Origin of the sequence: Brachybacterium massiliense (genome assembly GCF_900184245.1) — a bacterium.
Lineage (GTDB): Bacteria > Actinomycetota > Actinomycetes > Actinomycetales > Dermabacteraceae > Brachybacterium > Brachybacterium massiliense.
In genome coordinates this window covers 388,152-444,150 of sequence record NZ_FXXB01000006.1, presented here as the reverse complement: position 1 = coordinate 444,150, position 55,999 = coordinate 388,152, and the positions used below count along the sequence as shown (strand labels likewise).

General features: G+C 71.5%; 56 protein-coding genes (2 of these 56 only partly in view). 25 read left to right on the top strand and 31 right to left on the bottom strand.

The window, feature by feature from the left end; genetic code table 11:
• Positions 1-596 carry the start of a phenylalanine--tRNA ligase subunit beta gene (pheT, locus tag BN4251_RS06600; RefSeq protein WP_087484312.1) on the bottom strand. Its footprint begins 2,008 nt before the window's first position, so only the first 596 of its 2,604 coding nucleotides appear in the window; its start codon is at positions 594-596; the stop codon falls past the left edge of the window.
• A 1-nt stretch (position 597) separates the two neighbouring features.
• Complete coding sequence (gene pheS, locus BN4251_RS06595; RefSeq protein ID WP_087484311.1) at positions 598-1,701, bottom strand: phenylalanine--tRNA ligase subunit alpha; 1,104 nt, start codon at positions 1,699-1,701, stop codon at positions 598-600.
• 283 nt (positions 1,702-1,984) lie between these two features.
• Between pheS and BN4251_RS06590 the strand changes: the two genes are divergently transcribed.
• Together BN4251_RS06590 and BN4251_RS06585 are read left to right on the top strand one after the other, a co-directional pair.
• Positions 1,985-3,085: an S-(hydroxymethyl)mycothiol dehydrogenase gene (locus BN4251_RS06590; protein ID WP_087484310.1), complete on the top strand. Its 1,101-nt coding sequence runs from the start codon at positions 1,985-1,987 to the stop codon at positions 3,083-3,085.
• The gene (locus tag BN4251_RS06585) at positions 3,082-3,702 is read left to right on the top strand and encodes an MBL fold metallo-hydrolase (protein WP_087484309.1); all 621 of its coding nucleotides are present in this window, start codon (positions 3,082-3,084) and stop codon (positions 3,700-3,702) included. Before BN4251_RS06590 ends, BN4251_RS06585 begins: the two co-directional genes overlap by 4 nt.
• Positions 3,703-3,939: 237 nt before the next feature.
• On the opposite strand, the gene BN4251_RS06580 is transcribed toward BN4251_RS06585, so the two are convergent.
• The 5 genes from BN4251_RS06580 to infC are packed head-to-tail and all read right to left on the bottom strand — an operon-like array spanning position 3,940 to position 8,123.
• Positions 3,940-5,985: a bifunctional copper resistance protein CopD/cytochrome c oxidase assembly protein gene (locus BN4251_RS06580; protein ID WP_087484308.1), complete on the bottom strand. Its 2,046-nt coding sequence runs from the start codon at positions 5,983-5,985 to the stop codon at positions 3,940-3,942.
• The gene (locus tag BN4251_RS06575) at positions 5,982-6,866 is read right to left on the bottom strand and encodes a TrmH family RNA methyltransferase (RefSeq protein ID WP_087484307.1); all 885 of its coding nucleotides are present in this window, start codon (positions 6,864-6,866) and stop codon (positions 5,982-5,984) included. Before BN4251_RS06575 ends, BN4251_RS06580 begins: the two co-directional genes overlap by 4 nt.
• A 19-nt stretch (positions 6,867-6,885) precedes the next feature.
• Entirely contained in the window at positions 6,886-7,266 is a 381-nt protein-coding gene (gene rplT / locus BN4251_RS06570; protein ID WP_087484306.1) for a 50S ribosomal protein L20, read from the bottom strand.
• A 58-nt stretch (positions 7,267-7,324) separates the two neighbouring features.
• The gene (gene rpmI / locus BN4251_RS06565) at positions 7,325-7,519 is read right to left on the bottom strand and encodes a 50S ribosomal protein L35 (protein ID WP_087484305.1); all 195 of its coding nucleotides are present in this window, start codon (positions 7,517-7,519) and stop codon (positions 7,325-7,327) included.
• 25 nt (positions 7,520-7,544) lie between these two features.
• Complete coding sequence (gene infC / locus BN4251_RS06560; RefSeq protein WP_245810236.1) at positions 7,545-8,123, bottom strand: translation initiation factor IF-3; 579 nt, start codon at positions 8,121-8,123, stop codon at positions 7,545-7,547.
• 327 nt (positions 8,124-8,450) lie between these two features.
• Between infC and BN4251_RS06555 the strand changes: the two genes are divergently transcribed.
• Both BN4251_RS06555 and BN4251_RS06550 read left to right on the top strand, forming a co-directional pair.
• The gene (locus BN4251_RS06555) at positions 8,451-9,368 is read left to right on the top strand and encodes a DUF4352 domain-containing protein (RefSeq protein WP_087484303.1); all 918 of its coding nucleotides are present in this window, start codon (positions 8,451-8,453) and stop codon (positions 9,366-9,368) included.
• A 65-nt stretch (positions 9,369-9,433) separates the two neighbouring features.
• The gene (locus tag BN4251_RS06550) at positions 9,434-9,814 is read left to right on the top strand and encodes a DUF1844 domain-containing protein (protein WP_087484302.1); all 381 of its coding nucleotides are present in this window, start codon (positions 9,434-9,436) and stop codon (positions 9,812-9,814) included.
• A 21-nt stretch (positions 9,815-9,835) separates the two neighbouring features.
• Here BN4251_RS06550 and BN4251_RS06545 read toward each other — a convergent pair whose 3' ends face one another.
• Genes BN4251_RS06545 through BN4251_RS06515 form a run of 7 tightly spaced genes read right to left on the bottom strand, consistent with a single transcriptional unit; the run spans position 9,836 to position 14,687 of the window.
• Complete coding sequence (locus BN4251_RS06545) at positions 9,836-10,675, bottom strand: SseB family protein (RefSeq protein ID WP_087484301.1); 840 nt, start codon at positions 10,673-10,675, stop codon at positions 9,836-9,838.
• Positions 10,672-11,406 carry a bifunctional 1-(5-phosphoribosyl)-5-((5-phosphoribosylamino)methylideneamino)imidazole-4-carboxamide isomerase/phosphoribosylanthranilate isomerase PriA gene (gene priA / locus BN4251_RS06540; protein ID WP_087484300.1) on the bottom strand — a complete coding sequence of 245 codons (735 nt, stop codon included), beginning with the start codon at positions 11,404-11,406 and terminating at the stop codon, positions 10,672-10,674. The genes BN4251_RS06545 and priA overlap by 4 nt, the downstream gene beginning before the upstream one ends.
• Before the next feature lie 54 nt (positions 11,407-11,460).
• Entirely contained in the window at positions 11,461-11,619 is a 159-nt protein-coding gene (locus tag BN4251_RS18250; protein WP_087484299.1) for a hypothetical protein, read from the bottom strand.
• Positions 11,616-12,278, bottom strand: a complete 663-nt coding sequence (gene hisH / locus BN4251_RS06530; protein WP_170931864.1) for an imidazole glycerol phosphate synthase subunit HisH — start codon at positions 12,276-12,278, stop codon at positions 11,616-11,618. The genes BN4251_RS18250 and hisH overlap by 4 nt, the downstream gene beginning before the upstream one ends.
• Positions 12,279-12,292: 14 nt before the next feature.
• Positions 12,293-12,922 (bottom strand): hypothetical protein, encoded by a 630-nt coding sequence (locus BN4251_RS06525; RefSeq protein ID WP_087484297.1) that lies wholly within the window; start codon positions 12,920-12,922, stop codon positions 12,293-12,295.
• Positions 12,919-13,548, bottom strand: coding sequence for an imidazoleglycerol-phosphate dehydratase HisB (gene hisB, locus BN4251_RS06520; protein WP_087484296.1), 630 nt, complete (start codon positions 13,546-13,548; stop codon positions 12,919-12,921). Before hisB ends, BN4251_RS06525 begins: the two co-directional genes overlap by 4 nt.
• Positions 13,545-14,687, bottom strand: coding sequence for a histidinol-phosphate transaminase (locus tag BN4251_RS06515; protein ID WP_087484295.1), 1,143 nt, complete (start codon positions 14,685-14,687; stop codon positions 13,545-13,547). Before BN4251_RS06515 ends, hisB begins: the two co-directional genes overlap by 4 nt.
• A gap of 141 nt (positions 14,688-14,828) precedes the next feature.
• Between BN4251_RS06515 and BN4251_RS06510 the strand changes: the two genes are divergently transcribed.
• Positions 14,829-15,236, top strand: coding sequence for a DUF3054 domain-containing protein (locus BN4251_RS06510; protein ID WP_087484353.1), 408 nt, complete (start codon positions 14,829-14,831; stop codon positions 15,234-15,236).
• Here BN4251_RS06510 and BN4251_RS06505 read toward each other — a convergent pair whose 3' ends face one another.
• The 7 genes from BN4251_RS06505 to hisD all read right to left on the bottom strand — a co-directional run bounded on the left by BN4251_RS06505 (position 15,237) and on the right by hisD (position 24,393).
• The gene (locus tag BN4251_RS06505; RefSeq protein WP_245810230.1) at positions 15,237-17,105 is read right to left on the bottom strand and encodes a glycoside hydrolase family 3 protein; all 1,869 of its coding nucleotides are present in this window, start codon (positions 17,103-17,105) and stop codon (positions 15,237-15,239) included.
• Entirely contained in the window at positions 17,092-18,642 is a 1,551-nt protein-coding gene (locus BN4251_RS06500) for a glucoamylase family protein (protein WP_087484294.1), read from the bottom strand. Before BN4251_RS06500 ends, BN4251_RS06505 begins: the two co-directional genes overlap by 14 nt.
• A gap of 25 nt (positions 18,643-18,667) precedes the next feature.
• The gene (locus BN4251_RS06495; protein WP_087484351.1) at positions 18,668-19,486 is read right to left on the bottom strand and encodes a carbohydrate ABC transporter permease; all 819 of its coding nucleotides are present in this window, start codon (positions 19,484-19,486) and stop codon (positions 18,668-18,670) included.
• Positions 19,486-20,439 (bottom strand): carbohydrate ABC transporter permease, encoded by a 954-nt coding sequence (locus BN4251_RS06490; RefSeq protein ID WP_087484293.1) that lies wholly within the window; start codon positions 20,437-20,439, stop codon positions 19,486-19,488. Before BN4251_RS06490 ends, BN4251_RS06495 begins: the two co-directional genes overlap by 1 nt.
• Position 20,440: 1 nt before the next feature.
• On the bottom strand, positions 20,441-21,733 hold the full coding sequence (locus BN4251_RS06485) for a sugar ABC transporter substrate-binding protein (RefSeq protein ID WP_087484292.1): 1,293 nt from the start codon (positions 21,731-21,733) through the stop codon (positions 20,441-20,443).
• A complete protein-coding gene (locus BN4251_RS06480; protein ID WP_087484291.1) occupies positions 21,730-22,761 on the bottom strand; it encodes a LacI family DNA-binding transcriptional regulator in 1,032 nt (343 codons plus the stop codon). Before BN4251_RS06480 ends, BN4251_RS06485 begins: the two co-directional genes overlap by 4 nt.
• 297 nt (positions 22,762-23,058) lie before the next feature.
• Complete coding sequence (hisD, locus tag BN4251_RS06475; RefSeq protein WP_087484290.1) at positions 23,059-24,393, bottom strand: histidinol dehydrogenase; 1,335 nt, start codon at positions 24,391-24,393, stop codon at positions 23,059-23,061.
• Positions 24,394-24,496: 103 nt separating this feature from the next.
• Between hisD and zupT the strand changes: the two genes are divergently transcribed.
• From zupT to BN4251_RS06455, 4 genes are all read left to right on the top strand, one after another.
• Positions 24,497-25,321, top strand: coding sequence for a zinc transporter ZupT (zupT, locus tag BN4251_RS06470; RefSeq protein WP_087484289.1), 825 nt, complete (start codon positions 24,497-24,499; stop codon positions 25,319-25,321).
• Between the two features lie 78 nt (positions 25,322-25,399).
• Positions 25,400-26,578, top strand: coding sequence for a hypothetical protein (locus BN4251_RS06465; protein WP_087484288.1), 1,179 nt, complete (start codon positions 25,400-25,402; stop codon positions 26,576-26,578).
• Between the two features lie 145 nt (positions 26,579-26,723).
• The gene (locus BN4251_RS06460; protein ID WP_087484287.1) at positions 26,724-28,964 is read left to right on the top strand and encodes an NADP-dependent isocitrate dehydrogenase; all 2,241 of its coding nucleotides are present in this window, start codon (positions 26,724-26,726) and stop codon (positions 28,962-28,964) included.
• Positions 28,965-29,160: 196 nt separating this feature from the next.
• Entirely contained in the window at positions 29,161-29,949 is a 789-nt protein-coding gene (locus BN4251_RS06455; RefSeq protein WP_087484286.1) for an alpha/beta fold hydrolase, read from the top strand.
• 37 nt (positions 29,950-29,986) lie between these two features.
• On the opposite strand, the gene BN4251_RS06450 is transcribed toward BN4251_RS06455, so the two are convergent.
• The 4 genes from BN4251_RS06450 to BN4251_RS06435 all read right to left on the bottom strand — a co-directional run bounded on the left by BN4251_RS06450 (position 29,987) and on the right by BN4251_RS06435 (position 32,837).
• Positions 29,987-30,814: a sulfite exporter TauE/SafE family protein gene (locus BN4251_RS06450; RefSeq protein WP_087484285.1), complete on the bottom strand. Its 828-nt coding sequence runs from the start codon at positions 30,812-30,814 to the stop codon at positions 29,987-29,989.
• Positions 30,815-30,875: 61 nt separating this feature from the next.
• A complete protein-coding gene (locus tag BN4251_RS06445) occupies positions 30,876-31,259 on the bottom strand; it encodes a DUF488 domain-containing protein (RefSeq protein WP_087484284.1) in 384 nt (127 codons plus the stop codon).
• A gap of 140 nt (positions 31,260-31,399) precedes the next feature.
• Positions 31,400-31,897, bottom strand: a complete 498-nt coding sequence (gene tpx, locus BN4251_RS06440) for a thiol peroxidase (protein WP_087484283.1) — start codon at positions 31,895-31,897, stop codon at positions 31,400-31,402.
• 58 nt (positions 31,898-31,955) lie between these two features.
• Positions 31,956-32,837 (bottom strand): PPK2 family polyphosphate kinase, encoded by an 882-nt coding sequence (locus BN4251_RS06435; protein WP_140398403.1) that lies wholly within the window; start codon positions 32,835-32,837, stop codon positions 31,956-31,958.
• Positions 32,838-32,922: 85 nt separating this feature from the next.
• Here BN4251_RS06435 and BN4251_RS06430 point away from each other — a divergent pair, with 85 nt between their 5' ends.
• A complete protein-coding gene (locus tag BN4251_RS06430; RefSeq protein WP_087484281.1) occupies positions 32,923-34,095 on the top strand; it encodes an amidohydrolase in 1,173 nt (390 codons plus the stop codon).
• Between the two features lie 41 nt (positions 34,096-34,136).
• Here the strand turns inward: BN4251_RS06430 and BN4251_RS06425 are convergent, their stop codons facing one another.
• Entirely contained in the window at positions 34,137-35,027 is an 891-nt protein-coding gene (locus tag BN4251_RS06425; RefSeq protein WP_245810229.1) for a GNAT family N-acetyltransferase, read from the bottom strand.
• 128 nt (positions 35,028-35,155) lie between these two features.
• Between BN4251_RS06425 and BN4251_RS06420 the strand changes: the two genes are divergently transcribed.
• Positions 35,156-35,452 carry an acylphosphatase gene (locus BN4251_RS06420; RefSeq protein ID WP_087484280.1) on the top strand — a complete coding sequence of 99 codons (297 nt, stop codon included), beginning with the start codon at positions 35,156-35,158 and terminating at the stop codon, positions 35,450-35,452.
• Here the strand turns inward: BN4251_RS06420 and BN4251_RS06415 are convergent.
• Both BN4251_RS06415 and BN4251_RS06410 read right to left on the bottom strand, forming a co-directional pair.
• Positions 35,442-36,620, bottom strand: coding sequence for an MFS transporter (locus BN4251_RS06415; protein WP_245810228.1), 1,179 nt, complete (start codon positions 36,618-36,620; stop codon positions 35,442-35,444). The genes BN4251_RS06420 and BN4251_RS06415 overlap by 11 nt on opposite strands.
• A gap of 170 nt (positions 36,621-36,790) precedes the next feature.
• Positions 36,791-37,438 (bottom strand): NAD(P)H-binding protein, encoded by a 648-nt coding sequence (locus tag BN4251_RS06410; RefSeq protein WP_087484279.1) that lies wholly within the window; start codon positions 37,436-37,438, stop codon positions 36,791-36,793.
• A gap of 190 nt (positions 37,439-37,628) precedes the next feature.
• Between BN4251_RS06410 and BN4251_RS06405 the strand changes: the two genes are divergently transcribed.
• The gene (locus BN4251_RS06405) at positions 37,629-38,678 is read left to right on the top strand and encodes a DUF808 domain-containing protein (RefSeq protein WP_087484278.1); all 1,050 of its coding nucleotides are present in this window, start codon (positions 37,629-37,631) and stop codon (positions 38,676-38,678) included.
• Between the two features lie 101 nt (positions 38,679-38,779).
• On the opposite strand, the gene BN4251_RS06400 is transcribed toward BN4251_RS06405, so the two are convergent.
• Positions 38,780-39,292, bottom strand: coding sequence for a phosphoribosyltransferase (locus tag BN4251_RS06400; protein WP_087484277.1), 513 nt, complete (start codon positions 39,290-39,292; stop codon positions 38,780-38,782).
• A gap of 220 nt (positions 39,293-39,512) precedes the next feature.
• Here BN4251_RS06400 and BN4251_RS06395 point away from each other — a divergent pair, with 220 nt between their 5' ends.
• The 4 genes from BN4251_RS06395 to BN4251_RS06380 all read left to right on the top strand — a co-directional run bounded on the left by BN4251_RS06395 (position 39,513) and on the right by BN4251_RS06380 (position 43,864).
• On the top strand, positions 39,513-40,511 hold the full coding sequence (locus BN4251_RS06395) for a substrate-binding periplasmic protein (protein WP_140398402.1): 999 nt from the start codon (positions 39,513-39,515) through the stop codon (positions 40,509-40,511).
• Between the two features lie 127 nt (positions 40,512-40,638).
• Positions 40,639-41,805 (top strand): hypothetical protein, encoded by a 1,167-nt coding sequence (locus tag BN4251_RS06390; protein WP_140398401.1) that lies wholly within the window; start codon positions 40,639-40,641, stop codon positions 41,803-41,805.
• Positions 41,806-41,824: 19 nt separating this feature from the next.
• Positions 41,825-43,024, top strand: a complete 1,200-nt coding sequence (locus tag BN4251_RS06385) for an MFS transporter (RefSeq protein ID WP_087484274.1) — start codon at positions 41,825-41,827, stop codon at positions 43,022-43,024.
• Between the two features lie 45 nt (positions 43,025-43,069).
• Positions 43,070-43,864: a YwaF family protein gene (locus BN4251_RS06380; RefSeq protein ID WP_245810227.1), complete on the top strand. Its 795-nt coding sequence runs from the start codon at positions 43,070-43,072 to the stop codon at positions 43,862-43,864.
• Here BN4251_RS06380 and BN4251_RS06375 read toward each other — a convergent pair.
• Positions 43,812-47,048, bottom strand: coding sequence for a GH92 family glycosyl hydrolase (locus tag BN4251_RS06375; protein ID WP_087484273.1), 3,237 nt, complete (start codon positions 47,046-47,048; stop codon positions 43,812-43,814). The genes BN4251_RS06380 and BN4251_RS06375 overlap by 53 nt on opposite strands.
• Positions 47,049-47,176: 128 nt before the next feature.
• Between BN4251_RS06375 and BN4251_RS06370 the strand changes: the two genes are divergently transcribed.
• Positions 47,177-47,665 (top strand): hypothetical protein, encoded by a 489-nt coding sequence (locus tag BN4251_RS06370; protein WP_087484272.1) that lies wholly within the window; start codon positions 47,177-47,179, stop codon positions 47,663-47,665.
• On the opposite strand, the gene BN4251_RS06365 is transcribed toward BN4251_RS06370, so the two are convergent.
• Positions 47,658-48,245 (bottom strand): thymidine kinase, encoded by a 588-nt coding sequence (locus tag BN4251_RS06365; RefSeq protein WP_087484271.1) that lies wholly within the window; start codon positions 48,243-48,245, stop codon positions 47,658-47,660. The genes BN4251_RS06370 and BN4251_RS06365 overlap by 8 nt on opposite strands.
• A 54-nt stretch (positions 48,246-48,299) precedes the next feature.
• Between BN4251_RS06365 and BN4251_RS06360 the strand changes: the two genes are divergently transcribed.
• The 8 genes from BN4251_RS06360 to BN4251_RS06330 form a co-directional block, all read left to right on the top strand.
• Positions 48,300-48,947, top strand: coding sequence for a mismatch-specific DNA-glycosylase (locus BN4251_RS06360; RefSeq protein ID WP_170931855.1), 648 nt, complete (start codon positions 48,300-48,302; stop codon positions 48,945-48,947).
• 183 nt (positions 48,948-49,130) lie between these two features.
• On the top strand, positions 49,131-50,489 hold the full coding sequence (locus BN4251_RS06355; RefSeq protein ID WP_087484270.1) for an NtaA/DmoA family FMN-dependent monooxygenase: 1,359 nt from the start codon (positions 49,131-49,133) through the stop codon (positions 50,487-50,489).
• Between the two features lie 231 nt (positions 50,490-50,720).
• Positions 50,721-50,861, top strand: a complete 141-nt coding sequence (locus BN4251_RS18245; protein WP_170931854.1) for a hypothetical protein — start codon at positions 50,721-50,723, stop codon at positions 50,859-50,861.
• A complete protein-coding gene (locus BN4251_RS06350) occupies positions 50,858-52,066 on the top strand; it encodes a YeiH family protein (protein WP_087484269.1) in 1,209 nt (402 codons plus the stop codon). The genes BN4251_RS18245 and BN4251_RS06350 overlap by 4 nt, the downstream gene beginning before the upstream one ends.
• A gap of 129 nt (positions 52,067-52,195) precedes the next feature.
• Entirely contained in the window at positions 52,196-53,302 is a 1,107-nt protein-coding gene (locus BN4251_RS06345; RefSeq protein WP_087484268.1) for a baeRF2 domain-containing protein, read from the top strand.
• Between the two features lie 211 nt (positions 53,303-53,513).
• Positions 53,514-53,840, top strand: a complete 327-nt coding sequence (locus BN4251_RS06340; protein ID WP_087484267.1) for a plasmid stabilization protein — start codon at positions 53,514-53,516, stop codon at positions 53,838-53,840.
• A gap of 218 nt (positions 53,841-54,058) precedes the next feature.
• Positions 54,059-55,453 (top strand): TerC family protein, encoded by a 1,395-nt coding sequence (locus BN4251_RS06335; protein WP_170931853.1) that lies wholly within the window; start codon positions 54,059-54,061, stop codon positions 55,451-55,453.
• A 47-nt stretch (positions 55,454-55,500) separates the two neighbouring features.
• Positions 55,501-55,999: the 5' portion of a VOC family protein gene (locus BN4251_RS06330; protein WP_245810226.1), read on the top strand. 77 nt of this gene lie beyond the right edge of the window; the window shows 499 of its 576 coding nt (coding positions 1-499); it begins with the start codon at positions 55,501-55,503; its stop codon lies off the right edge, out of view.

Sequence of the window (55,999 nt, the reverse complement as noted above, 5' to 3'; positions counted from 1 at the left end):
CAGTAGCCGCGGTCCGGGGTCACGTTGATCTCGACGACCTCGTCGGCGAGGCCCAGCAGGGCGATCGCATCGTCCCCGGGCTCGCCGGTCAGGCCCTCGGCGTGGCCGCGGCCAAGCACGATGATGCCGTCCTCGCCCGAGGGGTCCTCGCCCAGGCCCAGCTCGTCGCCGGAGCAGATCATGCCGTCGGAGGTGTGGCCGTAGGTCCTGCGGGCGGCGATCGCGAAGTCGCCGGGCAGCACGGTGCCGGGCAGGGAGACGACCACCAGGTCACCTTCGACGAAGTTGTGGGCGCCGCAGATGATGCCGCGGGAGGGGCGCTCCTCACCGGGCTGGGGATCCTTGGGGTCGTCGGCGTCCTGGTTGTGCTCGGGGCCGACGTCCACGCGCACCCAGTTGATGGTCTTGCCGTTCTTCTGGGGCTCCTTGACGAGATCCAGCACGCGGCCGATGACCAGGGGTCCGGTCACCTGGGCGCCGAAGATCGTCTCCTCCTCGAGCCCGATGCGGGAGAGATCCGTGGCGACCTGCAGGGCGGAGACGTCAGCGGGCAGCTCGGTGTGCTCGGCGAGCCAGGTCAGGGGAATGCGGGGCATCTCAGATCTCCGTACCGTAGTGCTGGGAGAAGCGAACGTCGCCCTCCACGATGTCGCGCATGTCCGCCACTCCGTTGCGGAGCATCAGGATGCGCTCGATTCCGAGCCCGAAGGCGAAGCCCTGGTACTCCTCCGGGTCCACCCCGGCCGCGCGCAGCACGTTCGGGTGGACCATGCCGCAGCCGCCCATCTCGATCCAGCCGGTGCCGCCGCAGACCCGGCAGTTCGGGTCCGCGTCATGGTCCAGTCCCTCGCGCGCCTCGCAGCGGAAGCAGCGGAAGTCCATCTCGGCGCTGGGCTCGGTGAAGGGGAAGTGGTTGGGGCGCAGGCGGGTGATCGGCGCGCCGCCGAAGATGTGCGCGGCGAAGGCGTCGAGGGTGCCCACGAGGTTCGCCATGGTCAGGTCCTTGCCGATGGCGAGGCCCTCGACCTGATGGAACATGGGCGAGTGGGTCGCGTCGATCTCGTCGGCCCGGTAGACGGTGCCGGGGCAGGCCACGTACAAGGGTGCGCCGCGCTCGAGCATCGCGCGGATCTGCACGGGCGAGGTCTGGGTGCGCAGCAGCATGCCCGAGTCCTCGGGGGCGAGGTACAGGGTGTCCTGCATCGAGCGGGAGGGGTGCTCGGCATCGGCGTTCAGAGCGTCGAAGTTCAGCCACTCGGACTCGATCTCGGGGCCCTCGGCGATCTCCCAGCCGATGCCCACGAAGAAGTCGTTGATGCGGTCCTGCAGCACGGTCAGCGGGTGCGAGGCACCGCGGGGGCGCAGGTCGGTGGGGAGGGTGACGTCGACGGTCTCGGCGGCGAGTGCAGCCTCCTCCTCGGCGGCGGCGAGCTGCTGCTGGCGTGCGGCGAGCTCCTTCTGCACCCGGCCCTTGCTCTGTCCCACGAGCTTGCCGGCCGCGGCCTTCTGGTCCTTGGGCAGGTCCTTGATGGCGCGGTTCGCGCTCGAGAGCACGCTGGCATCACCCACGTGCTGGATGCGCACCTGCTTGAGCTCGTCGGTGGAGGCCGCCGCGGCGATCGCGGCGAGCGCGGCATCGACGGCGGCGCCGATGGTCGCCTCGTCGATGACCGGGGCGGGAGTCGGGGATGACTCGGACACGGGTATCGCTTTCGTCCGGGGGCAGAGGGGGCGCACAGGCCGGGGCACGGGCACCACGGGCCATTCTAGGAGGCCCCGCACCGCCTCGGGCGCCCCGTCCCGCCTGTGCGCGACGCACCTCATGGCGGGCGAGGGCTCCAGCCCGCACGGCGTCGCCGTCGGGCGTCGGCGGCGGGCCGGCGGACGGCCGACGGCGGCGCTGCGCGGGACTCCCGGTGGGGCCGACGGACCTGGCTGGTCATGGATAGGCTGGCGGAGAACCTCGACCTCGAAGGAGGCCAGCATGTCCTGGACAGTCAAGGGCGTCGTCGCCCGCAGCGAGAAGCAGCCCGCGGAGCTGCTCGACATCATCATCCCCGACCCCGGGCCGCACGACGTGGTCGTCGACATCGAGGCGACGGGTGTGTGCCACACCGACCTCGCCTACCGCGACGGCGGCATCAACGACGAGTTCCCCTTCCTGCTGGGGCACGAATCCGCCGGCCGCGTCTCGGCGATCGGCGCGGACGTCACCCATGTGGAGGTGGGCGATTACGTGGTACTGAACTGGCGCGCCGTGTGCGGCGAGTGCCGCGCCTGCAAGAAGGGCGTGCACCAGTACTGCTTCGCGACCCACAACGCCTCGAAGCCCATGACCCTCACCGACGGCACCGAACTCACCGCCGCTCTGGGCATCGGCTCCTTCGCGGAGAAGACCCTCGTGCACGAGGGTCAGTGCACCAAGGTCTCCGAGGACGCCCCGGCCGAGGTGGCCGGCCTGCTGGGCTGCGGCGTGATGGCGGGCATCGGCGCCGCGATCAACACCGGTCAGGTCCAGCGCGGCGAGTCCCTCGCCGTGATCGGCCTGGGCGGCGTGGGCTGCGCCGCGATCGCGGGTGCGAAGCTCGCCGGCGCCACGACGATCATCGGCCTCGACGTCGACGAGAAGAAGCTCGCCGCCGCGAAGGAGCTCGGCGCGACCCACACCCTGCTCACCAAGGATCTCTCCCCGCAGGAGGTCGCCGAGAAGGTGCAGGAGCTCACCGGCGGCTTCGGCGCGGATGTGGTGGTCGATGCAGTCGGCATCCCGCAGACCTACGAGACCGCCTTCTACGCCCGTGACCTCGCCGGGCGTGTGGTGCTGGTGGGCGTCCCCCGCCCGGGTGTGGAGCTGACTCTCCCGCTGCTGGACGTGTTCGGCCGCGGCGGGGCGCTGAAGTCCTCCTGGTACGGCGACTGCCTGCCCGAACGGGACTTCCCGTACCTGATCGACCTGTTCCTCCAGGGTCGCCTGCCGCTGGACCGCTTCGTCACCGGCCGCACGGATCTGGCCGGGACTGACGCGGCGCTCGATGCGCTGCACGGGGGCGACACCCTGCGCACCGTGGTGGAGGTGGCCCGATGACCGCGCGTCTCTCCCATGCCGTCACCTCCGGCACCTTCAGCCTCGACGGCGAGACCCACCAGGTGGACAACAACGTGTGGGTGCTCGGCGATGACGAGCAGTGCGTGGTGTTCGACGCCCCGCACGACATCGACACCGTCGTGAACCTGGTCGGTGAGCGCGAGTGCGTGGGCATCCTGCTCACCCATGCGCATGACGACCACGTGCGCTTCGCGCCCGAGCTGTCCGAAGCGCTTGAGGCCCCGATCCTGCTGAACCCCGCCGATCGCGAGGTCTGGCAGCTCACCCACGGCGATCTGCCCTGGGACGATGACGTCGCCGACGGTGACATGTTCACCATCGCCGGTGTGAACCTCGAGGCGATGCACACCCCGGGCCACTCCCCCGGCTCGACCTGCTACTACTCCGAGGAGCTGGGCGCCGTGTTCACCGGGGACACCCTCTTCCAGGGCGGACCCGGAGCCACCGGACGCTCCTTCTCCTCACGGGAGACGATCGAGGAGTCCGTGCGCGAGCGCCTGTTCGCGCTGCCCGAGGACACGGTGGTCCACACCGGTCACGGCCCGGACACCACCATCGGCACCGAGAAGCGGGCCGCGCAGGGCGACTGGCTGTGAGTCTTCCCCACCACTGAGTCACGTCCGAGAGCGGCGGCGATCATCCTGCGATGGTCGCCGCCGCTCTGCATCCGCCGAGGGTGTCGCATGGGGCTGGTGCACAGGTAGGTGACGGCTGGGGTTCGGCGGCCCGTGTGACAGTGAGGTCCATGATGGCGTCGAGAGGACCGCTCGACACAGAAAGGCCTGTCGACGATGGCGGTGAGAGGTTCGTTCGAGCCCGTTGACGAGGTCGACTCAGCCGTCCCGGCCGTCGCCGGCGGCGCCCGGCGCGCCGTCTTCCCGACTGTCCGCACTCGCCGTGGACGTGGGCGCAGGCGCACCGCCCTCGCCCCGCAGACTCGCAAGGTAGGCGTTGTAGGCCTCGAGCTCAGCCCCGCCGTCCCGCTCTGCCTTGCGGTCGTACTGGCGGGCGCGGCGGTCCTCGGACTTCATCCACAGCACCGCGACGATGATCGCGTAGCCGACGGTGGGCACCTCAGAGATCGCCCACATGATGGTGCCGCCGCGCACCTGGATCAGCTCGAGGCGCTCGAGCGAGTACATGCCCAGATCCGTGTACCAGCCCTCGGCGATCAGCCAGGTCGCCGAGACCAGCGCCACGCCGAAGAAGGCGTGGAACGCGAGGGTCACCAGCAGGGTGATCAGCTTGAGCACGGGGTTGATCGGCTTGGTCGCGGGGTCGATGCCGATGAGCACCCAGGCGAACAGGTAGCCCGAGCCGAGGAAGTGCACGGTCATCAGGAAGTGCCCGAGGTGGTGGTACATCGCCATCTCGAACAGGGGCGTGAAATAGAAGATGACCAGCGAGCCGGCGAAGATCAGCCCCGCCAGCGGCGGGGAGGAGACCACACGGGCGTAGCCGGAGTGGACGGCGGCGAGCACCCATTCGCGGATGCCGCGGGAGCCGTCCGTGCGCGGGGAGACGGCGCGCGAGAGCAGCGTGACCGGTCCTCCGAGCACCCACAGCGGAGGCACGATCATCATCATCGCCATGTGCTGGATCATGTGCGCGTCGAAGCGGAACTTGCCCCAGGCCGCCGCGCCCCCGCTCATCACCCAGGCGAAAGCCACGCAGCCTGCGACGAATGCGAGGGTGCGGTGCCAGGGCCACTTGTCACCGCGCCGGGCCAGGCGCACCGCGCCGAGGAGGTAGGCACCGGCCATCACCGCAGCGAGGGCGAGCGCGACCCAGTCCGGCTGGAAGAGGGTGAACATCGTGGTGGGGTCGAACTCCTGCTCGGGCGGCAGGAAGCCGACCAGCGAGAGCACCTTGAGGTCGCCCACAGGCGGGATGGCCTGCGGGACCGGCGGGGCGGAGCGGCCCAGCGCGATCGAGGCACCGATCACCGCGGCCATGAGCAGGCCCTCGGTGAGGGCGAGGTGGCGGAAGCGGAGGCGCTCCCCGAGCCGGCGCCGCTGGAGAGCACCGAGCACGGCGAGGGCGATCAGGCCCACCGCCTTGGCGAGCACCACGAGCCCGTAGCCGGTGCTGAAAAGGTCTGTCCAGCTCGAGAGGCGGATCAGCGCGCTGACGACGCCGCTGAACGCGAGCGCGACCACCGCCGCCAGCGCCCAGGGCGAGAAGCGCTGGATGGTGGTGGCGAGGGCGGCGTCCGGCATCCGGGGCGCGAGCAGCGCGATGACCAGCAGCCCTCCCGCCCAGACGGCCACGGCGATCAGGTGCACGGCCATCGCGTTGACGGCGTTGATGTGGTCCAGGCTCGCCCCGGCGTGCCCGGCCATCCCCAGTGCACCGGCCGCGATACCGGTGAAGGCGAGGCCCCAGCAGGCCAGGACCGTGGACCGGGCCAGCAGGTAGCAGAGCGCGGCGGCGGCGGCGAAGACCGCGACGCCCATCTGGATCCGTCCGAGGGCGCCGCCCATCGCGACGTCCCACACGTTCAGGTCGGTGCCGGCGCCGGTCGCTTCGAGCCCGCCGAGCGGGATCTGGGCGAGGGCGGCGAGGGCCCACAGCAGCGCGCCGGCCGCGCCGAGGCGCACGGTGGTGCGGCGCAGCGGGTCCAGGACGGTGACCTCCCGGCGGGAGGGTCCGGGCAGGAGCAGCACCGCGGTGCCGCCCGCGCCGACGGCGAGCAGCAGGCCGAGGTGGTGGAACGCTTCGACCACCGGCAGTCCCCAGGTCACCAGCGGTGAAGCAGGCACCAGGGCGGCGGGGGCGAGGGCGCCTGTGGCGGCCATGCCGAGGCCCGCGGTGAGGACGGCGAGCAGGAGCAGCAGCGGGATGGCGAGTGCGGTGGAGCGCCGCAGGAGCGCGGTCATGCGCTCGCCCGTCGGCGCCGGAGCGTCTCGAAGAGGCAGACGGTGGCTGCGGTGTGCACGTTCAGCGACTCCGCACGGCCTGCGAGCGGGATCCGCACCGCGAGCGGGGCGGCGGCGAGGGTCTTCTCGTCCAGTCCGCGGGCCTCGTTGCCGAGGATCCAGGCGAGCCGGTCCGGCAGCTCGGCGGTGAACAGCTCCTCGGCGGCATATCCGCTGGTCGCAGCGGCGGCGATCCCCGCGGTGGAGAGCTCGGCGAGGAGATCCTCGATCTCGGCGCCGGCGATCACCGGGAGGTGGAAGAGGCTGCCGACGGCGGCTCGCACGGCCTTGGGCGAGTACGGGTCTGCGCAGGTGCGGGTGAGCAGCACCAGGTCGGCGCCGGAGGCGTCGGCGGTGCGGATCAGTGTGCCCACGTTGCCGGGGTCGCGCACCTCGTGGAGCACGAGCACGGTGAGGGGCCCGGAGGTGGGCAGGGCGCGGACGGCCTCGGTGGCGCGGGCGGGATCCTCGGCGGGGAGTGCCGCGACGGCGACCGCGCCCTGCGGGGTGACCGAGGCGCCGTCGGCGCTCGTGCTCTCGGCGCCGGTGCTCTGATCACGAAGCATCGCGCGGAGGATCTGCTCGTCGACTCTGCGCACCGGTGTGCCGGCGGCGCAGGCCAGCTGCGCGAGCTCGGGGTGGTCGCTCGCGGCGCGCTCGGTGAGGAACACCTCGCGTGCGAGCTCGGGTCGGTGCTCGAGCAGGGAGTGGACTGCGAGCGGTCCCTCGACCCGGAATCGTTCCTGTCTGCGACGCGCAGAGCGCCCGGTCAGCGCCGCCACCTTCTTCACCCGCTCGGAGCGGGGAGAGGTGATCGGGGGCTGATCCGGGCGCTCGGACATCGCTGCGTGCGGCGCGATGTCAGGCTGCCGGGGCGTTGACGTCCTCGGGGAGGGCGTTCTTGGCGACCTCGACCAGGGCGGCGAAGGCCGGGGCGTCGTTGACCGCGAGCTCGGCGAGCATGCGGCGGTCCACCTCGACACCGGCGAGGCCGAGGCCCTGGATGAGGCGGTTGTAGGTCAGGCCGTTGGCGCGGGAGGCAGCGTTGATGCGCTGGATCCAGAGCTGACGGAAGTTGCCCTTGCGCTTCTTGCGGTCGCGGAAGTTGTAGGTCTGCGAGTGCAGCACCTGCTCCTTCGCCTTGCGGTACAGGCGCGAGCGCTGGCCGCGGTAGCCGCTGGCCTGCTCGAGGATTTCCCGACGCTTCTTATGGGCGTTGACCGCCCGCTTCACGCGTGCCACGTGATACTCCTTCGATCGTTAGTTCAGGGGCGCGGGAGCCGTGCTCCCGCGTGGGCGATCAGCGGCCCAGCAGCTTCTTCATGCGCTTGACATCAGCCTTGGCGATGTCGGTGTCGCTGCCGAGGCGACGCTTGCGGGTGGAGGACTTGTGCTCCAGCAGGTGGCGGGCGCCCGCCTTCTCGCGCATGAGCTTGCCCGAGCCGGTGACGCGGACGCGCTTCTTGGTACCCGAGTGGGTCTTGTTCTTCGGCATCTGCCAATTCTCCTTGGTTACGTTCTCAGGACTCGGCGCCGGCGGACGCGTCGTCCCCGCTGTCGGACGGAGTGTCCTTCTGGCGGGCCGCGGCCTTCTCAGCGTCGGTCTTGCGCTTGCGGGCCTCGGCCATGGCCTGGGCCTTCTTCTTGTGGGGCCCGAAGACCATCACCATGTTGCGGCCGTCCTGCCGCGGATGCGACTCGACGAAGCCGTAGTCGGCGACGTCCTCGGCCATGCGTCCCAGAAGCTTGACGCCCCTCTCGGGACGGGACTGCTCACGACCGCGGAAGCGGATGATGACCTTCACCTTGTCGCCACCGTCAAGGAACTTCTCAACATTGCGGCGCTTGGTCTCGTAGTCGTGAGTGTCGATCTTCAGGCCCATCCGGATCTCCTTCTGGACCGTGTTCGCCTGGTTCTTGCGCGACTCACGTGCCTTCAGGTTGGCTTCGTACTTGTACTTGCCGTAATCCATGAGACGGGCAACCGGCGGGTTGGCGCCGGGCGCGACCTCGACGAGATCGAGGCCTGCTTCCTGTGCGAGACGCAGAGCGTCCTCGACACGGACCTCACCGACCTGCTCGCCGGCGGGCCCGACCAGCAGGACCTTGGGGACCCTGATCTGACCGTTGATGCGCTGTTCGCTGATGTTGGCTCCTCACCTTGTTTCGAGTCGGAAGACGACGAAGGCCCCCGCATGATCATGCGGAGGCCCCAGGGTGCGTGCGCGACAGCGCGGACCAGACACTGCTGCCTGGCTGCGATACTGACCTGGCGGCCGTGAGGCCACGAGGTGGGAAGGGACTCCACTTGACGGAACGGATGACGAGGGTTTCGACCTGTTCCAGTCGTCTATCCTAGCAGGAGCGCGGCCGTCGTCCAGGTGATGTGCATCGCGTCCGCACGCCGCGACCAGCGAGGAGCATGGGTGGGAACCGATCGCGACGCCTCCGGCGAGGGCGCACAGCCCCGTCCCGGGCCCGCCGCACCGCACAGCCCCTCCGCGCAGAGCCCCCCGCCCGCGCCCACGGAGGAGCACGCGCGCGACTACGACTACGGCGCCGAGCCCCTGCCCGCCGCGGGGGATGACGGCCCGCAGGCCGCGGACTCCGGCACCGAGGACCCCTCCAAGGATCCGCAGGTCACCCCTCAGATCGACCCGGTCACAGGGATGCGCACCGCCCCGCGGGCCGTGCTGCGTCCGGTGCCCGAGGGGTTCCCGACCCCTCCGCCCCGGCCGGCCCGCCCCAATCGTCGACCCGCGCCCGCCCCGGAGCCCGCTCAGGTGCGCTCCCGGCATCGAGGTCTGCTGATCACCGGGTTCGCGGTGGCCGCAGCGCTGCTGCTGGCGATCGTCCTCGGCGGCGGCGTGCTCGCCTACCGGGCGCTCTCCCCCGCCGAGCCCGCCGCGTCCGGCGCTCCCGTCACCGAGGAGGATCCCGCCTCGGCCGACTCCGCCGGCCCCGGGCGGGTCGAGATCGCCGGCGTCACCCTCACCGAGGTCAGCACCGAGACGGGGGTGCGCAGCGTGGGCGGGCAGAACGACGCCCTCGAACCCGAGGGCGAGTTCGTGATCGTGGTCTTCGAGGTCGCCAACGACAGCGACGCCCCGGTGATGGTCGACTCCTCGATCAGCCTCGAGACCGCCGAGGGCGAGGAGCATCTCCCCCATTCCGAGGCGGGGCTGGTCCACGTGGCCTCGAGCCTCCCCTATGGTGTGGTCAGCCCCGGGACGACCGAGGTCTTCCACAAGGTGTACGACGTCCCGATCGGCACCGACCCCACCGGTCTGACCGTCCGGTTCAGCGCACTGGACGAGAGCGGGACCCTCCCCGTGGACGCCTGAGCGCACCACGGACCCCAGCAGGCTCCCCGCCGGGGAGCGCCCACCCACGAAGGACGTGCCCACACGTGAACGAGAACCAGACCCACGACCACGACGGCCACCAGCACCAGGTCTCCGGCGGTGAGGAGCTGCGGGACATCGCCGAGGTGTCCTCGGTGGAGATCATCACCTCTGCCTGCGTGCACCTGATGAGCGCCGCCGCGGTGAAGGTGGGTCTCGCGGAGGACGAGGCGACCGGGCAGTACCAGGACCTCGCCGAGGCACGGAAGCTGATCAACGCGCTGGCCGGCCTGGTCACCGCAGCGGCGCCCGAGATCGGGAACGAGCATGCCCGCTCGCTGCGCGATGGGCTGCGCTCCCTGCAGCTGGCCTTCGCCGAAGCGCTGCCCTTCCCGGACGAGCCCGGTCAGGCGCCCGGCGAGAAGTTCACCGGCCGGGTCTCCTGACCCGGCGGCGGCCGGCGCGGCTCAGGAGCCGAGCACCAGCCGCATCGAGCTGATCCGCTCGGCGACGATCTGCTCCTGCGCGAGCTGCGCCGTCACGCCATCGACCACCTCGCGCACCGCCGATGCGGTGAGGCCCGGCAGCAGCTGCAGGTGCAGATCCACCTCGGCGCGCTGCCCGGAACGGGCCACCAGGCCGGTGACCGCCTCGGGCGAGCGCTGCGCCACCTGATCCAGCACCGCCGCGACCTCGGGGTCGCGGTGCGGGGGGATCCAGGTGCGGCCCTGCGCGAGAGCCCACAGCACCGAGCGCGGCAGCAGGATCGGGCCACCCTCCTCGCTCGACGTCGCGGGATCCAGCAGCAGGGCGGTGCAGCCCTCCTGCACCGCGGCCTGCGCGGCCTGCGGCGCGACCACCGGCACCGGCCGGGCATCGCTGCGCCAGGCACTGAGCGATGCCACGGAGGTGAACAGCGGCAGCACGGTGGTGCCGTCGGGCGCGGTGATCGAGACCATCGCCATGTCCGCGCCGTTGTCCCCGGTCAGGCCGTGCGCGGTGGTGCCGGTCTCGGTCGCGACCGCCATGATCGGCACCAGCACCCGGGCCTGCGCGAGCGCGGCGACCAGCTGCTCTCGGTCCGCATCCTCGCCGGCGCGGTGGGCGCGCAGCGCGGCGGCCAGCTCGGCAGGGACGGAGCCGTCATCGCCGGGGAAGGGGCTGACGGGGTAGTCGCGCCCCTCCCAGGACACGCCGGCGGTGTCCGTGAGCGGGGACTTCTCCCGGAAGTGGGCGGGCAGCGTGCGGCGGACCTGCTCGCTCGAGGAGGTCTCGGGCTCGGGGACGCGGTCCCGCCCCGGGGTCACGGGCGACCCGCGACGTCGAGCGCCTCGCCCATCGTGAACGCCTGCGCGTACAGGGCCTTTCCGACGATCGCGCCCTCGACACCCTCGGGCACCAGCTCGCGGAGGGCGCGCAGGTCCTCGAGGGAGGAGATGCCGCCGGAGGCGACCACCTTGGCGTCGGTGCGGGAGCAGACCTCACGCAGCAGCTCGAGGTTCGGGCCGCGCAGGGTGCCGTCCTTGGTGACGTCGGTGACGACGTAGCGCTGGCAGCCGGCATCGTTCAGACGCTCGAGGGTCTCCCAGAGGTCGCCGCCCTCGCGGGTCCAGCCGCGGGCGGCGAGGGTGGTGCCGCGCACGTCGAGGCCGACGGCGATGCGGTCGCCGTGCTCGGCGAGCACCTCGGCGGTCCACTCGGGGTTCTCGAGCGCGGCTGTGCCGAGGTTGACGCGTCGGCAGCCGGTGGCGAGGGCCGCGGCCAGGGACTCGTCATCGCGGATCCCGCCGGAGAGCTCGACGTTCATGTCCACGGCGGAGACCACCTCGGCCAGCAGCGAGGAGTTGCTGCCGCGCCCGAAGGCGGCGTCGAGGTCGACCAGGTGCAGCCAGCTCGCACCTCCCTCCTGGAAGGCGAGGGCGGCGTCCAGGGGTGCGCCGTAGGCGGTTTCGGTGCCGGCCTCGCCCTGGACGAGTCGGACGGCCTGGCCGTCCTGCACGTCGACGGCGGGGAGCAGCTCGAGCACGGGAGCGGTCATAGGGGTGCCTCCTGGCAGATGGTGCGGGATGGGGCGCGCCGGGGCGCGCGAGGATCAGAGGTTCTGGAGGGTCCAGAAGGACAGGCCGAGGCAGATCACGCCGATGACGCCGAGCGCTGCGACCGACCACCAGGGCTTCTTCGAGCGGAAGAAGGAGTAGGCGCCGCCCACGAGGGCTCCGCCGACGAACAGCATCACGAAGGCGCCGATCATGCGGTCTCCTCCGCGTTGTAGCGGGGGAGGGTGCGCAGCCAGTTCGCGAGCAGCCGGGCACCGGCCTCGCCGGACTTCTCCGGGTGGAACTGGGTGGCGGTCAGCGCCCCGTTCTCGACGGCGGCGATGAAGCGGTCGCCTCCGTGCTCGGACCAGGTCACGCGCGGTGCGAGCAGCGAGCCGATCTGCTCCATCTCCCAGCGGCGCGCGGCGTAGGAGTGGACGAAGTAGAAGCGCTCCTCGGCGAGGCCCTCGAACAGGGTGCTGCCCTCGGCGACCTCGACGGTGTTCCAGCCCATGTGGGGGACGACGTCCGCCTCGAGGCGGGTGACCTCGCCGGGCCACTGCGCCAGGCCCCGGGTGCGCTCCCCGTGCTCGTCGCCGGCGTCGAACATGACCTGCAGTCCCACGCAGATGCCGAGCACCGGGCGGCCGCCGGCGAGTCGGCGCTCGATCAGCCGGTCCCCGCCCACGGACTGGATCTGCTCGAGAGTCGCGGCGAAGGCGCCGACGCCGGGGACGACCAGACCATCGGCGGTGAGGGCGGCTTCGCGGTCCGCGGTCAGCTCGACGCGTGCCCCGGCGGCCTCGAGCGCACGGACCACCGAGCGGACGTTGCCGGAGCCGTGGTCGAGGACGACGACGCGGGCGGCGGGCAGGGCCTGTCCCGCCGTCACTTCCGCTTCTTCCCGGAGGCGATCCAGGCGAGCGCCTCGGTGCGGCTGAGGGCCGCGGGGTCCAGCCCCTCCCCCAGCTCGTCGACGCCGGTGGCGCCCAGCAGCAGCTCCTCGACCAGGTCGTCGACGGCGCCCAGCACGATCGCGGGCGAGATGTCCTCGCCGCGCTCACCATTCTTGTACCGGGTGGCGGTCATGCGGTCGCCTCGGCGCCAGAACAGCACGATGCCGTTGCGCTGCAGCGCGGTCGAGGCGATCGCGGCGAGATCGTGCGCGGCGGTCTCGGCGAGCGGGCCCACGGCGATCGCGCCGGTGGAGGTGTCATGGGTGCGGGTGCCGACGGGGATGTCGATCCCGTCGGTGCGGGCCTCGCGTCCCAGCCGGACCACGCCGGCCAGCGCCTTCGCGGTGGCGACGGAGGTCGCGATCACGGCGATGCTGGGCTCCTGGTCCTCGCCGCCGTCGGTGAGGACGTCCTCGACGGTCAGCGGGGCGTCCTCCTCGAGGGAGATGCCCTCCATCATCCGGGCGAACTCGGCATCGATGTCGTCCGAGGGGCGTCCGGCGCCCTCCGGCTGCTGATCCGGGCCGTCCTGGCGCGGATCCTCCGGGTCGACGGTGCTCACAGTGCTCCCTTGGTCGAAGGGACGTCGAGGACTCGGTCATCGTAGGCGCAGGCGGCGCGCAGCGCGCGGGCGAGGGCCTTGAACTGGGCCTCGACCACGTGGTGGGGGTCGCGGCCCTCGATCAGCCGGATGTGCAGGCAGATCGCGGCATGGTGGGCGAGCGACTCGAAGACGTGGCGGGTCAGCGAGCCGGTGAAGTGCCCGCCGATCAGGTGCAGCGCCTGGGCCTCGCTCTCGCCCGAGTGGACGCAGTAGGGGCGCCCGGAGAGGTCCACCACGGCCTGGGCGAGGGACTCGTCCAGCGGCACCAGCGCGTCACCGAAGCGGGCGATGCCCTTCTTGTCGCCGAGCGCCTCGCGCAGCGCCTGGCCGAGCACGATCGCGGTGTCCTCGACGGTGTGGTGGGCGTCGATGTGCACGTCCCCGGTGGCCTTGACGGTGAGGTCGAAGCGGGCGTGGGTGCCCAGCGCCGTGAGCATGTGGTCGAAGAAGGGCACGGAGGTGGAGACGTCCACCTGGCCGGTGCCGTCGATGTCGAGGGTCAGCTCGATCGAGGACTCACGGGTGGTGCGGCTGATCGTCGCGGTGCGTGCCGGGCGGGCGGCGGGGCTCTGGGTGTCGGTCATCGGGGGTCGGCCTCCTCGAGGGCGGTACGGAATGCTGTGTTGTCCTCCGGCGTGCCGATGGACACCCGCAGCCAGCCGGCGGGGCCGACGGCGCGGACGAGGACGCTGCGCTCGAGAAGGGCCTCGAACACCGCGTCGCGGTCGGTGAAGGTGCGGAACAGGATGAAGTTCGCGTCCGACGGGGCGACCTCGTGACCGCGGCCCGCGAGGTGCTCGGCCAGCGCGTCGCGCTCGGTGCGCAGCGTCGCGACCTTCCCCAGCAGCTCCTCGCTGTGGGCGAGGGCGGTGCGGGCCACGGCCTGGGTCACGGCGGAGAGGTGGTAGGGCAGGCGCACCACCCGCACGGTGTCCACGATCGCGGGATCGGCGACGAAATACCCCAGGCGTGCACCGGCCAGGGCGAAGGCCTTGGACATGGTGCGGGTGACCACGAGGTTGCGGTGCGCGGGCAGGAGGGTGAGGGCGCTGGGGACGCCGTCACGGCGGAACTCGCCGTAGGCCTCGTCGACCACCAGCAGGCCGCGCGTGGCCGCGAGCGCGGTCGCCGCGGCCTCGACGACGTCGAGGTCGAGGGCGGTGCCGGTGGGGTTGTTCGGGGAGGTGAGCACCACGATGTCGGGGCGGTGCCGGGTGATCGCCTCGACGACGGCCTCGGCGCTCAGCGCGAACTCGGGGGCCGGGCCCCGCTCGGCGGTGACCCAGCCGGTGTAGGTGTCACGGCCGTACTCGGGGTACATCGAGTAGTGCGGGGTGAAGCCCAGCGCGGTGCGGCCGGGGCCGCCGTAGGCGAGCAGCAGCTGGTGCATGATCTCGTTCGAGCCGTTGGCGGCCCAGACGGACTCCGCCGCCGGTGCCGGGATCCCGGACTCCTCGGCGAGGTAGGCACCGAGATCCGCGCGCAGGCCGAGGGCCTCGCGGTCGGGATACCGGTTCAGGCCGAGCGCGGCCTGCGTGGCGGCGGCGCCGATGGCCGCGGCGAGCTCCGCGGAGGGTCCGTAGGGGTTCTCGTTCACGTTCAGCGCATGGGCGACCTCGAGCTGCGGGGCGCCGTAGGGTGCGGCGTGCGCGATGCCGTCCCGCGGGGCGGGCAGCACGGTGTTCTCGAGGGTCGACGCAGGGTTCGCTGACATGGGCACCATGGTAGTTCGCGGCGTGGGAGCGCGGCCTTCCCGTCCGCCGCGGGGACGCTTCAAAGGGCCCGCGAGGGCGTGTCCGTGGCGCCCTTCACAGGCCTGGACCGGGCCCGCGCCGCGCTCAGCGGGCGGCAGTACCCTGACGCCATGTTCCGCTCCCTCGGTGCCCTCGTCGGCGACCTGCTGATCGTCCTGCTGTTCGTCGGAATCGGCATGATCCAGCACGGCACGCCGCTGACCTCGCAGAACGTGCTCCTGGTGGGGTGGCCCTTCGCCGTGGGCGTGCTGCTGGGCCATCTCGCGATCCGTGCCTGGCGCGCGCCCTTCCGCCTCTGGCCGCACGGGGTGTTCGTGTGGGCGATCACCCTCGCGACCGCGATGGCGCTGCGCACCCTGTTCAGCGCCGGCACCGAGGTGTCCTTCGTCATCGTCACCGCCGTCGTGACCGGTGTGCTGATGCTCGGCTGGCGTGCGCTCGCGCTCTATCTCACCCGCGCCGAGCGCGCCCCGCGCGCGACGTCGAAGGCTCCGGCGGAGTCCGACGCCGCGCGCTGATCAGCGCTCAGCGTCGTCCAGCATGATCCCGTGCCCGCACGGGTACAGGGGATCCTCCGTCCCGCCGGGGACGTCCTCGGGCGCGGCCCGGACCGCCTCCATCGAGCGCGGCAGATCGATCGGCAGGCGTCCCCGCGCCGGGATCCGCCCGGTGAGCGCATCGACCCAGGCCGCGCCGGAGACGCCGAAGCTCCCGGTGAGCGCGTCGCAGTGCTCGACGATGCCGGTGAGCACCGCCGCCCGGTCGAGGTCCACGTCCAGGATCAGCGGGCAGGCCGCCCGGATCCTCTGAAGCCGGTGCGCGAGCCCGGGCGGGTGCTCGAGATCGCCCTGGTGGAACCAGGCCTCGAGGAACAGGTCATCGCGCGGCTGGAAGGGTGCGCCGATCCGCAGCAGCGCGAGGTCGGCCTGCGAGGGATGCGGGACCTGCTCCCCCAGCGTCGCGATGACCTCGTCGGGCAGTCCCTCGGCGTAGATCCGCAGGCGCTGGCCGGAGCTCCCGAGCGGGAGCATCCCGCCGTCGTCGTGCAGGACCACCACGCTGCGGGCCTGCGCCCGGTGCCCTCGCTCTCGCGCCTCGAGGGTGCCGACGAGATGGGCGGCGGCGGACTCGTCGACATAGGGGTCGTCGAACAGGCCCAGGCGGAACTTCACCCGCAGCAGGCGGCGGGCGGAGTCGGTGACCCGCTGCTCGCTGACGCTCCCCTCGCGCACGAGGTCGAGCAGCAGCTCGGTGCACTCCTCACCGCCGAACTGGTCCGCACCGGCCTCGAGGATGCGCTGGATGCGCTGGTGGGGCGTGAGCTCCTCGACGCCCCAGGCACGAGCGGGGAGCACCTGGTCGCCGACGTGGTTGTCGCACACCAGCTCCCAGTCGCTGACGATCACGCCGTCGAAGCCGAGCTCCTCGCGCAGCAGTCCGGTGAGGATCTGCCGGTTGAAGCCGAATCCCACCTCCTCGATCGCCTCGCCGTCGATCTCGAGCCCCAGGGGGCGGCCGTAGTACGGCATGATCGCGTCGGTCCCCTGGGCGATGGCCGTCCGGAAGGGCAGGAGGTGGTCCTCGAACCGCCCTCCCGGGTAGACCTGGTCCCGACCGTAGGGGAAGTGCGCGTCCTCGCCGTCCTTCTGCGGGCCGGCCCCCGGGAAGTGCTTGATCGTGGTCTGCACGGCCGGCTCGTCCTGCCCCCCGTGCAGCCCGTCCAGGGCCGCGGCCACCAGGCGGGAGACCAGCTCGGGATCCTGGCCGAAGCATTCGCGCTGCCGGGCCCAGCGAGGCTCGGTGGCAAGATCCGCGACGGGGTGCAGGCCCGCCCGGATGCCGACGGCGGTGTACTCGCGCCGCACGGTGCGCGCCCAGTCCCGCACCAGCTCCTCGTCGTCGAGCGCACCGAGGCCGAGCGGCTCGGGCCACAGGGAGAAGAACGAGGTGGCCCACGAGGTGCCGGCGTTCTGCGCGCCGCCGTGACGGGGGTCGGTCGAGATCGTCACGGGGATGCCGTGCGGGGCCTGCTCGGCCAGCTGCTGGAGCCGGTTCTGCCAGCGAGCCGCATCCTGCGCGCTGGCCAGGCCGTGGATGTTGAAGTGGTTCATGTGCTTGCCGAGCACCACCTGCTCGGTGCCGGACTTCGAGATCGCGCCGGGGCCCTCGAGCAGCGTCCCCTCCGGCCCGGTCTCGATGACGGTGTGGAACATCAAGCCCACCTTCTCCTCGAGGGAAAGGCGGCCCAGCAGGTCCGCGGCGCGCTCCTCAGGGCTGCGGCGCGGGTCCTCGTAGGGATCCATCCGGCCGTTGCCGTTCAGATCCCGGTAGCGGGTCCCGTCGGGTGCTTCGTGGAGACGGGGCAGGGAGCGATCAGCCGTGGGCACGGAACACCTCCTGCGCGATCACGGGGCGCAGCCGGGCGGTGACCTCGTCGGTCGCGAACCATTCGTGCAGCACGCCGCCGAGCAGCACGTTGCCCAGGGCGCCGAGGATCATCGACTGGTCCAGGGACAGGTGGCGCCGAGCGATCGCTCCCGAGCCCACGGCCACCGCGTCGTGGAAGCCGCCGGGACCGTAGGCCCCCAGCTCGGTCTCGATCCGGGAGAGGTTCTCGGCGGCCTCCTCCGGCTCGTACTGCAGGGCGAGCGCGGCGGCATGCGGGGTGATCACCCCGTCGAGCCCCTGCGGGAAGGGTTCCCCCTGTCGCCAGTCGGTGCCGTCGGCGTCGGAGAAGTAGCCCTCGGGGTTCAGGCCCAGGGCGTCCACACCGTACTCGCGGTACTCGGCATGCGGGTCCGAGGAGGGAGAGAAGCCCCAATAGCCGTAGCCCGCCTCGTCGAGGCCGTGCTCGCGCTGGGCGCGCACGTGCAGGGGATGGTTCCTCCCCCAGCTCTCCGGCCCCCATGCCGCTTCGGGCACGAACAGGTCCGGCATCAGCTCCTCGAACATGGAGCCGCCCCAGCCGGGCACGATCTCCATGCCGCGGTAGGTGTGGGCGCCCTCGAAGACGGCCACTCCCTCGTGCTCGGCCCACTCGCCCACCGGCGCCATCTCGGGCCAGGTCCACTCCGGCGGGAAGGTGCGGTAGGTCGCGAAGTAGGCGGCCGCGGGGATCTGCCCGGTCATGATGCCCAGGTAGGTGACCATGCGCGCCTCGGAGACGGCGGTGTCGTAGTGGTGCTCAGAGTGGTACCAGACCTCCTCCCCCTCGATCCCGCCCATCAGGGGGCGCAGCTCGGTCCCCTCGCGGCGCGGGTCCTCGGGCCAGAAGCCGCCGATGGTCAGGCCGGGCTCGGCCTCGACGTCCCGGTCGAAGAACACGTCCCAGCGCATCGCCTCGAAGAGCCGGCGGGCGCGGCGGCGGTGGGAGGGGTCGGCCTGGGCGACCACGTGCAGCGCGGCGCCGAGCCAGCCCATGTCGACGCTCGAGACGAAGGGGACCACCTCCGCCCCGGTGCCGGGCCAGGAGCGCAGCACCGAGCCGTCGTTCTCGTCGTACCAGTTGAAGTACATGCCCGAGGGCTCGTGCTTCTCCATCCGCTCGAGGCTCTCGAGGGTGCGGGCGATGCGGCGGCGGGCATGACCGGGGGTGAGCAGTCCGAGCTCCCGTGCGATCAGCACCGACCAGAGGGAGCCGCCGATGTTGGTGGGCGAGGTGTGGCCGGAGTGGCCGATGAGATCCGCGCCGATGTTGTCCGAGATCAGCCCGGTCGACGCCACGGTCATGGTGTCCAGGCAGTGCCAGGTGTCCGCGGCCCAGCGGCGCAGCAGCGCTTCCTGGCCGCCACCAGCGGGCGAGGGGCTCGCGGGTGAGCCGGCCGACAACGCGCCGGCGCGGCGGGGTGCGGCCGCGGTGCCGGTGAGCGCGCCGGCGCCGATCAGCGGGACGGTGAGCAGGGTGCGTCGGTCGACGGTGTGCACGATGCCTCCTCGAGGCGGTGGAAGATCACTTGATGCCGGTGGTGGCGATGCCCTGGATGAAGTAGCGCTGGAAGAAGAGGAAGACGACGAGGATCGGCAGGACCACGAGGGTTGCTCCGGCCAGGAGCAGCCCGTAGTCCGTCTGGTTCTGTCCGGTCGAGATCAGGGCGAGGGCGACCGGCAGGGTGTAGGTCGACTCGCTCGAGGAGACGACCAAGGGCCACAGGAAGTTGTTCCAGGAGCCGAGGAAGGTGAGGATGCCGAGCGTGGCGAAGGCCGGCCCGGCCAGCGGCAGGTAGATCCGGAAGAAGATCGCGATCTCGCCGACCCCGTCGATCCGTCCCGCCTCGAGCAGCTCGCGCGGCAGGCCCAGGAAGAACTGCCGCATCAGGAACACGCTGAAGGGCTGGACCAGGAACGGCAGGATCAGGGCGGGGATCGTGTTGGCCAGCCCCAGGTTCACCACCAGCACGTACTGGGGGATGAAAGTGACCAGTCCCGGGATCATCAGGCAGCCCAGCACCAGCAGGAGCATCACGCGCTTGAAGGGGAAGTTCAGGTGCGCGAGCGCGTACCCGAACATCGAGGAGAAGAACAGGTTGCCGACGGTGACCGCGATCGCCACCACGGCGGAGTTCTGGAAGTACCGGCCGAAGGGCCGGTCGAAGAGGCGGCGGAAGTTGTCCCAGGTGGGCTCTTCGGGGAGCCAGGTCGGGGGCACCCTCAGCAGCTCTCCCTGGGTCTTCACGCTGCCCAGGATCATCCACACGAATGGGGTGATCACCAGCAGCAGGAAGGCGGTCAGGACGATGTAGGTCAGGACGGGACGGCGACGGTCGAGCATCACTTCTCCCTCATCAGGCGGAACTGCGCGAGGGTGACGATGCCGATGACCACGAAGGTCAGATAGGCCATCGCGCCGGCGACCCCGTAGTTGCCGAAGCCGAACTGGTTGTAGGTGTACATCGAGGCGGAGATGGTGGCGTTCAGCGGCCCGCCCTGGGTCATCACGAAGGGCTCTTCGAAGAACTGCAGGTACCCGATCGAGGTGGTGACCAGCACGAACAGCATCGTCGGGCGGATCGCGGGCAGGGTGACGTGCCGGAAGCGCTGGCGGGCGGTGGCGCCGTCGAGCGCGGCTGCCTCGTGCAGCCCACGGTCCACGGCCTGCAGCCCGGCCAGGAAGATGACCATCGAGGTGCCGAAGTTGCGCCAGACGGCCATCACGATCAGCGACAGCAGCGCGGTGCGCTCATCGCCCAGCCAGTTCGGGCCATCGATGCCCACCCCGCCGAGCACGGTGTTCACCAGGCCGTTGTCGGGGCGCAGCAGGAAGCGCCACACCACGGCGACGGCCACGATCGAGGTGACCACGGGGGTGTAGAAGCCCATCCGGAACACGGCGCGCAGGCGCATCACGCCCCGGTTCAGGGCGAGCGCGGCCGCGAGCCCGGCGATGATCGTCAGCGGCACACCGACCAGCACGAACACGGCGGTGTTCAGCGCGGCGCGACGGAAGACGGGGTCCTCGAAGGCGGTGATGTAGTTCTGCAGGCCCACGAACTCCACCGCGAACGGGGAGCGGATGTCGCTGATGCGCATGTCGGTGAAGGACATGATCATCGACTGCAGCACGGGCCAGGCGATGAACACCCCGAACAGCAGCAGGAAGGGCAGCGACAGCAGGATCCCGGCGCGCGCCTCCGCGGCGGCGCGGCGACCTCGCCGGCGCGGGGAGCCCTCCCCGGCCCCGGGATCCGTCCCGGGGGCCGAGGAGGTCAGCGGAGCGGTCGACATCTCAGGCCCCGGTCCCGATGCCCTGCGGCTCGGACTGCGTGGTCTCCAGGGCGGTCGCGGGGTCGAGATCCTGCTTGCAGACCTGTTCGATCTGGGCGTCGAACTTCGAGGCGACCTGCTCCCAGGTGGCGATGGTGGGCGGCGCGAAGGCGGTCTGCAGCTGGGTGTGGAAGGCCGCGAACTTCTCGTTCGAGACGACGGTCTCGTCCTCCCAGGCGGCCTGGAGGCCGGGCATCGCCGAGACGAGGGAGAACCACTGGACCTGCACCTCGGGGCGGGAGAGGTACTCGACCAGCTTCCAGGCCCCGTCGCGGTTCTCGCTGCCGGTGAAGACGCCGATGTTCGCGCCGCCCAGGAAGCTCGCGCTGGTCTCCTTCTCGGGCATCACGAACACGCCGTACTTCTCGGCGAAGCCCTCGCCGCCCACGCCCTCGACGGCCGCCATCATCCACGGACCGGAGATGAACATCGGCACCGCCCCGGAGACGAAGTCCTGCTCGGTGGTGCCTTCCGCGGGGGCGGGGTCCGAGACGCCCTCGGTGAAGAAGGACTGGTAGTAGGCCAGCGCCTCCTCGTTCTGCGGGGAGACGAAGGTGAACTCGGAGCCGTCCTCGGAGACGACGTCCCCGCCGTTGGACCAGCAGAACGGCAGCGCGGTCTGCCAGGAGCCGGTGCCGCCGGGCTGCAGGGCCAGTCCCCACTTCCCGTCGGGCCCGCCCTGCATGGTGCGGGCCATCTCGATCAGGCCCTCCCAGTCCGTGGGCGGTTCGGTGATGCCGAGGGACTCGGCGATGTCCTTGCGGTAGTAGACCAGGCGGGTCTCGACGTACCACGGGACCCCGTAGACGGTCTCGTCCACGGTCACGGACTCGAGGGCGCCGGGGAAGTAGTCGTCGGTGGGGATCGAGTCCGGGGTGGCCTCGAGCGCGCCGAGGCTCACGAACTCGGCCATCCAGGTCGAGCCGATCTGGGCGACGTCCGGCGCGGTGCCGGCGGCGATCGAGGAGGTGAACTTGTCGTGCGCGCTGTCCCAGGGCAGGGGCGTGACCTCGACGGTGACGTCGGGGTTCTCCTCCTCGAAGCCGGCGAGCAGCTCGGGCAGGGCCTCGCCCTCGGCGCCCATCGCCCAGACGGTCACGGAGCCGGTGGCCGGGCCCTCGGCGATCGGCTCGGCGGGGGCGTCGCCGCCTGCCTGCTCCTCCTCGGGGCGCCCGCATCCTGCGAGCACGCCCAGTGCGGCGGCGGCGCCGAGTCCGACGACGGTGCGGCGGGTGGGCCGGAAGGTGGTGTTCATGATGACTCCTCGGGTGACGGGCAGCCGCATGAGGCGCGCGGCACGAGCGTCGAGGCGACGGTGACGGGATCCTGGACGCCCTGCCCGTCGATACGGGCGGCCAGGCGGTGCGCGGCGAGCCCGCCGAGGGCGGTGACGTCCTGGCGCACGGTGGTGAGGCTCGGGGTGAGGTAGCGGGCGGTGCGGGTGTCGTCCCAGCCGGTCACGGCGAGGTCCTCGGGCACGCGGACCCCCGCGGCGGTGAGGTGGGCGATGATCGCGATCGCGAGCTCGTCGTTGCCGCAGACCAGGGCGTCGAACCGGTGGATGTCGCCATCGGCCAGCAGCTGCTCCGCGACGGCGATCCCGGCCTCCTCGACCGGGTCCACGGCGAGCTGCATCGCCGGGGCCAGGCCCGCCGTCTCGAGCGCCTCGAGCCAGCCGCGGTGCCTGCGGCCGATGTCCGATCCGCTCTCGGCGCGGCCGACGAAGCCGATCCGGCGGTGCCCGTGGGCCAGCAGGTGCTCGGTGAGGTGGCGTGCGGACTCGCGGTTCTCGGCGAAGAAGGCGTCGGCCTCGTCGAGGCGGCGGCGGGCGACGGTGACCGTGGGGCGCGTGGCGGCGACCCGGCGCACGGTGTCGTCGTCGGCGCCGCTGCGCGCCATGAAGGCGATCCCGTCGACCCGGCCCACCAGATCGCGCACCGCGGCGGCGCGGTGGTCGGTGGGCGAGGCCAGGGCGAGCACGACGGACAGCCCCAGCTGCGAGGCGGCGAGCTCGAAGCCGACCAGCAGCTGCGAGTAGTACGGGCCCGCGATGTGGGGCAGCACCACGCCGAGCGCCTTGCTGCGGCGCACGGCGAGGGCGCGGGCCGCAGCGGCGGGGGCATAGCGCAGCTCCTGGGCGGCGGCGAGCACGGCCTCCCGGGTGCGGGGGGCGACGCTGCCGTTGTCCGCGAAGGTGCGGCTGACGGTGGCGATCGAGACACCGGCGCGCGCGGCGACCTCGTAGATGGTCGCCCCGGATGCGGGCTGCGCGTGCGATGCCATGGCCGTCCTCCTCGTCCTCGAGTCGTCTCAGCGGCTGCCCGCAGCTCGCCACCAAAGTTGGAAGCGCTTACAACCGGGCGTTGATCGTAAGCGCTTCCATTCCGTGGGCGCAAGCCCCTCGAGCAGATCCGGAGGATGCCCGCCGCGCGGGTCGGCGGCTATCGCTGGGCCCGGCGGGGACGCCGGCGCGGTGCACGGCTCCGGCGCAGCGGCCCGGACGACAGAACGGACGGCCTGCTCAGCAGGCCGTCCGTTCTGTCAGCGGGTTCTCCGGGGAGCGCGGGCGCTCCCCCGGGCTCAGCGCGCGAAGCGGATGTCGATCGCCGCGCCGTGGGCGGGCAGTCCCTCGGCGCGCGCGAGCGTGGTCGCCGCCGTGCGGGCGCCGTCGAGCGCCTCGCGGTCGTAGTGGACGACGTGGATGCCGCGCAGGAACGTCTGCACGCCGAGGCCGCCGGTGAAGCGGGAGGTGCCGCCGGTGGGCAGCACGTGATTGGAGCCTGCGGCGTAGTCGCCGAGGCTCACCGGGCTGTGGGGGCCCACGAACACGGCGCCAGCGTTGGTGACGCGCGCCGCGACGGCGGCGGCGTCGGCCGTCTGGATCTCGAGGTGCTCGGCGCCGTAGGCATCGACCACGGCGAGCCCCTGGGCGATGTCCTCGACCAGCACCACGCCGCTCTGCTCGCCGCGCAGCGCCTGCTCGATCCGCTCACGGTGCAGGGCTGCGGGGACCTGGGCGGCCAGCTCGTGCTCGACCGCGTCGACGAGCGCGGTGGAGTCGGTGACCAGCACGCTCGCGGCGAGCGGATCGTGCTCGGCCTGGGAGATGAGGTCCGCGGCGACGAACGCGGGGTCGGCGGCGGCGTCGGCCAGGATCGCGATCTCTGTGGGGCCGGCCTCCGCGTCGATCCCGACGGTCCCGCGCACGAGCCGCTTGGCGGCCGCGACGTAGACGTTGCCGGGACCGGTCACGAGATCCACCCCCTGCAGGGCGCGGCCATCGCCGAGGTCCTCCGCGCCGTGGGCGAGCAGCGCGATCGCCTGGGCGCCGCCGGCGGCGATCACCTCGGTGACCCCGAGCAGCTCGCAGGCGGCGAGGATGGTGGGGTGCGGGAGGCCGCCGAACTCCTTCTGCGGCGGGGAGGCGAGCACGATCTGCTCGACCCCGGCGATCTGGGCGGGGATCACGTTCATCACCACGGAGCTGGGCAGCACGGCGCGGCCGCCGGGCACGTACAGGCCCACGCGGCGCACGGGGACCCAGCGCTGGGTGACGGTGCCCCCGGGCACCACCTGCACGGTCTCCTCCGGCCTGGCCTGCGCCGCATCGACGGCGCGCACCCGCGCGGCGGACTCCTCGAGCGCGGCACGGATCTGCGGATCGAGCTCGGCCAGGGCGCGCTGCAGCTCAGCGCGGGGCACGCGCAGATGCGCGGGCCGCACCCCGTCGAAGCGCTCCGAGGCATCGAGCACCGCCTCCGCGCCGCGGGCCGCGACGTCCTCGACGACGGGACGCACGGCGGCGACCGCGGACTCGACGTCCAGCTCGGCACGGGGCAGGGCCGCGGTGAGCTCCGCTGCACCCATACGGCGCGCGCGCAGATCGATCACGGAGAGGAAGGGGGTCTCAGGCATGGCCCCAGTGTAGGAGCGTCGCGGCGCCCGCCTCCGAGCCGCCCACGACGCGCGAGGACGTCCTTCCGGGGGTCCGCCCGTGACAGGCACTAGTGTCTCCTCCGTGCTCATCGCGTTCCTGCTCACCCTCGTCGCCGGCGGCGCCACCAGCATCGGCGCCGCCCTCGGAGTGATGGGACGCGGAACCAGCCCGAAGCTCCTGGCCGGCGGGCTGGGCCTCTCGGCCGGGGTGATGCTCTTCGTCTCCTTCGTGGAGCTTCTTCCCGAGGGGGCCCACGTGCTCTCGGGCGGCGGCGAGGTGACCGGTCACGGCACCGCGCTCGCGGTGCTGTCCTTCTTCGTGGGCATCGCGCTGATCGCGGTGCTGGACCGCCTGGTCCCGAGCTCCGTGAGCCCCCACGAGTTCTCCGGCCGGATGAGCGGTGACGAGGGCGTGCTGCGCGCCCCGGACGAGCAGGCCGCCGATCGTGCGCTGCGGGCCCGGCTGATGCGCACCGGCACGGTCACCGCGATCGCCCTGGCCCTGCACAACGTGCCGGAGGGCTTCGCGACCTTCGTCGCCGCCCTGCAGGCGCCCGAGGTGGCGATCCCGGTGGTCGCCGCGATCGCGCTGCACAACATCCCCGAGGGTCTCGCGGTCGCGGTACCGGTGCGCCGGGCCACCGGTTCCCGGGCCAAGGCGTTCTGGCTGGCCACCATGACTGGGCTCGCCGAGCCCGTGGGCGCGGTGCTCGGCTTCGTGCTGCTGGCGCCGCTGCTGAGCGGTGCCGGGATGGGTGCGATCCTCGCCGGGGTGGCGGGCGTGATGGTGTTCGTCTCCCTCGATGAGCTGCTGCCGGCGGCCGAGGAGACCGGCGAGCACCACACGGTCATCTACTCGCTCATCGCGGGCATGGCGGTGATGGCGCTGACGTTGCTGGTGCTGTGAGCAGCGCCGCTCTCGGGTACGTTCGCTCCAGGGCGCGAGCCCGGTGAGATGCCGACGGGGCGAGGAGGGTGGGGCGCGATGCGCGTGAGGCGAGGACAGCAGGCACCTCCGGGCCCCGCACGCCCCCTCGCGGCCCTCACGGCGACGCTGCTCGCGCTGACCCTCGCCGCCTGCGACGCGCTGCCGGGCACCGCCGAGGACTCCCCCGCCGCTGAGGCCGCGCCCTCCGCGCAGCCCATGGACCCCGCCGAGGTCGCCGCCGCGCAGAGCACCGCGGTGGATCCCACCTGGCTGTGCCGTCCCGGCGAGGGGGACTCCCCGCTGCCGCAGAGCACCGACGGCGCCCGGATGACCCCGCAGGCGGTGCACGCCGAGGGCCACGAGATCACCGTCTCGGGGCCGTTCCAGCTGGGCCCCGAGCACAGCTATGACGGCTTCCGCCCCGAGGGCGTGCTGCTGCCCGCGCATCCGGACAATCGCGGCCTGCCCGCCCCGGAGCACGAGGGCCCGCTCGGTCAAGAGGACTCCCCGATCCCGCCGATGGTGGTGCGCGAGCGCGTCGAGGTGCCCGCGAACACCGGCGCTCCCGCCCCCGCGGCGGTCAGCGCGCATCTGACGGTGGGCACCTGCGATGACGCCCCGCTGCCCGAGGGTCAGTTCGTGCTGCAGCTCAGCGGTGCCCTCGCAGGCGGTGACGACTCCGGCTGGGCCGCGAGCGAGGACGTGATGGTGGATGTGGTCGACGGCCGCCTGCGCGCGGTGCCGGGCGTGGTCTCCGCCCCCAGCGGCGAAGCCCCGGCGGACCTCTCGCCGCTGGCCTGCCACGCCGTGCTCGAGCCCGTCGGCGACTCCGCGGGTTACAGGATGAGCGTCGAGAACCCCTCCACCGAGGTGAGCCGGGCGCCGAGAGAGGACGGCTCCCCGGCCTCCGTCACCGCGAGCCTCACGGTCACCTCCCCGGATCACGGCACGCACGCGCTGTTCCAGACGGTCGTTGTGGTCGATCCCGAGACCGGCCGGATCGTCGCCGGGGCCCGCAACGCCTCCGAGATCCCGCTGCATTGGATGGATGAGGAGGGCGTCACCCAGCAGGAGCAGGCCTCGGTCACCGGGTCGCTGTGCGGGGCGCGCGCCCTCTCTCTCGGCACCTACCGGGCCCACGGCGTCGCGGTCACCCTCGATGAGCACGGCCGCACCGAGCTGCTGGTATCGGACCCCTGGGACGTGGAGATCCACGACGAGGCGCCGCCGCGATGAGTGCCCGCTGCGCGGACGAGGCGCGCGAGGGCCATCTCACCTATCGTGGAGGCATCCGGATCGACGAGGGCGGGTCCGCGCCCTTCGTCGATTAGTCTTGACGTCAAGACAAATGCCGCACCGACCCGAGGGAGCCCCGCGACACATGGCGCGCATCATCTACACCCACACCGACGAGGCACCGATGCTGGCGACGGCATCGTTCCTGCCGATCCTCGACGCCTTCTCGAACACCGCCGGCATCGATGTCACCACCCGTGACATCTCCCTGGCGGGCCGCATCGTCGCGGCCTTCTCCGATCTCCTGCCCGAGGACCAGCGTGAGAGCGATGCCCTCGCGGAGCTGGGCGAGCTCGCGAAGACGCCCGAGGCGAACATCATCAAGCTGCCCAACATCTCCGCCTCCGTGCCGCAGCTCAAGGCCGCGGTCGCCGAGCTGCAGGCCCAGGGCATCTCCCTGCCGGACTACCCCGAGTCCCCCTCGACCGACGAGGAGAAGGACATCCGGGCGCGCTACGACTCCGTCAAGGGCTCGGCCGTGAACCCGGTGCTGCGCGAGGGCAACTCGGACCGTCGCGCCCCCGCCGCGGTGAAGAACTTCGCCAAGGCGCACCCGCACCGCATGGGCGAATGGTCCAAGGACTCGAAGACCTCGGTAGCCACGATGGACGCCGACGACTTCCGCAGCAACGAGCAGTCCGTGGTGATGGACGCCGAGGACACCCTCTCGATCGTGCACGTCGCCGCCGACGGCACCGAGACCGTGCTCAAGCCGTCCGTGCCGGTGCTGGCCGGCGAGGTCGTGGACTCCTCGGTGATGCGCGCCGCCGCGCTCGACGCCTTCCTGCGCGAGCAGGTCGCCGCGGCGAAGGAGCAGGGCGTGCTCTTCTCCGTGCACCTCAAGGCCACGATGATGAAGGTCTCGGACCCGATCCTGTTCGGCCACGCGGTGCGTGCCTTCTTCCCCTCCGTCTTCTCCGAGTACGGCGAGCAGCTCGCCGCGGCGGGCCTGTCCCCGGACCACGGCCTGGGCGGCATCCTCGCCGGCCTCGAGGAGCTCGACTCCTCCGTGCGTGACGGCGTCAAGGCCGCGATCGACAAGGACCTGGCCGACGGCCCGGACCTCGCGATGGTCAACTCCCACAAGGGCATCACCAACCTCCACGTCCCCTCCGACGTGATCATCGATGCCTCGATGCCCGCGATGATCCGCACCTCGGGCCACATGTGGAACAAGGACGACGCCGAGCAGGACACCCTCGCGGTGATCCCGGACTCCTCCTACGCGGGCGTCTACGCCGCGACTATCGAGGACTGCCAGCGCCACGGCGCCTTCGACCCGGCCACCATGGGCACCGTCCCCAACGTGGGCCTGATGGCGCAGAAGGCCGAGGAGTACGGCAGCCACGACAAGACCTTCCAGATCGCCGCCGACGGTCGGGTCGAGGTGCGCGACGCCTCGGGTGCCGCGCTGATGAGCCACGAGGTCTCCGCCGGGGACATCTTCCGCGCCTGCCAGGCCAAGGACGCCCCCATCCGCGACTGGGTGCAGCTGGCCGTGCGCCGCTCGCGCGAGTCCGGGATGCCCGCGGTGTTCTGGCTCGATGAGTCCCGCGCCCATGACCGAAACCTCATCGCGAAGGTCGAGAAGTACCTCGCCGAGCCGATCGACGGCGCGGGCACCGAGGATCTCGATATCCGCATCCTCTCCCCGATCGAGGCGACCAAGCACACGCTCGAGCGGGTGCGCCGCGGCGAGGACACCATCTCGGTGACCGGAAACGTGCTGCGTGACTACCTCACCGACCTGTTCCCGATCATGGAGCTGGGCACGAGCGCCAAGATGCTCTCGGTGGTGCCGCTGATGAACGGCGGCGGCCTGTTCGAGACCGGTGCCGGCGGTTCCGCGCCCAAGCATGTCCAGCAGCTCATCGAGGAGGACTACCTGCGCTGGGACTCCCTCGGCGAGTTCCTGGCCCTGGCCGAGTCGCTGCGCCACCTGGCCCGCACCGCGGACAACCAGCGCGCCCGCGTGCTCGCCGACGCACTGGACCGCGCCACCGAGACCCTGCTCAACGAGGGCAGGTCCCCGCAGCGCAGGCTCGGCAGCATCGACAACCGCGGCAGCCACTTCTACCTCGCCCTGTACTGGGCACAGGAGCTGGCGCAGCAGAGCGAGGACGGCGAGCTGGCCACGGCCTTCGGCCCGATCGCGGCGAAGCTGGTCGACGGCGAGCAGACCATCGCCGACGAGCTCCTGGCCGTGCAGGGCAAGCCCGCCGACATCGGCGGCTACTACCGCCCGGATCCGGAGAAGACCGCGGCGGTGATGCGCCCCTCGGCCACCTTCAACCGCATCCTCGAGGAGATCTCCTCGGCGCTGTGAGTCCGCTGCCGCTCCGCTGAGGAGCGGCCGGCGCTGCCACTATCCGACGCCGGTCCTGCCCGCTCTCCGCGGGCCGGGCCGGCGTCGTCGTCCCACCACCTCGCCGGCCTGCCCGCCGACGTACGCTGGGAGAGCGCACGAACCGCCCCACCGGCTGCATCGCGCTCGACTCGTCCCCTGCTCCGGAAGGTGCGCCGTGCCCGTCATCCCCTCCCCTGTCGACGGCATCGACCTGCGCTACGACGTCTCGGGCGAGGGTCCGCCGCTGGTGCTGCTGCACGGCTCGGTGCTCTCCCGCGCCATCTGGCGGGGGCTCGCCTATCTCGCACCGCTGGGCGAGCAGCACACGGTGGTGCGGGTGGACCTGCGCGGGCACGGGCGTTCGGGCACCCCGCACGAGGCGTCGGCCTACACCCAGCAGGCCTTCACCGCGGATCTGCTCGCCGTGCTCGATGCCGAGGGGATCGGCTCCGCGTCCCTGCTCGGCTACTCCCTCGGGGCGCGCGTCGCGCTGACCACAGCGCTCAAGCACCCCGAACGGGTCGATCGACTGGTGTGCCTCGGCGGCTCGGCCGCTCCGCAGCGGGGTGCGGTCGACTCCGTGTTCTTCCCGGGCGTGATCGAGGCGGTGGCCGAGGAGGGGATGGAGGCGTTCTGCGCCGGGCAGGGCCTGGGCCCCGAGGTCACGGCGCGGCGGGCCCGGGCGACCCGCACCGCGTTCCTCGCCGCCGATCACCGGGCGATCGCGGCCCTGCTGGCCGCGACCGATGCCACGCCCGGCGTGCCGGACGACGTGCTCGAGGCCTGTGAGATCCCGGCGCTGTGGATGGCGGGCACCGAGGACCATCCCCGCTTCGAGGAGTCACGTCGGGCGGCCGCGCTGATGCCCGCGGCCGAGTTCGTGCCGCTGCCGGGCCGCGACCACGGCGGCACCCTCTCCCCTGCGCAGGACGTGCTCGAGCACGTGCTGCCCTTCCTCGCCTGAGCCCTGGGCTCGAGCGGCTCGCGGGCGCGGTGAGCGCTCAGAGCACCTGCCGGGCGAGGGCGAACAGGGCGACCGCCACGATGACGCCGCGCAGCAGCCACTCCGGCATCCGCTTGGCGAGGTGGGCGCCGAAGTAGCCGCCCAGCAGGGCGCCGACGGCGATCGCGGCGGTGGCGATCCAGATGATCTCGACCCCGAGCGTGATGTGCGCGATGACGTACACGAGTGCGGCGGCGAGGTTCACCACCAGGCTCAGCAGGTTCTTCACGCTGTTGACCGAGCCCATGGTGCGCCCGGTGAAGGTGCCGAGGATCCCGAGGTAGAGGACCCCCTGGGCGGCGGTGAAGTAGCCGCCGTAGACCGAGGCGAGACCGAGCGAGGAAACCAGCGCCGGCGAGCGGTACGGGCTCGAGGACGCAGCGAGCCCGCGGTCGGCCCCGTGCTCGCCGGCGGCGCGCCGACGCTCGGAGCGCCGCTCACGGGCGGCGCGCAGTGCGGCGGTCAGTCGCTTCTGGAAGATCACCATCGCGAGTGCGACCACGATCAGCACGGGCACCACCACGTCCAGGGCCTGCGAGGGCGAGACGAGCAGCAGCAGCGCGCCCGCCGTCGCCCCGATCGCCGCGACGATCGTGAGCAGGCCCAAGTTGTTCTTCTCCTGGGCGATCTCTCGGCGGTACCCGTAGACCGAGCCGATGGTCGAGAACAGGATGCCGATCGTGTTGGTGCGCACCGCGACGCCTGGCGGGATGCCGAGGGCGAGCAGCACCGGGAGAGTCAGGAGCGAGCCCGAGCCCACCGCGGCGTTGATCGCACCGGCAAGGGTGCCCATCACGAGCAGGATGACGAGCGAGATGGGTTCCACGAGGGTCGACCCTACTGTGCCCAGCGGTGCAGAGGGCGGATGTCCGCGCGCGGCGCCGGGCTCAGCTGCTCACCAGGTCCTGCAGCACCTCCTGCAGCACCTGGGCGTGATTGTGCTCGGTGTCCTTGGCCGCGAACAGCAGGACGATCTTCCGGGCGCCGTCCTCCTTCGCCCGGTCCAGCAGCGCCTGCGGGGCATCGCTGCCCTCGAGCTCTCGGCGGTAGTGGCGGGAGAACTCGGAGAAGCTGAGCTCCTCGGAGTGGAAGGCCTTCCTCAGATCGGGGCTCGGGGCGACGTCCTTGTCCCACTCGTCGTGGGCGAGCCGCTCCTTCTTGATGCCGCGGGGCCACAGCCGGTCCACCAGCACGCGGCGCACGGTCTTTCCGGCGCCGTCGTCGTCGAGCAGGTCGTGGACGCGCGCCAGGGTGATCTCGGGGGTGCTCATGCTCTGTCCTTCCTCTCGTGCTCGTCAGCGCCGGCGGGTGCAGGGGAGCGTTCAGGGCCCGGTCCGCGCCGGAGGGCGGGCCGGGCCCTGAAGCCTGGGGCGGCTGCGCCGCTGGGGCAGGCCGTGGGAGAGAGGCGGGCTCAGCTCAGCGCTGCGACCGCCGCGTCGTAGTCGGGCTCCTCGGTGACCTCGGCGACCTGCTGGGTGTAGAGGATCTTGCCGTTCTCGTCCGCGATGACCACGGCGCGCGAGAGCAGCCCGGCCAGGGGGCCGTCCTGCATCGTCACGCCGAGATCCTCACCGAAGGAGGAGCGGAAGGCGGAGCCGGTGACCACGTTCTCGAGGCCCTCGGCGCCGCAGAAGCGGGCCTGGGCGAAGGGGAGGTCCTTCGAGGCGCAGACCACCACGGTGTTCTCAAGGCCGGCGGCGAGCTCGTTGAACCTGCGCACGCTCATCGCGCAGGTGCCGGTGTCCAGCGACGGGAAGATGTTCAGCACGACGCGCTTGCCGGCGAGGTCGGCGCTCGAGACGGCGCCGAGGTCCTGGCCCACGAGCTCGAAGGCCGGCAGGGCCGAACCGGCCTGGGGCAGCTCGCCGACGGTGGAGACGGGATTGCTCTGGAAGGTGATGGAAGCCATGCCCCCATCATCGACCCCTGACGCGGCAGACACAACCCGGGCCAGGTGAGGGCCCTGATCAGTCCATGGTGGAGCGCAGGCGCTCCTTCTCCTCGTCGACGTCGAAGTCCGCCTCGGGCCATTGCGGGTCGATGTCCTCGAGCGCGTTCAGCAGCAGCTGCTGGACGGCGATGCGCGCGTACCACTTGCGGTCGGCGGGGACCACGGTCCAGGGCGCGCCGACCGTCGAGGTGGCCCGCAGCGCGCGGGTGTATGCGTCCATGTACGACTCCCAGTGGCCGCGCTCGTCCACGTCGCCGGGGTTGTACTTCCAATGCTTGTCGGGCCTCTCGAGACGCTCCATGAGGCGCTCTCCCTGCTCCTGCGCGGAGATGTGGAGCATCACCTTCACGACGGTGGTGCCGGCCTCGGCGAGCTCGCGCTCGAAGGCGTTGATCGCGGTGTACCGCTCGCGGATCTCCTTCGCATCGGCCCAGCCGTGGACCCGGTGGATCAGCACGTCCTCGTACTGGGAGCGGTCGAACACGCCGATGATGCCGGGGGCGGGGGTGCGCTTGCGGATGCGCCACAGGAAGTCGTGTCGCTTCTCGGCCGAGGTGGGGGCTTTGAAGGCGGTGATGTCCACGCCCTGCGGGTCCACGTTCCCGACCACGTGGCGCATGATCCCGCCCTTGCCGGAGGTGTCCATGCCCTGCACGATCAGCAGCACGGAGCGCCCCTCCTCCTGCCCGTGGTGCGCCGCGTACAGCCGCTCCTGGAGATCGTCGAGAGCGGCATCGCGCAGGGCCAGCAGCTCCTTGCCGTCGGCCTTCTTCCCCTCGAAGCCCGGCGTGGCGCGCGGATCGAAGTCGGTCACCTCGCCCTTCCAGCCCGAGGGGATCGGGAAGCCGGTGGGCGTCTGCTCCGCGGGGTCGGGGTGCTTGCTCTTCTTCTTCGACATACGGGCACAGTAGTGGCCAGGCTGCTCAAGCGCCCGGCGATGCGGGAACTTGACTCCACCGCGCTGTCGGCCCAGTGTCAGGGGCATGACGCTCACCGCCATCACCCATGCCCATGTCGTCCCGATCGAGGGCGCGCCCTTCGACGGGACGGTCCTCGTCCGCGACGGCCGGATCGCGGACCTCGGTCCCGCGCTCGAGATCCCTGCCGACGCCGAGGTGGTCGACGCCGGCGGCGGCTGGCTGCTGCCCGGCTTCATCGATGCCCACGTGCACCTGGGGGTGGATGAGGAGGGTGAGGGCTGGGCCGGCCAGGACACCAACGAGATGACCGATCCGGTGATGGCCGCCGCGCGGGCGATCGATGCGATCAACCCCGTGGAGGTGGGCTTCGACGACGCGATCATCGGCGGCATCACCACCGTGAACGTGAACCCCGGCTCGGGCAATCCCATCGGCGGGCTCGCGGTGGCGCTGCACACCCACGGCCGGGTGGTGGACGAGATGGTGCTGCGCAGCCCCTCCGGGCTCAAGGCGGCGCTCGGGGAGAACCCCAAGCGCGTCTACGGCGAGCGCAATCAGACCCCCTCGACCCGGCTGGGCGTGGCCCTGACGATCCGTCAGGCCCTCGCCAAGGCTCGGGCCTGGGCGGCGAAGCCGGCCGAGGAGCGAGATGCGGATCTGGTCTCCGAGGCGCTCGCCCGGGTGCTCGAGCGGGAGATCCCCTGGCGCCAGCACTCGCACCGGGCCGATGACATCGCCACCGCCCTGCGCATCGCCGAGGAGTTCGGCATCGACCTGGTGCTCGATCACGGCACCGAGTCCTACCTGATCGCGGACAGGATCGCGGCGGCCGGGGTGCCGGTGCTCTACGGCCCCCTGATCGTCTCGCGCTCGAAGGTGGAGGTGCGCCACCGCACCCCGAAGGCGCCCGGTCTGCTCACCGAGGCCGGGGTGAAGGTCTCGATCATCACCGATCATCCGGTGGTGCCGATCGAGTTCCTGATCGACCAGGCGGCTCTCGCGGTCAAGCACGGGATGGCCCCGGCCGAGGCGCTGCGTGCGATCACCCTGAACCCGGCGGAGGTGCTGGGGCTCGCGGAGCGGGTCGGTTCGCTCGAGGTCGGCAAGGACGCGGATCTGGTGCTGTGGGAGGGCGATCCGCTGGACGTGCGTCACCGCACCCTGCGGGTGTGGCAGGGAGGCCGCGAGGTCATGCGCCGTGACGCCTCCGGCGAGCCGGTGATCGCCCCTCGCTGACGAATCTGCGGGTCAAGAGCGGCCGGCGGAGGGCGCGCCTCTCAGGGGGCGGGGAGCCGCTGCAGGTCCGGCACGTCGCCGAGCTCCCGGTACCCGGCCGAGACATAGGTGGCGACCGCTCCGGTGAGCGCGCGCGGAGTGCACACCGTCGCGCTCGAGGCGCCCATCGCCCGCAGCTGTGCGGTCCCGGCCAGGCACATCGCCCGCCCGTGGCCCCAGCCGCGGTGGTCGCGGTGCACGCCGAGCGGCTCGATCAGGCCGGGCCTGCCGGGTCCGGCCGACCACACGCTGATCACCGCGACGGCGTTGCCTGTTTCGTCGCGTCCCAGCAGGGAGGCCGCGTCGCGGTGGGCGGGACCGTCCAGCATCGTGAGCACGCGCTCGACGGTGAGACTGCGGCTGTCGAAAGCGGAGCGATGCACCTCGGCGTACTCTCCGGCGGTGCTCTGCCGCACGGGCTCGATGGTGAGCGTCTCGGGCACCGTGACGGGCTCGGCGAGGTCGCGCCGCAGGGGCACCCAGGCCTCGCCCTTGCTCCACCCGTGCTCCTGGAGCACGGTGCGCAGGGCGAATGCCGAGCGCGCCTCGAGGAAGGCCTGCCCGGACGGAAGAATCCCGCGCTCGGGCTCGAGGAGGTCCTCGGCGAGACGCCGCGCGAGGGGCTCGTCCTCGGCGAACTGCGGGGCGATCGCGAGGCGCAGCAGGTCGTGGCCGTCCAGCATCCCCAGCGCCGCCGGTCGGCTCCCCCGGCTCCACAGCCGCAGGTTCTGGGCGGTGGGATCGGCGCCCCGCAGGTGGTGCCAGCCGAGGTCCCCCGGATGGAGCTGGAGGAGATCTTCGCGCTGCCAGCGGCGCAGCGCCACGAGCACGTCCTCGAGCTCGTCGGCGGTCGGGGTGCGGAGCGTCGTCGGGGTGGAGAGCATTGTCGCCATGCCCTGATCCCATCACCGGAGCGCAGCGGCGTCCACCGGATTCTCGTCCCGGGTTCGCACGCTGTTTCGTGCGGGGCCCACCTGGATAGGCTCAACGGGCCGGGTCGAGCTGCGGACGGGAGACAGGAATGGACGAGACGCCAGCAGAGGAGGACGTGATCCGCCGGATCGTGCGCGTGCGCGGCCGGGTCCAGGGAGTCGGCTTCCGGATGGATGCCGCGGCGGCGGCATCCCGGATCGGCGTCTCCGGCACGGTGCGGAACCTGTGGGACGGCACCGTCGAGGCCGACGTGGAGGGCCCGACGGGCACGGTCGAGGAGATGCTCGAGCATCTGCGCACGGGCCCGCCGGCCGCACAGGTCGAGGGGATCGACGTTCGCCGGGAGGCACCCCGCGGCACGGAGGGCTTCCGCGTCACCGGCTGAGGGAACGCTCCGGTCCCGGCGCGGCGGTGCGCAGATAGTGCATCGCGAGCAGCGCGGCCGCGCCCACCATCACCACCGAGGTGAGGATCATCGGGGTCTGCCCTGCTGCATCGAGGATCAGGCCGCCCACCAGCGCACCCACCGCGATCGACGCGTTGAACGCGGCACTGTTCAGGGCGGTGGCCTCCTCGAGCACCGCGGTGGCCTCGGAGCCGACGAAGGCCTGCATCGCCACCGAGATCGCCCCCACGAACAGACCCCACACCGGCATCACCAGCACCGCCCGTACCGGGGCGTCCATCAGCAGCAGCACCCCGGCCAGGCCCGCCATGGTGCCCAGCAGCACCACCAGCGCCCCCAGCGGAGGGCTGCGGCGCAGCAGGAAGCCGACGGCGAAGTTGCCGATCAGCCCGGCGATGCCGAACAGCAGCAGCATCAGGCCCACGTCCAGCAGCGGCACGCCGGCCCGCTCGACGAGCACCGGGCTGATGTAGCTGTAGGTGATGAACTGGCCGATCACGGCCAGCGAGACCAGCGCCAGCACATAGCGCACCCCGCGGTGTCGGGCGGCGGCGAGCATCATCCGCCCGGACACCTTCGCCGGGGAGTGCACGGGCCGCACCAGCAGCAGGATCAGCACCGCGACCACCGCGGCGAGGGCACCGACCACGGCGAAGGCCATCCGCCATCCCACATGGGCACCGATCCAGGCCGCGACGGGTACACCCAGCACGAGCGCTCCCCCGGCACCGCTGAAGGCGATGGTGAGGGCACGGGCGATGTGCCTGCGCGGCACCTGACCGATCGCGACGATCGCCATCACCGCCCAGTACAGTCCGATCGACACCCCCGCGAAGAGGCGCGCGAACAGCAGCACCGCGAAGCTCTGCGCCACGACGCTGAGCGCGCACGAGATCACCACGGACACCAGGGCGAGCACCAGCACCAACCGGCGGTCCAGCCCGCGCACGATCACCGGGGTGCACAGCGCGACCGCACCGGCCAGGATGCCGGGCACGGTGACGGCCAGGCCGGCCACACCCTCGCTGACGCCAAGCTCGGGCGCCATCACGCTGAGCACGCCGATCGGCAGCTCCTCGATGGTGATGAGCACGAAGATCCCCACCGCGAGAGCGACCACCGCGGCCCAACGGCGTGCACTGTCCACTGCTGCTCCTCGTTCCTGCACCCGGTGCCCTCCGGGTAACCTCCCCACAATAGGGCACCGCGACCTGCGCGCTCCGCCCCTGGACGGCCGTCGGCCCCAGGAAGCCCTCGGCCCTGGGCAGTCGTCGGCCCCGGCAGCTTCCGCCGCCGGGGCCGCTCCTCGTCCAGGGGTCAGGAGACGGCGTCGAACGCCTCGCCGATCTCCTGCTCGCCGTCGTTGTAGGCGAGGAACTTCCCGGCGGTGCCGGGGCGCTCGAGCGCGGCCACGATGGTGCGCGCGACGTTCCCGCGCGAGACGGTCCCGGCCTCTGCCGCCGCGGTGTCGATCCGGCCCGTCGGCTCTTCGAGAGTCAGGCCCGAGGGGCCGAGGATGGTCCATTCCAGGATCGTGCCGCGCAGGTGCTCGTCGGCACGGGCCTTCGCCTCGGCGTAGGCGTGGAACGGCTCGTCCTCCGGCACGCCGTGGTCCAGGCTCGCGCTGAAATAGCTGACCATCACGTAGCGGGCGGCGCCGACTCGCTGCGCCGCCTCCATCGAGGCGATCGCGGCCTCCTGGTCCACCGCGCGAGTGCGCTGCGGGTTGCCGCCGCCCGCACCGGCGGCCCAGACCACCGCGTCCTTCCCGCGCAGCAGCTCGTCCCAACCAGCATCGTCGAGGGTCTCGACGTCGCTGAGCACCGCCTTCGCGCCGGTCGCCTCGACCTCCGCGGCGTGCTCGGGATTGCGGATCACCGCGTGCACGGTGTGCCCTGCCTCGACCAGCAGCGGCTCCGCGAGCAGCGCGACCTTGCCATGACCTCCGATGAGTGCGATATCCATGGCCCCACCATCGCACCGGCCCCGCGGGGCGTCGACCCCGCGGACCATCTGTTCGCCACCGGTGGACGGCTGCCGCACGAAAACCCGCCCGATGAGCATCACCTCGGCATCGGACCGATCGTGCTCCTCGCGCCGCTATCCTGAGCCGGGCCGCATCACAGCGGCCCGCACCTCCGGGGAAGGAACTGACATGGCCGGTGGACTCGCCGCCCTGCTCGATGACGTCGCCGCGCTCGCGCGCCTGGCCGCGGCGAGCGCCGATGACGTCGCCGCTGCCTCCGCGAAGGCGGGCTCGAAGGCGATCGGCGTGGTGATCGACGACGCCGCCGTGACCCCGCAGTACGTCCAGGGCATCAAGCCCAAGCGCGAGCTGCCGATCATCTGGCGGATCACCAAGGGGTCCCTGCGCAACAAGCTGGTGTTCATCCTGCCCGTCCTGCTGCTGCTGAGCGTGTTCGCGCCGTGGCTGCTGACGCCGATCCTGATGCTCGGCGGCCTCTATCTGAGCTTCGAGGGCGCGGAGAAGATCTGGGAGCTGGTGCGAGGCAAGCCCAAGCAGGCCCCGGCCGCGGCCAAGGGGGCCCAGGCCGAGGACAAGGTCGTCTCCGGCGCCGTGCGCACCGATCTGATCCTCTCCGCCGAGATCATGGTGATCTCGATGAACTCGGTCGACACCGACAATCTCTGGATGCGCGCCGCGGTGCTGATCGTGATCGCGCTGGGCATCACCGTGCTGGTCTACGGCGCGGTCGCCCTGCTGGTGAAGATGGACGACATCGGGCTGGCGATGACCGAGGGCGGCGCCTCGGAGTTCAAGAAGAGATTCGGCAGCGGCCTGGTGAGGGCGATGCCGCGGGTGATGGACGTGATCAGCTACGTGGGCATGATCGCGATGCTCTGGGTGGGCGGTCACATTCTGCTGGTGGGCACCCACGACCTCGGGCTCGCCCAGCCCTACGGCGCCGTGCACCACCTGGAGGGGCTGGTGGCGGGGATCGCCGGTGTGGGCGGGGTGCTCGCCTGGCTGATCAACACCTTCTTCTCCTTCGTGATGGGCCTGGTCGTCGGCGCGCTGGTCGCGGTGATCGTGCACTTCCTGCCGTTCGGCCATCACGGTGATGCAGAGGCCGCCTCGGCGAGCGCCGACGGCGCCGTGCAGGCGCAGGGCGGCAGCGGCCCGGCGCAGGGCGGTGACAGCGCCGACCGGCCGCAGCGCGGGGATGGTGCTGCGAGCACCTGACCGCCCGCCCGCCGCTCGCGGTGAGCGGCCTGCACGGCCAGACGCAGAAGGAGCCGGATCCCTGGGGATCCGGCTCCTTCTGCGTCGTGGCGGGCTCGGGGTCAGCCGGCGTTCGGCGTGACCGGCGGCTCGGCGGACCAGGGGAAGACGATCCACTCATCGGTGCGGCGCCAGACGAAGTCCGGCGAGACCACGGAGGCGGACTTCGCATAGAGCACCGCGCTGCGCGCATCGGCGCCCATGTCCCGCAGCAGGTCCAGCACCAGGGCAAGGGTGCGGCCGGAGTCGGCGACGTCATCGACCACCAGGAGACGCTTGCCCTTGATCGACTCGGTGTCGAGCATCGGGGCCAGCAGCACCGGATCGGGCAGGGTCTCGTGCACGTCGGTGTAGAACTCGACGTTGATCGCGTCGGCGAGTTTGAGGCCCAGCGCATAGGAGAGCGAGCCGGCCGGCAGCAAGCCGCCGCGAGCCACGGCGATCACGATCTCGGGATCGAAGTCCGAGTCCGCGACGCTCTGGGCGAGCTCGCGCGAGGCCGTGCCGAACAGGTCCCAGGTGAGGACCTCCTTGACGACGAGGTCGGCGGAATCGGCGTGATAGGCCTGGGACATCGGTGCGGTTCTCCTCGAGACGCGGGCGCGTGGGTGGATAGATGGTATCCGGCTCCGGCCCCCTCATAGATCGTCGAGGGAGGGCGGGGTGCTCGTCCTCACGGCGAGACCGGGCTCAGGGATCACCGCGACAGCACTGCACTCGTCTCCCGGCCGACGCAGGCGCGGTTATAGTGCTGAGATGATCAGGCCTCCCGCTCCACGCAGGAGCGGTCTGTCATTGTCTGTCGTCATGATCGCCGTGGTGCTCGCCCTGTGCCTGGCGCTGGTCCTCGCCGTCGTGCGAGCCGACCCGCCGGAGCGCTCGCAGCCCCTGCAGATCTCCACCTCGGAATGGCTCCCGTACATCTCCCCCGATCTGCCGAACAACGGGCCGGTGGCCGAGATGCTCACCGAGATCCTCGGCCGCGCCGGGTACACGCCGGTGTTCACCTTCAGCACCTGGCCGCTCGCCGAGCGGGATGTCACCAACGGCGCCAGCATCGGCATGGCTCCCGTGATCGTCTCCGCATCCCGAGATTCGTTCGCCCTTTACACGGAACCCCTGCTCGACTTCCGCTACACGCTGATCGGCAAGAAGGGCGAGCTGCTGGATTCGGTCGCCGACCGCACAGATCTCGACGGCCTCCGGATCGCCCGCGTCGAGGGCTATCAGTACTGGGACGAGTTGGATGACTCCGGTGCCACCTTCTCCGATCACCCCTCCTCGCTCGCCGCCTTCACCGCGGTGATGAACGATGAGGCGGACCTCGTCGCAGAAGGAGCGATCGCCGGACGAGCGGTCCTGGAGGGGCCGTCCTTCCCCGACGATGCGACCGCCTACGCCGAGGTCTCCCCCAGCTCGAGCCTGACCTCGTCGACCCAGGGCCTTCACCTGCTGCTGAAGGACTCCTCCGAAGGGCAGAGACTCAAACGGGAGATCGACGCCGCTCTCGCGGACTTCCAGCGCACCGAGGACTACCAGCGTCTGCTGGACTCGCTGACCCCCGGTCCGCCGCAGGTGACCCTCAGCGCCGCCCAGGGCGGTGCCGTGGAGCTGATGGACGACTCCGGCGCTCCTGTGGGAGCGACGCCGTCGGGCACCTCGGCCTCCGTGCTCGAGTGGCCCGACGGTACGCCGACGGCGCAGACCCTCGTCCCCGTCAAGATCCTCGACGGCCCGCTGGCCGGGAAGCTTCTCGCAGTACGCCTCGACGACCTGGAGATCTCCGATGCATGAGTTCCGATGGATGGCACCGATCCGGGTCGGTTTCACCAGCACTCCCGGGGCAGCGGATCGTGACCCAGAGCGCTTCCGCGCATTCTGGGATCGTCTCGCCCATCGGGTCTCCGCACAGCGATGGCACATGCACCGGGCTGCAGATCATCGGACTGGCCCGGCCGGCTGGTCGAAGGCCGCTGCGGACACCCTCCCCCGACCGCTCGAGGTGGTCTCCGGCGCGGTCGAACCCGCGGAGGCTCCGCGCATCCCGGGTCTCGAGGTCACGGAGCTGAGCTGGAGCCTCTTCGACCACGACGTGCTGCTGGTCGAGGGGCGCCTGCGCACGGAGCCGGGGCTCGATGCCGAGCTGCTGCGCGACGCGGACCATTGGGAGGACGCGGTCCAGCAGGCCGGTGCGAGGCTCGCCCGCCACTGCGCCGAGACCGATTACGCGTTCCTCGTACAGCAGATCCGCCATTTCTCCGACGCGAAGGAGTTCGTGGACCTCGAGGAGCGGGATCTCGATCGCCCCCTCTGGGTGACCCGGGCGCTGGTACTCGACTCCGAGGGGACTGGCGGGGAAGCTTTCGCGCGACGCTGGGTCTCGGACATCGACACCGAGCATCGCGCGCAGGTCGGCGAGCTCATCGCAGGTGCTCGCCCTCTCGTCGCGCAGTGGATGAACCACATCCACCGCCCTGACCGTCCCGGGGAGATCGAGCTGAGCTGGCAGGCCCTGCGCAAGGCGCAGTTCTTCTGGTCCGCAATGCACTGGGTCGACGAGAGCCTGCGCCAGATCCTCGCCTGGTCGATGGCCGAGAGCCGTGACGTCTCGATCACCGACCTCCGGCATGAGCTCCGCGCCACCCGACACAGAGCCCAGGAGCTGCTGATGCTCCGTGCCGAGGTGCGCCAGCACGTGAGCAGGAGAAGTCACGAGGAGATGCAGCGCTTCCTCGGGACGTGGGAGTACCTGGAGCTGCTCGAGGAGCCTGTTCGGGAGAAGGTCGAGATCTGCCGCGAGCGTCTCGCCTCCCTCGCGGAGGACCGTGCCGCCCGCTCGGCGATGTTCACCGACATCATCCTGATGAGCATCGGTGTCACCTCGGTCCTCGCCACGGCGATCGCGCTCGTGCAGTTCGGCAGGGACGCCGGTCAGGATCCCTCGCAGTCCGTCTTCGACCTCGGCAACGGGTCGATCACCTCCTGGCTCTCGTCCCAGTCGATGGATGCGATCCTGATCCTCAGCCTGATGCTCTCCGTCGTCCTGGTCGCAGTGTTCATCTGGAAGCGGCGTCAGAGCCTGTCATGAATCACGACAGCGCACGCACATGATCGGTCCGCTCGGTCGCCTCCTGGGTGTCCGGATCCTCCTGGATGTCCAGTTCTGGTTCCCCACCTGGATGATCTTCCTGCTCGAGCAGGGATACACCCCGATGCAGGCGGCCGCTGTCGATGCCGTCTTCCACGCCGTCCTCGTCCTGGCGGAGGTCCCCATGGGCCATCTGATGGACAGGATCGGGAGGAAACGCGCCCTCCTGGCGACGTGTGCGCTGACGGTTCTCGTCTTCGCCGGGATCGGACTGGTCTCGAGCGTCTGGCTGATGGCTGTCGTCTGGGGCGTGTGGGGGATGCTCTGGGCGCTCGCCTCCGGACTCGACTCCACATACGCCTGGGAGCTCGCGGAGTCCCGTCCCGAGGAGCTCTCCCCCTCGCGCTACCTGGGGCGCACCCGGCTCGCCGGCGGACTGGCCGGAGTGGTCTCACTGCTCAGCGCCGGGCTGCTGCTCGAGGTCTGGCCCCCCTTGCCCTATCTCGTCACCTCGGGCCTGGGGCTGATCGCTCTCCTGGTCGCCATCACCGTTCCCTCGGTCCCCGTGCCCGCCGCCCACGCCTCTGCGGCATCGCCGGACTCGCTGCGAAGCTCCCTCCGAATCCCGGCCGTGCGCACCGGGATCATGCTGGCTGCGATCGTCCTCACGGTCGGTATCTCCATCAGGATCCTCATCCAGCCGTTGGGACTCCAGATGGGGCTGGGAGCGGCCGCGATCGGAGTCGGCTACGGGATGATCGCCGTCGCCGTGGCCCTCGGCGGATGGCTCGCCACCCGGCTCGCGCCCCGTCGTCACGGGCGCTGGATCGTCTTCTCGATCATCCTCATGGCGCTGAGCTATGTGCTCGTGGCGCTCACCGCACATCTCGGCCAGGCGTGGCTGACGTTGGTGATCGTACTGCCCGCCGGCACCGCGGCCTTCGGTCTCGGCAAGACGATCACGGATATCTGGCTGATCGACGCGGTGGGTCCGCGATGGAGGGCCACGGTCCTCTCGCTGGCCTCCGCCGCGAACGGACTCGCGATGGTCGGATTGCGACCCGTGATCGTCGCAGCGGGAGATGCTGCCGAGCATTCCACCGCCTTCTTCGGCTGGGGCGTGCTCAGCGGGCTGTGCGGCCTGCTCTGCCTCGTCCTGCTTCGCCGGGTTGGTCCCAATTCCTCCGCACCGAAGACTTCCGCACGAGAGTCCTCCTGAAACGCGGCCTCCCGCGTCAGCATCGGTGGCGGCATACTCGTCGCCATGGATGGACCTCCCCTGGGGCGGATGACCCCGTACGGTCTCGAGCACGTCGGTGTCCTCGTCCTGCTCGCGCTCGCCTCTGTCGTGCTGGTGCTCGTCGTGCGACGGTCGGAGCCCGCGGCGGTCGACCGGTGGCTGCGACGCGCGGGCTGGATGCTGCTGGCGAACTCACTGCTGTGGCTGCTGTGGGGGCTGATGCCGTGGGCGTGGAACCTCGAGGAGTCGTTGCCCCTGCACTACTCCGATGCGCTGCGGATCATCGTCCCGATCGCGATGATCACGCAGGCCCGCTGGGCGATCGTGATCAGCTGGTTCTGGGGTCTGACGCTGAACCTGCAGTCGGTGCTCACCCCGGACGTCAACTACTTCGTGTGGGTCCCGCTGGAGTTCGCGCAGTACTGGATCGCCCACGGGATGGGCGTGGTGGTGCCCGTGGTGCTGGTGTGGGGCCTGGGCTACCGGCCCACCTGGCGCGGCTACGGCCTGGCCTATGCGGCGACCGTGGCCTGGGCCGTGATCGCCTTCACCGGCAATGCGCTGACCGGCGCGAACTACGGCTACCTCAACCGCGCCCCCGCCGGGCCCTCGATCCTGGACCTGCTGGGCCCGTGGCCGCAGTACCTGCTGGTGGAGGCCGTGCTGATCGCTGTGGTGTGGGCGCTGATGACGCTGCCGTTCGCACTCGGCGATGCACGGCGGGGCGCGCCCTGTCCGGTCGCGGCGCTCTGGTGCGCAGGCCCGTTCAGGCCAGCAGCTCGACCTCGGCCAGCCGCAGCGGCCCCTGGGAGGTCGTGACCACGAGGCGGTGATGGGTGCAGGGCCTCGGTGAGCCGATCTCGAAGGGCCGGGTCTGGCGGCGCCAGGGGAAGCGCTGCCCGGAGCGTGCGTCGAGCGTCACCCAGCTCGTGCCGTCGTCCGAGCCCTCGAGCCGCCAGGCGATCGGGTCCCCGCCCGTCTGCGCGGAGGAGGTCAGGGTGAGGAAGCGCGCCTGCAGCGGCTCCCCCAGCTCGGGCAGTGCGATCACCGCGCTCGCGCTGTCGAAGGCGCGCTCGGTGCGGGCGTCGTCGTCGCGCAGCGGATCCGACGGGTCGGCGGCGAACAGGTCGCGCAGCGGCTGCGACCTTTCCCCCGGTGCGCTCAGCGACGGCGGGATGCGGCCCCAGTCCTCCGGCTCCGCGGCCAGGTGCAGGTGGAGGCGGCCGCGCAGAGCGGAGTGGTCGATCCAAGAGTCGCGGTGCTCGCGCCCGTCGACGGTCATCGCGACGATGCAGGCGTCCTGCGAGGAGGCGGACTCCGCGGTGATCGAGAAGGGCTCCCCGCCCAGGGGGCGCACGGTCGCGCGCGGGAACAGCGGGGCGACCAGGTGGTACCGCCCGGTGCCGAGCTGCAGCGGGTACAGGCCCAGGGCCGTCAGCAGCCACCAGGCGCTCATCTCGCCGTTGTCCTCGTCCCCGGGATAGCCCTGGCCGATCTGTTCGCCCACGAACAGCCGACGATGCACCTCGCGCACGATCCGGGAGGCCTCCTCCGGGGCGCCCACGTGGTGGAACAGGAAGGGGATGTGGTGGGAGGGCTGGTTGGACATGCCGAACTGCCCCATCCTCACCGCCCGGGCCTCGACCATCTCGTGGATGACCCCGCCGTAGCTGCCGGGACGGTCGGCCCGCTCGGGGGTGTCGAAGAACTCCTCGAGCCGTCCGCGCAGCATCTCGCGCCCGCCGTACAGCGCGGCCAGGCCCTCGCCGTCGTGGGGGACGTGGAAGGCGAAGTTCCAGCCGTCGGTCTCGGTGTAGTCCCCGCCCCAGGTGCGCGGGTCGTACTCACACGGGGCCTGCGCGAAAGCGCCGTCGGCGCGTCGGCCCTGGAAGAACTCGATCGCGGGATCGAACAGGAGCGGATAGTTCAGGCTCCGTGCCCGCAGGTAGTGCGCTTCCTCCCGCAACCGCGCGGCGGACGGGTCCCCCGCGTCCTCGGCTCGGCGGGCGAGCAGCTCGGCCTGCGCGGCCAGGCCCGCGTCGTTGATGTGCGCCTCGAGCGCCCAGGAGACGGATTCCGCGGTGTCGGTGTCGACGTACCCGGTGAACACCGCCTTCTCGTTGCCCTTGCGTCCCACCTGGGCCGACGGCGGGGCGACGGTGGCGTTGCGCAGTCCGGACTCGTAGGCGGAGAGCGGATCGGGCAGCGGGACGCCCTTGACCTGGAGATCGGCGAAAGCGATGTCGCTGCTGGTGCCGGTCATGCAGTCCGCCCAGCCGGGAGCGGACCAGCGGGCGATCCAGCCGCCCTCGCGGTACTGCTGGACGAAGCCGTCCGCGAGCTCCGCGGCCAGCTGCGGGTACAGCAGCGCATAGGCGGGCCAGCAGGTGCGGTAGGTGTCCCAGAAGCCGTGGTTGACGTACATCTTCCCCGGCACCACCTGGGCGTTGGTGCGGGTGGCGGTGGCATGCCCCTTGGGGGGCAGCACGGGGCTCGCGTGGACGGGCTCGGGCCGCTCGACCGTGCCGGCGTTCTCCCAGTGCGAGGAGGGGTAGAGGTTCAACCGGTAGAGGTTGCCGTACAGGGTGCGACGCTGCGCGGGGGTGGCGTCGGGGGCCTCGATCACCCCGAGCCGCTCGGCCCAGGCGGCGTGCGCCGCGGACCGGATCTCCTCGAAGGAGCGCTCCGCGAGCTCCTGGGCGAAGGTGCGGCGGCTCTGCTCGAGGCCGAGGAAGCTGGTGGCCAGGCGCAGCGTGACCCGGCGGGTGCCCGGCGCGAAGGTGAGCACGCTGCCGGTGCTCTCCCCGCGCGCGTGCTCGACCGCCACCGGGGAGGGCTCCACCTGCCCCAGCAGGTACATGCGGGTCGCGCCCTCGGTCTGGGAATGGCCCTGGGCGGGTGAGGAGTCGACCCAGCCGTGCAGTCGGCCGTCGAAGACGGAGCCGGCCGCGTCGATCCGCGAGTGCTCGTCGACGCCCTCGAGCAGCAGATGGACTACCTCCGGCTCGGCGGGCAGGTCGATCTCGCACATCGCGCCGTGGTCGGTCGGGGCCAGGCGGAGGGTGATGCCGCCGTCGAGGGCGACCTCGTACAGGTCCGGCCGGGCGGTCTCGCCCGCGTGGTCGAAGGCGCGGGCGCGCGCCGTGGGGCTGGCATCCGGTGCAGCGCCCAGTAGCGGCATCATCATCAGCTGGTGCCGGTCGCCCATCCAGGGGCTGGGCTGGTGGGACAGCGCCATGGCCTGCAGGCGCGGGCGGTTGTCCGGCCCGTTGGCGCGGTGGTGCTCGTACACCCAGCGCCGGGTGCGCGCGTCGGTCGCCGGGGTGAACAGGGCGAAGCCGTTGGGCAGCGCGGTCAGCGGAAGCGTGTTCCCCCGGGAGAAGTCCCCGGAGGCATTGGTGCCACGCCGCGTGTCCACCCAGGCCACGGAGTCCTCAAGGGGCGGATCGGCGGGGCGGGCCGCCAGGTACGGCCCGTCCACCCAGGCGGTCAGCGGCTCCGGCTCCACCTGCGTCCAGCCCTCGGGTCCGTCAGCCGCATCGAGCAGATCGGCCTCGGGATCGCCCGGCGCATCGAGCACGGCCAGCACCTCGGTGATGGTGCGGCCGGCGAGGGCGGAGAGGTCCACCTGCACGTCGTTCCACTGGTCGGCGTACAGGATCCGGCCCTCGCCGAGGCCGCGGGCGGTGGCCTCGGTGCCGTACTGATCGCGCGGCGCGGCCTGCGAGAGGCGGCTGCCGTCATCCAGCTCGAGGTCGAGGGCGATGTGGGTCGCCGCCCAGGTCTGGGCCTCGTCGAGCTCGGGGTGGACGTACCAGCGCAGCACGTCACCGGCGGCGATGGTGCGCCCGCGCAGCTCCTCGAGCCCGTCGAGCACCGGTACCGGGGCCTCGGCCGCCTCGCCGCCGTGCCCCGTCACGCGCAGCGCACCGGGCGCGAGGAATCCGCTGCCGTCCCTGCTGGTCGGCGATCCCATGGGTCCCTGGTCTGCGGTGACGATCATGCGCGCCAGGTTATCGAGTGCAGGCCCCTTCCTGGGCGAGGCATGCCCGTGGGGAGAGCTCCCCATCGCGCGGGCGGCGGGGGTGCGGGATACTTCCGGGCACAGGTCCGACGAACCCGGGAGACACCATGGTCCACGCTCAGCCGCCCCTGCCCGGCCCCGCGCCCGCAGGGAGGCGTCCCCTCTGGCACTGGCTGGTGGTGGGCGGCGTCGCAGCGCTGGGCCTGCTGGTGGTGGGGGTCCTGGCGCTCGTGATCGCCGTCCAGCTCTTCACCCGCGGGAACCCTCAGAACACTCTGGAGGACTTCTACACCGCGCTCGCGGAGACCGACTGCGAGCTGTTCATGGACTCCACCACGGAGGCGTACCGGGAGGCGACCGGTCTGACCAGCTGCTCGGTCTTCGAGGAGGAGCTGGGACAGTTCTCCTCCGTGGACTACGAGGTCAACGAGCGCATCAACCGTCAGGGCTACGCGGTCTTCGAGGTCACCGAGACGTACTCCGTGAGCGGCGAGGACACCGATGTGGATCTGCGCTACTACGTGCGCCGCATCGACGGCCAGTGGGATCTGGACGGCATCGAGGTGATCGATCCGGGCGGCGTGCCGCTCACCTGAGCGCCGCACCCCGCCGCCCGCGGTGCGTGCGGCACCGGGCCTGATACGACTCGCTGCCGCCGATCTGCGCGGCGGTCGCCACGAGCGGATCTGCGGAGTCCTCGAGCAGCCGGATGTGGAAGGCGGCATCGGCCCCGCACACGGTGCACACCGCCGTCAGCTTCACCACCTCCTCGGCCATGGCCATCAGGACCGGCAGCGGCTCGAAGGGCCCGCCCTCGTAGGTGATGCACAGCCCGGCGACCTCGACCAGGATCCCAGCCTCGAGCAGCTGCTCGATCACCGGCACGATCGCGGGGCCGAAGAATTGGGCCTCGTCGATCGCCACCAGGTCCACCTGCTGTTCGTCGAGCAGTCCGAGCAGCTCGTGCGCGTCCTCGAGCATCCGGGCCTCGGCCTCGCGACCGGTGTGGGTGCTCAGCCGGTCCCCGCCGCCGCGGGCATCGAGCCGGTGGCCGATCACCTCGGCGCGCAGCCCCGCCAGGCGCGCGCGCCGCACCCGGCGCAGCAGCTCCTCCGTCTTGCCCGCGAACATCGGGCCGGCGATCACGTGCAGTCGTCCTGCCTCCATGGGGCGCATGACAGGAGCGTACGCGCACCCGGGGCGTGCGATGCGGAGCAGTACAGTGCCGGGATGAGCACTCGGCGCCCCTCCCCCTTGGCCGGCCGGAAGCCCACCAAGGCCGATCTGGCGGCCTTCGCCACCGCGGACCCGGACTCGATCGATGACGTGCTGCCGCCCGCGGGCGGCGATCCGCTGCGCCTGCTGATCGTGGGCATCAACCCGGGCCTGTGGACCGCGGCGGTCAACGCGCCCTTCGCTCGCCCCGGCAACCGGTTCTGGCCCTCCCTGCACCGGGCGGGGCTCACCTCCCGACCGGTCGATGCCTCGCGCGGGCTGGATCCCCAGGACGAGCAGGACCTGCTCGAGCGCGGCATCGGGATCACGAACCTGATCGGCCGCGCCACGGTGCGCGCGGACGAGCTGAGCCGAGAGGAGCTGCAGCGCGCCGGCGCGCACCTGATCGAGCGGCTCGAGACGCTGCGACCCCGCACCGTCGCGATCGCGGGGATCACCGCGTTCCGCACCGCGTACTCGCTGCCGAAGGCGCGCCTGGGGCTCCAGGATCCGGCGGCTCTCCCGGGCTGGCCCGAGCGGACCGCCCTGTGGGTGGTGCCGCAGCCCAGCGGCCTGAACGCCCACGCCTCGATCCCCTCGCTCGCGGAGAACTGGCGCGAGGTGGCTCGCAGCGCGGGGCTCGCGCATCTCGGCGGCGAGTGACCCGAGCGGCCGGGCGGCGTGACACACGAACGCCGGCGATGACGGCGTGCGAACCCCCGCGACGGGGCGATGAACACCGCGGTCCCCTGCGGTCACGATGATTCACATCGCGTGCACCGGCGCCGGAAGGGGCGGATCGTTCTGGAGCAGCAGCCTCAGCCACCCGCCGTGAACGGAGCCCCGATGTCCCCCAAGCCGCTGATCCTGAACCTGTTCGAGATGAACTGCGTCGGCCACATCACCCACGGGCTGTGGCGCCTGCCCGGCAACCAGCGCCACCGCTACACCGACCTGTCCTACTGGACCGAGCTCGCGCAGATCGCCGAGGAGGGCGGCTTCACCGCGATCTTCCTGGCCGATGTGGTGGGCGCCTACGACACCTACGGGGGCTCCGCGGAGACCGCCCTGCGCGAGGGGCTCCAGATCCCGAACAACGATCCGATGCTGGTGGTGCCGGCGATGGCCGCGGTCACCGAGAACCTCGGTTTCGGGATCACCTTCTCCACCAGCTACGAGCCGCCCTTCGCCTTCGCACGGCGGATGTCCACCCTGGACCACCTCACGAAGGGTCGGGTGGGGTGGAACATCGTCACCTCCTATCTTCCCAACGCCGCCCGCAACTTCGGGCTCGCCGAGGAGATCGAGCACGATCATCGCTACGAGATCGCCGACGAGTACCTCGAGGTGCTCTACAAGCTGTGGGAGGGCTCCTGGGAGGACGACGCCGTGATCCGCGACGCGGAGGCCGCGGTCTACGCCGACCCCGAGAAGGTGCACCGCATCGACCACGTCGGCGAGAACTTCTCCGTCGCGGGCCCGCATCTGTCCGAACCCTCGCCGCAGCGCACCCCCACGCTGATCCTCGCCACCGCCTCCCCCGCCGGGGCGCTGCGCGCCGGGCGCCACGCGGAGCTGGTCTTCACGCACGGACCGCTGCTGGAGCGGACCGTCCCGGCGGTGCGCGCCGCCGCCCAGGAGGCGGGCCGTGACCCATCGGATCCGAAGTTCGTGGTGCAGGCCGCGGTGATCACCGGCCGTACCCAGGAGGAGGTCGACGCGAAGCTCGCGCAGTACCGCGAGCATCGGTCGCTCGAGGGGATGCTGGTGCATCAGTCGGTGCCGCTGCGCGCGCTGGACCATCCGCGGGAGCGGACGATCGCGGAGGCGCTCGAGATCGAGGGCCTGCCCGCGGACACCACGGTGGGGCGGCGCGGCGCCTCGGGCACGATCGGCGAGCTGCTCGATGCGGTCGACGAGGCCTGGCAGGACAGGTTCTTCGTGGCGGGGACGCCGGAGGTGGTCGCGGATGCGATCGAGCACTGGCTGGACGTGGACGGGATCGACGGGATCAACCTGCGCCAGTACCACTCCTTCGACACGGTCCGGGACTTCGCCGAGCTGGTCTCCCCGATCCTGCGCGAGCGGGGCCGGCTGCCCGGCAGCGGCGGCACCCTGCGACGCCGCCTCAGCGGCACCGATCGCCTGCCCGCGGAGCATCCTGCGGCCCGCTTCCGGGGCGCCTTCTCCCGGGTCGGCGTCTGAGCGGAGCGTGGCGCAGGGAGCGCCCGCGCTGTCCGGACGGGGACGGCGCGGGTGTCCGCCACCGCAACACGGGGTGACCGCTTCCTGACCGCCTCGGGACGACAGCACGAACCTGCAGGTCGCGCACGGTCCGCGGGCAGCGGATGCCATACAGTGCCTCGCAGGGTCCCGGAGCATCCGAGGCGGCCGCGAGCGTACAGGGCCGGGACCGAGCGACAGGAGGAACCAGCGGTGGAACACAGCGAACGTCCCGAGTACCCCGACGACCACAAGCGGTTCTCGCTGAACGAGGACTGGGCCGCCACGATCGTCGGCCTCGTGCTGTTCCTCGCCTGCCTGCTCGGCCTGCTCACCCCGGAGCTGATCCCGTGAGCGCCGCGGATCGCACCGCGGACGAGACCGTCCCGGCAGCTGCCGCACCGGCCGCCCCCGCGCCGGGCTCCCCCGCACCCCCCGCCCCCGAGCCGGCGCCGCCCACGAAGGCCTCCCCCGCCTGGACCCTCGCCGGTCTGGCCGTGGTGGTGCTGCTGGCCTGGCTGGTCTCGGTGCTCACCGATCAGGTGCCCGAGCTGACCGCCGGCACCTGGTTCGGGAACATCGCCGAGTCCATCGAGTACCCCGTCTATGCGATCGCGCTCGGCTTCGCGGGCAATACGGTGCTCTCGGCCACCGGCGTGCGGCGGCGGATGGCCGCCGCCTTCCGCACCGAGTTCTTCATCAAGATCGGTCTGGTGCTGCTGGGCGCCACGGTGAACTTCGCGATCGTGGTGCGTGCGGCCGGCCCTGCGGTGCTGCAGGCGGTCCTGCTGATCACCGTGGTGTTCCTGTTCACCTGGTGGTTCGCCGGACTGCTGGGGCTGGATGACAAGCTGCGCGCCCTGCTGGCCACCGCCCTGTCGATCTGCGGGGTCTCGGCGGCCGTGGCCGCGGCCGGTGCCGTGGAGGCGAAGAAGGAGCAGCTCGCCTACACCGCCACGCTGGTGATCGTCTTCGCCGTCCCCTCGATCTTCCTGCTGCCGTGGCTCGCGAACCTGATGGGCCTGTCCCCCGCGGTGACCGGCGCCTGGATCGGCGGCAACATCGACACCACCGCCGCGGTCACCGCGGCCGGCGCGGTCGCGGGCGAGCAGCCGCTGCAGATCGCCTCGATCGTCAAGGTCACCCAGAACGCGCTGCTCGGTGTGGTGGCGGTGCTGCTGAGCCTGTACTTCTCCCTGCGCGTCGCATCCTCCGCTCCCGCCGAGCAGGGGCGACGCTTCGGCGATCGCAGCACGCTCGCGGTGATCTGGTCGCGGTTCCCGAAGTTCGTGCTCGGCTTCCTGCTCGCCTCCGTGGTGGCGACCGTGCTCGCGGAGTCGCTGCCCGAGGCGGTGCTCGAGCCGCGGCTCGATGCGGCCAAGGAGCTGCAGACCTGGGCGCTGACGCTCGCGTTCGTGGCGATCGGTCTCGAGTTCAACGCCTCGAGCGTGCGCGAGGCCGGCTGGAAGCCGATCCTCGTGTTCGCCGCCGCGACGCTGGTCAATCTCGTGGTGGGCCTGGGCCTGGCGGTGCTGCTGTTCCGCGGCTTCACCTTCTGACCCCACGAGGCGGTCGAACTGCTTGCGGAGGCCGTTCCTGCGTGCAAGGGTTGAGCGGACCCAGGCGGGGTGACGAGGCCTAACCGGGTGCTCGCTCCCCCGCACGTCGAGCACGTTGGAGGTCCCCCTGTGAAACTGCCCTGGCTCTCACCCGTCCTCGAGCAGTCCGGTCCTGTCGTCTCCGTCCATCTCGACACCACGCGCACCGATCCGCAGGCCGCCGGTGAGCTCGAGGCGCGCTGGGCGCGGATGCGCTCCGACCTCGCCGCGGACGGCGCCTCGGCCGCGCTGCTCGACCAGATCGAGGAGTCGGTGCTCAGCCCCTCCCCGCTCGGCGGTCGTCATGGCCGCTCGGTCTTCGCCTCGGACTCCGAGATCCTGGTGGACCGGGTGCTGCCCGCACCGCCGCGCCGTGAATCCGCCCATCGCGGGGAGTTCCCGCAGCTGCTGCCGCTGCTGCAGCTGATCCCCTTCGCCGTCAGCCAGCTGCTGATCGTCGTGGACCGCGCCGGGGCGGATCTGCACCTGCGCGCCCCGGAGAATCCTTCGATCGCCCACGGCCCCAACGGGCTGGGCAGCGATGCAAGGGTCGAGGGCGGTCACGACGTGCTCCACAAGGCGAGCGTCGGCGGCGGGCCCCAGCACGGCTGGCGGGCCGACAACTTCGAGGCCCGGGTCGAGGACTCCTGGGAGCGCAATGCCGACGCGGTCGCGAACGCCGTGGAGAAGGTGCTGCGCGAGAAGCAGGTGGACATGGTGATGCTCAGCGGCGACGTCCGCGCCATGGGTCTGCTGAAGGAGGCGCTCGGGCGGGAGACGCGCGAGCGCCTGATCGAGGTCGCCGGAGGTGCCCGCGGCGCCTCCCTGGACCGCGGCCCCTTCCGGGAGGAGCTGGGCCGCGCAACCGACGAGTTCATCACCTCGCGGCAGCACGAGCTCGCAGCCCGCTTCCGAGAGAGCCAGGCCCGTGACGGGGCCTCCGTGGGCGGAGCGGCGGAGGTCTCCCAGGCCCTCTCGCGAGGCCAGGTGGAGGAACTGGTGTTCGTCAGCGGCCATGAGCCCGGCGGCATCGAGGAGCTGCTGCGTGGGGCGCTCGCGACCGATGCGTCGGTCTCCGCGCTCCAGGAGGAGACCGACGGCATCCCCGAGGGCGTCGGCGCGCTGCTGCGCTGGAAGGACGGCACCACACCCTCCAACAGCATCGGCTCGATGTCCGGGGATGCGCGCCGCGAGTGACCGCGTCGGCACGGCCGGCGGCACGGGCCTCCCCCGGAGGCTCGGCCGTCGGCCGTCGGCCGTCGACCGTCGACCGTCGGCCGTCGAGCTGCCCCCGCCCACTCGACCGTTCGGTCCCGCACCTCGACCCGGCGCGGCACCTGGCCCAGGATGGCCGGACAGGGACGGCGCTCCCGCCGCCCCGGTGCCGACGAGAACCGCAGGAGCGAACATGCCCAGGGCCTGGAGCGAGAAGCGCGAGCGCCAGTACGAGCACATCAAGGACAGCCAGCTCGAACGCGGCAGCTCGCAGGACGAGGCGGAGGAGATCGCCGCCCGCACCGTGAACAAGACCCGCGCCCAGGAGGGCGAGTCCGACGAGGCCAGCCGCACCTCCACCGAGGACAGGTCACCCTCCGAGCGCGGCGGCGAGCGCTCCCACTCCGGCGCGCAGGGCCGCACCAAGGAGCAGCTCTACCAGGACGCGAAGCGCCACGGGATCGAAGGACGCTCCGACATGGACAAGGAGGAGCTGAAGGACGCGGTGGAGGACCGCTGAGCCGCCGGGAGTGGGACGTGAGGCCGGTTGCACCGGCCGGTGAGCCCTTCACCTCTCTCATGGCCCGCATGTAGACTCCCTGACGGCAACGGGGGAGTATCCGTCACGCTGCGCACGTCACCACGAGGACTGACGATGGTCCTCCGGGCGCAGTGGCCGGTCGCAGGTCGACCGGTGGAGAGACCCGGGTCCACTCCGCGACCCAGGAAAGCAGAATCGTGACCGTCTCCCCCTTGATCTGGGCCCTCACCATCGTGGGCGTCCTCGGCCTGCTGGCCTTCGACTACTTCTTCCATGTGCGCAAGGCGCACATCCCCACCATCCGTGAAGCGGCGATCTGGTCCGCCATCTACGTGGGCATCGCACTGCTGTTCGGCGTGGGCGTGCTCGTGTTCGGCGGCGGTGCGATGGGCGGCGAGTACTTCGCCGGCTATGTCACCGAGAAGGCGCTGAGCGTCGACAACCTCTTCGTGTTCCTCGTGATCATGGCGACCTTCGCCGTGCCGCGCGAGGACCAGCAGAAGGTCCTCCTGTTCGGCATCACCTTCGCGATCATCGCCCGCTCGGGCATGATCGCGATCGGCGCCGTCGCCATCGAGAAGCTGTCCTTCACCTTCTACTTCTTCGGCGCAATCCTGCTGTTCACCGCGGTGAAGATGATCATCGACGAGTTCAAGGACGACTCCCCGGAGGACGAGGAGAAGGAGGGCTTCTTCGTCCGCGTGGTCAAGCGGTTCCTCCCCGCGACTGATGAGTACGACGGCGACAAGCTGTTCACCATCGAGAACGGCAAGCGCGTCCTGACCCCGATGCTGCTGGTCATGATCGCGATCGGCGCGACCGATCTGCTGTTCGCCCTCGACTCGATCCCGGCGATCTTCGGCCTCACCCAGAACACCTACATCGTCTTCACCGCGACCGTGTTCTCGCTGCTGGGACTGCGCCAGCTGTACTTCCTGATCGACGGTCTGCTGGACCGCCTGGTGTACCTCTCCTACGGCCTGTCGCTGATCCTCGCGTTCATCGGTGTGAAGCTCGTCTTCCATGCCCTGCACGAGAACGAGCTGGGCTTCATCAACGGCGGCGAGCCCGTCCACGCCGTCCCGGAGATCACCACCGCGTTCTCGCTGACGGTGATCATCACGGTCCTCACCATCACGGTGATCGCCTCGCTGATCTCGCCCAAGGGCCGTGCCCAGGCCACGGTCAACAACGCCCACCGCGAGGCGCAGGCCTACATCGAGATGACGTATGCGGACTTCGAGCAGCGTCGCGATGCGACCTACGACCGCATGATCGCGAACGAGAAGATCGTGGACAGCCTCCCGGCGAAGTACGAGGACATAGTCGTCGCGGAGAAGAACGTGCGCGAGCTGCTGGCGGATGCGCACCGGATCCACGACCGCCGCGTCGAGTTCAACGAGCGCGGCGAGCGCTCCGACGAGCAGCCGGAGGGCCTCGAGGTCACCCGCGCCGACGGCTCGGTCGCGACCGATCCCAGCGGCAACGTCATCACGGTCGCCGAGGAGGAGCAGGCCCTCGCCGCGAAGGAGGCCAAGCGTCTCGAGCGCGAGCAGGCCCGCGCGGATCACGCGGCCTCGCGCAAGCGCTGACCTCCCCCGCCTGACGCACAGCGCCCCTCGGTTCGCCGAGGGGCGCTGTGTCGTCTCCGCCCGAGAGGTTCCTGCCGAAGTTCCTGGACGGTACGGGACCGGAGGAGGAGGATCGCCGTATGACGACGGTGAGGACATGTCTCTGGTTCGACGGCGGAGTCGATGAGGCCGCCGACTTCTACGTCTCCCTGCTGCCCGGTGCCCGGGTGCTCGAGCGCATGCCGTACACGCCCGTGCCGGACTCCCCCGCGGGCCCGCCGGCCGACGGCGGATCGCTCGTGGTGGTGATCGAGCTCGGCGGCGCCCAGTACACGCTGCTGAACGGCGGCCCGCACTTCCCGCAGTCCGAGGCGGTCTCGATCGAGCTGATCGTCGAGGACCAGGCCGAGGTGGATCGCCTGTGGGACGCGATCGTGGGCCACGGCGGCGAGGAGTCGCAGTGCGGCTGGTGCCGTGACCGGTGGGGCGTCAGCTGGCAGATCGTGCCCCGGCGCCTGTACGAGCTGTTGGGTGAGTCCCCGGCGGTGGCCGCCGCGGTGACCGCGG

Bases quoted from the DNA above. Each gene is read 5' to 3' on its own strand.
- BN4251_RS06590 (WP_087484310.1), top strand. From the start codon at position 1,985: ATGTCCTGGACAGTCAAGGGCGTCGTCGCCCGCAGCGAGAAGCAGCCC.
- BN4251_RS06585 (WP_087484309.1), top strand. From the start codon at position 3,082: ATGACCGCGCGTCTCTCCCATGCCGTCACCTCCGGCACCTTCAGCCTC.
- BN4251_RS06580 (WP_087484308.1), bottom strand. From the start codon at position 5,985: ATGACCGCGCTCCTGCGGCGCTCCACCGCACTCGCCATCCCGCTGCTG.
- BN4251_RS06575 (WP_087484307.1), bottom strand. From the start codon at position 6,866: ATGTCCGAGCGCCCGGATCAGCCCCCGATCACCTCTCCCCGCTCCGAG.
- rpmI (WP_087484305.1), bottom strand. From the start codon at position 7,519: ATGCCGAAGAACAAGACCCACTCGGGTACCAAGAAGCGCGTCCGCGTC.
- priA (WP_087484300.1), bottom strand. From the start codon at position 11,406: ATGACCGCTCCCGTGCTCGAGCTGCTCCCCGCCGTCGACGTGCAGGAC.
- BN4251_RS18250 (WP_087484299.1), bottom strand. From the start codon at position 11,619: ATGATCGGCGCCTTCGTGATGCTGTTCGTCGGCGGAGCCCTCGTGGGC.
- hisB (WP_087484296.1), bottom strand. From the start codon at position 13,548: ATGACCGACACCCAGAGCCCCGCCGCCCGCCCGGCACGCACCGCGACG.
- BN4251_RS06515 (WP_087484295.1), bottom strand. From the start codon at position 14,687: ATGGTGCCCATGTCAGCGAACCCTGCGTCGACCCTCGAGAACACCGTG.
- BN4251_RS06510 (WP_087484353.1), top strand. From the start codon at position 14,829: ATGTTCCGCTCCCTCGGTGCCCTCGTCGGCGACCTGCTGATCGTCCTG.
- BN4251_RS06495 (WP_087484351.1), bottom strand. From the start codon at position 19,486: ATGCTCGACCGTCGCCGTCCCGTCCTGACCTACATCGTCCTGACCGCC.
- BN4251_RS06490 (WP_087484293.1), bottom strand. From the start codon at position 20,439: ATGTCGACCGCTCCGCTGACCTCCTCGGCCCCCGGGACGGATCCCGGG.
- BN4251_RS06485 (WP_087484292.1), bottom strand. From the start codon at position 21,733: ATGAACACCACCTTCCGGCCCACCCGCCGCACCGTCGTCGGACTCGGC.
- BN4251_RS06480 (WP_087484291.1), bottom strand. From the start codon at position 22,761: ATGGCATCGCACGCGCAGCCCGCATCCGGGGCGACCATCTACGAGGTC.
- hisD (WP_087484290.1), bottom strand. From the start codon at position 24,393: ATGCCTGAGACCCCCTTCCTCTCCGTGATCGATCTGCGCGCGCGCCGT.
- BN4251_RS06465 (WP_087484288.1), top strand. From the start codon at position 25,400: ATGCGCGTGAGGCGAGGACAGCAGGCACCTCCGGGCCCCGCACGCCCC.
- BN4251_RS06460 (WP_087484287.1), top strand. From the start codon at position 26,724: ATGGCGCGCATCATCTACACCCACACCGACGAGGCACCGATGCTGGCG.
- BN4251_RS06445 (WP_087484284.1), bottom strand. From the start codon at position 31,259: ATGAGCACCCCCGAGATCACCCTGGCGCGCGTCCACGACCTGCTCGAC.
- tpx (WP_087484283.1), bottom strand. From the start codon at position 31,897: ATGGCTTCCATCACCTTCCAGAGCAATCCCGTCTCCACCGTCGGCGAG.
- BN4251_RS06435 (WP_140398403.1), bottom strand. From the start codon at position 32,837: ATGTCGAAGAAGAAGAGCAAGCACCCCGACCCCGCGGAGCAGACGCCC.
- BN4251_RS06430 (WP_087484281.1), top strand. From the start codon at position 32,923: ATGACGCTCACCGCCATCACCCATGCCCATGTCGTCCCGATCGAGGGC.
- BN4251_RS06425 (WP_245810229.1), bottom strand. From the start codon at position 35,027: ATGGCGACAATGCTCTCCACCCCGACGACGCTCCGCACCCCGACCGCC.
- BN4251_RS06420 (WP_087484280.1), top strand. From the start codon at position 35,156: ATGGACGAGACGCCAGCAGAGGAGGACGTGATCCGCCGGATCGTGCGC.
- BN4251_RS06410 (WP_087484279.1), bottom strand. From the start codon at position 37,438: ATGGATATCGCACTCATCGGAGGTCATGGCAAGGTCGCGCTGCTCGCG.
- BN4251_RS06405 (WP_087484278.1), top strand. From the start codon at position 37,629: ATGGCCGGTGGACTCGCCGCCCTGCTCGATGACGTCGCCGCGCTCGCG.
- BN4251_RS06400 (WP_087484277.1), bottom strand. From the start codon at position 39,292: ATGTCCCAGGCCTATCACGCCGATTCCGCCGACCTCGTCGTCAAGGAG.
- BN4251_RS06390 (WP_140398401.1), top strand. From the start codon at position 40,639: ATGCACCGGGCTGCAGATCATCGGACTGGCCCGGCCGGCTGGTCGAAG.
- BN4251_RS06385 (WP_087484274.1), top strand. From the start codon at position 41,825: ATGATCGGTCCGCTCGGTCGCCTCCTGGGTGTCCGGATCCTCCTGGAT.
- BN4251_RS06380 (WP_245810227.1), top strand. From the start codon at position 43,070: ATGGATGGACCTCCCCTGGGGCGGATGACCCCGTACGGTCTCGAGCAC.
- BN4251_RS06375 (WP_087484273.1), bottom strand. From the start codon at position 47,048: ATGATCGTCACCGCAGACCAGGGACCCATGGGATCGCCGACCAGCAGG.
- BN4251_RS06370 (WP_087484272.1), top strand. From the start codon at position 47,177: ATGGTCCACGCTCAGCCGCCCCTGCCCGGCCCCGCGCCCGCAGGGAGG.
- BN4251_RS06365 (WP_087484271.1), bottom strand. From the start codon at position 48,245: ATGCGCCCCATGGAGGCAGGACGACTGCACGTGATCGCCGGCCCGATG.
- BN4251_RS06360 (WP_170931855.1), top strand. From the start codon at position 48,300: ATGAGCACTCGGCGCCCCTCCCCCTTGGCCGGCCGGAAGCCCACCAAG.
- BN4251_RS06355 (WP_087484270.1), top strand. From the start codon at position 49,131: ATGTCCCCCAAGCCGCTGATCCTGAACCTGTTCGAGATGAACTGCGTC.
- BN4251_RS06340 (WP_087484267.1), top strand. From the start codon at position 53,514: ATGCCCAGGGCCTGGAGCGAGAAGCGCGAGCGCCAGTACGAGCACATC.